We start from the raw sequence: 55,367 nt of genomic DNA on the forward strand, positions 1-55,367 counted from the left end.
CGCTCCCACAGTTGAACCGCGTTGTTTTAGAGAAAGCGTTTCACACCGCTGGTGTCGAGGCTGTTGCGGTGGCTGCCGAGAATCCATGATCTGAAATGCAAATGAACAGGTGGGAGCGGGCTTGCTCGCGAAGGCGGAGTGTCAGCCAACGAATGTTTCGACTGATACACCGCTATCGCGGGCAAGCCCGCTCCCACAGTTGAACCGCGTTGTTTTAGAGAAAGCGTTTCACACCGCTGGTGTCGAGGCTGCTGCGGTGGCTGCCGAGAATCCATGATCTGAAATGCAAATAGACAGGTGGGAGCGGGCTTGCTCGCGAAAGCGGAGTGTCAGCCAACGAATGTTTCGACTGATACACCGCATTCGCGGGCAAGCCCGCTCCCACAGTTGAACGGCGTTGTTTTAGAGAAAGCGTTTCATACCGCTAGCGTCGATCAAGAGGCTATGGCGCCTTGAGCACGATTTGCTGCACATCGACCTTTTTCGGGATCAGGCCGTTGGCGAAGAACAGGTCGGCAGTGCGCTGCTGGTTAGCGATGTCGATGGCTTCCAATGGGCGAATCGGCGCGGGCGAGCGGTGTTCGAAGTAGCTTTTGACCACGGCCGGTGGCAGGCCCAGGGTCTTGGCCATCAACGCGATGCTTTGCTCGGGTTGGTCCAGGGATAGACGCTGCGCCTTGGCCAGGGTTTTGATAATCGCGGCGATCGCGTGCGGGTGCTGCCGGGCAAACGGGCTGCTGACCACAAAGAAACTGCCGGCCGGATTAAGGCCCTGGCCGTCCCCCAATACGCGGGCCGAGCCGTCCACTACCGCGGCCGAGTAGTACGGGTCCCATACCACCCAGGCGTCCACCTTACCTTGCTCAAACGCGGCGCGGCCGTCGGAGGGCGACAGGTACACCACATCCACATCCTTCCATTGCAAGCCGGCGCGCAGCAGGCTTTTGAGGAACAGGTTGTGTGCGCTGGAGCCTTTGAGCAGCGCCACACGCTTACCCTTGAGTTCGGCCACGTGCTGAATCGTGCTGGTTTGAGGCACCAATACCGCTTCGGTCTTGCCGTCGTTCGGCTCGACGGCGAAGTACTGCAAATCAATGCCGGCGGCCTGGGCAAAGATCGGCGGGATGTCACCGATATTGCCGATGTCCAGGCTGCCGCCGTTCAACGCTTCGATCAGCGGCGGGCCACCGAGGAATTCGACCCACTGCACCTGGGTGCCAGGCAACGCCTCTTCGAAGAGTTTGTGCTCACGGGCCAGCACCATGCTCACCGAGCTTTTCTGGTAACCGATGCGCAACGTGGAGGGTTCGGCTGCCAACACGTGACCGGCAACCAGCGAGAGAACGACCGCAGCGAGGACTTTCAGCATCAGAGCGCTCCCTTGACCTTGGCCGCCACATCCGCTGGCACCCACTGTTGCCAGACTTGCGGCTGCTCTTTGAGGAACGCCAGCGCGACTTGGCGCGGCGGCTCACGCTTCTCGCTCATCTGCGCGAGGATGCCGTTGAGCAAGTCGATCGGCAGGTCGACTTTTTCAAAGAACGTGACCAGTTGCGGGTGCTGCGCCTTGAACGGCGCCGACACGCCAATCGCCAAGTGCGCCGGCATCGAGCGGGTGCCGATGGGGTGCGGGTTGTTGGCGTCGGCCAGGGTTTTCCAGGCGTCGGCGTTGAACGGCGGTTCATCCAGCTTGATCAGCTTGAAACGACCGAGCAGTGGGGTCGGCGACCAGTAGTAGAACAACACCGGTTTGCCGCGGCGGATCGACGACGCCACTTCGGCATCCAGCGCCGCACCGGAGCCGGTGCGGAAGTTGACGAAGGTGTCGGTCAGGCCATAGGCCTTGAGCTTCTGGCTGTTGACGATTTCCGAGGTCCAGCCGGTGGGGCTGTTGAGGAAGCGGCCTTTGCTTGGGTCTTCGGGGTCGCGGAACACATCCTTGTAGCGCGCCAGGTCGGCCACTGATTTGAGGTCCGGCGCCAGGGGTTTGATGCCGCGCTCGGCATCGCCCTTGATCACGTATTCGGGCACCCACCAGCCTTCGGTGGCGCCTTTGACCGTGTCGCCCAGGCCGAAGACTTTGCCTTCGGCTTCAGCCTTGACCCACGCCGGACTGCGCCCGGCCCACTCTTCACCAATCACCTGAATATCGTCCTTGGCCAGGGCGGCTTCCAGGCTCACGGTGCTGCCGGGCAAAGTGTCAGTGGGCAAGCCGTAGCCTTTCTCGACGATCAGGCGCAGCACTTCGGTGATCAGGTTGCCGCTTTCCCAGGTGATGTCACCGAAGTGGATCGGTTTGACCGCTTCGGCGGCCTGGGTTGGCTGTGTCAGAACAGCGAGCGCCAGCAGCGAGCCACCGAGCAGGTTTTTTAGGTTTCTCATGAGTAGCCTCTTGGAGGTTCGATTCACAACGTATTCAAAGTGGGCACGGACAATGTGGAAGCTGGCGTGCCTGCGATGCAGGCACCTCGGTTGTTCAGGGGGACCGAGGTGATACCTTCGCAGGCAAGCCAGCTTCCACAGGGAACGAGTGAAGTGTTCAGGCAGCATTGACGGTCACCCACAGGCCGGTGCGGCGGTTCATTCCAGGCCCAGCCGCAGGCAACGGTTGAACGCACGGGCCATGTAGTCGCTGACCGAGCGCTGGGAAATCCCCAGTTCGGCGGTGATCTCTGGGTAGGTCAGGCCATTGAGTTGCGACAGCAGGAAGGTCGCCTTGACCTTGGCCGGCAAGCCGTCGAGCAACTGGTCAATGGCTTGCAGGGCTTGGAATATTTGCGCGAGGTCTTCGGGCGACGACGCGGTGCAAGTTTCGTCGTTAGCCAGGGCGGCGAGGTAGGCGCGCTCCAGGTCGCGGCGACGCCACAATTGGTACATCAGCCGCAGTGCGATGGTGGTGAGCAAGGCGCGGGGCTGTCGGATCGGCAGCACGCCCGGCGCACTCAGGAGCTGGGTAAAGGTATCGGCGGCGATGTCTTCGGCGTGTGCACGCGAATCGAGGTGGCGGTGCAAACGGCTGCACAGCCAGTCGTAATGACTGCGGAACAATCCGCCCACGTAATCGCTGTGAGAAATATCGGCGCCGGACATAGTGGCTCCATCTGAGTAGGTTGCACGTTATGTCCGGTGTTCCGGTGGAGCGATCCTAGCAAGGCTGCTTATTCTTTAATAATATTTAAAAGGTATTTTTATATAACCTTATTGAAGCTTTGAATAGCCGACGTCAGCGGCTCGTTGCTGGTAGTCCAGCAGCACCTGATAGTGATCTTCGCTGGCCGGCAGGACTGCCTGTATCCCCAGCGTTTTGACGACATCCGGTAAATCCTGCAATGCCAGGTTCATCACCTCACGAATTCGCATCACCTGCTCATCGCTCAGGCCCAACGGCCCGATGTAGGGCAAGGTCGGGCTCGGCGCGCTGTGAGTGACAATGCGCAGCCCCGCCACTTCCTGCGGGGCGAAACGGGCGAGGTAGTCGTAGGTGACGCTGTCGATGGCGGCAAGATCAGCGCGGTCTTCGCGCAGCCAGCGCAAGCTTTCGCGGTGGGCACCGCTGATGCCGACGCTGGCGAAGAAACGACCGTCGCGTTGCAACGGCGCCAGGCGTTCGCGCAGCAGGTTCATGCCGCTGTTGGAATCGTGGCCGTTGATCACGCCGCGGCTGTTGTAGAAGTCCGCCAGTTGGGTGTGCGGGTTGGCGTTGCGGGTGAGCAGCAGGCTGCAATGCTCGCCATGGCTGCTGTGGTCCAACTCATAGCGCGGGCGACCGATCACGCGCACCTTGCCGCGCAGTTGGGTTATCAACGGGTAGCCGCAGGTTTGGCTGACGAGCAAATCAGGGGACAGCCACAGGCTGGGCAGGTCGAGGTGGTCGGCGTTACGACGGGTCAGGTTCAGGCGCTCGAAGATGCGTGCCAGCCAGCGCTGGTTGGCGTGCTGCACCGCTTCGGGCGCGACGTACATTTGCAGCTCGGCGTAGTGGTCACTCATGGTCGTCTCTCACGCAAAAGGGTGCCGGGGGCTGTCGATGGCCTTAAGGCCGTGGCGGCTGATCAACTGGCCATAACCCTGCACCAGAAAGCCGCCGCTGCGCGCCACCCACTGTTCGCGGCGGGCGCGGTAGACCGTGGGCAGCCAGTACCAGGGCAATTTCGGCAAGTCATGGTGCACCAGGTGCAGGTTGTTATTGAGGAACAGCCACGTCCACGGCCACGCCGCTTCGTTGAGCACGGTGCGCTGCGCCGGTTGCAGGTGCGGGCGGTGTTCATAGTAGGAACGGATCGACGCCAGGGACAAGGCCGGCACGGTGACCAGCAGCAGGTAATGCCACACCGGCAGCGCACTGTAGTGGGCGATAAAGCTCAGCATCAAGACGGTCATGGCGCCGTGGGCCAGCCACATCGGCCACACCTGCGGTAGGCGCTGGAACTCATGACGCGCCAACCGGCCAATGGCCAGCGGCGCGGCCAACACGAAGCGGCCGAGCACGGTTTTGGTCAGCCAATGCACACCTCGTTCGAACAACGAGCTGGCGTCCCATTGCTGTTGATTGAGGTAGCGGCTTTCCGGGTCGATACCCGGCAGGGTCAGGTCTTCATCGTTGTGGTGCAGCAGGTGGCTGTTGCGATACAGCGTATAGGGATACCACACGGCAAAGGGCGCGTAGCCGAGCAGTTTGTTCACAAGCAGGGAACGGGTGGGATGGCCGTGGAGCAGCTCGTGTTGCACCGACAGCCACAGCGTCACCAAAGGAATCAGCAACAGGGTGCTGAGCCACAGGCCGAGCCAATGGCTGCCAAGTATCACGGCGAACCAGCCGGTATACACGCCGATCAACAGCAGCCAGGTCGGCCATTCGGTTTTTGCAGTAAAACTTTGCGCCAGGGCTTCGATTTCCCGGCGCTGGGTCAGATCAAGGTAGTTGGCCATCGGCAGCTCAGAGCAGGTGTTTCCTGCTCTGTGCCTTGAGGCGGGAAAATCTTGCAGATCGTTTGGTTCTAAGCTTGTAACTCAGTGACCGAACAGGCCTGACTCGGATTTCTTGGTTTTCTTGTCCGCGCGTTTTTCATCGGCGGTTTTTGCCGGTTTTTTCTTCGCGGCTTTCTTTGAATCCATACCTTTGGCCATGATGCATGCTCCACTGAAAGGGGATGTAACACTGGGTATACCACCTATTGCGCGGCAGAAGGCGCTTATAATCCCCGGCCCTTGAGAATGTTGCCCAAACACCATGCCTGAACTGCACATCGAACCGCTGGCAGAGCCGCTGTGGCCGCTGCTGAACAAGTTTTACCGCCGCCATGATTCGTCGATGAAGGCCATGAAAGGTGGGCGTTTATGGGTAGCGCGGGACGGCGAGATTGTGGCCGGGTTGTGCCTCTCGCCTGTGGTGGGTGGGCAGTGGCTGACCGCGGTGTTTGTCGACCCGGCTTATCGCGGCCAAGGGCTGGCGGCGCGCTTGATTCTGCAGGCGGTGGCCGATGTGCAGGGGTGCGTCTGGCTGCTGTGCCATCCCGACCTGGAAGGTATGTATCAGCGCATGGGGTTCACTCAGGATACGCTGCTGCCGCAATCCCTCAGCGAGCGGTTGGTGCGCTACAAACGTAACAAGCCAATGATCGCGATGGGGCTTATAACCAACGCAAAGGTCGACCTCGAATAATGTGTGATCAGCCGGTCCAGAGCCCATGCTAGCCTCGACGGCACAGTGGCCCTTTACAGGATGATCATGAAAACGACGCTTGCAGCTCTGTCCCTCACCGCTCTCCTCGCGCCCACCTTCAGCCAGGCAGCTGATGCGCCGATTACCGCCGAGCAATACACGAGCGTGCTTGCCGGCAGTTGGCGCGCCTCGGCCAACAGCGCGCGCGACGGCTATCGTCACCCGCAGCAAACCCTGGCGTTCTTCGGCTTGGGCGCCAGGCAGACGGTGATCGAAATCACCCCCGGCGCCGGCTGGTACAGCGAAGTGCTGGCGCCGCTGCTCAAGGACCACGGGCATTACATCGCCGCCGTGCAGGCAGCCAGCAGCAGCGCTTATGCACGTACCTCCGAAGAGAACCTGAAAAAGAAATTCGCCGCCGACCCGACGCGCTATGCCAAGGCCCAAGTGGTGGAGTTCGACCCTAAGGCGCCAGTGTTCGGCAAACCTGCTTCGGCCGACGCCGTGCTGACTTTTCGCAACGTGCATAACTGGGTAGCGGCCGATACCGCAGACGCCACGTTCAGTGCGTTTTACACGGTGCTCAAACCGGGCGGCGTGCTGGGTGTGGAAGATCACCGGGCCAAGGACGGGGCGGACCTGGAAGCGATCAAGGACAGTGGTTACCTGACCACGGCCCAAGTGGTGAAACTGGCGACCGATGCCGGGTTCAAGCTGGCTGGGCAGAGCGAAGTGAACGCCAACCCCAAGGACACCAAGGATTATCCGGGTGGCGTCTGGACGTTGCCGCCGACATTGAAGTTGGGGGAGCAGGACAAGGTCAGGTACCTGGCGATTGGCGAGTCGGATCGGATGACGTTGCGGTTTGTTAAACCTGTCAAATAGTTCGGTTTGAAATGCTATCCCAATGTGGGAGCGGGCTTGCTCGCGAAAGCGGAGTGTCAGTCAATGTATTCGGTGACTGATACACCGCTTTCGCGAGCAAGCCCGCTCCCACATTTTCGATCTCAGTATGGCTGAGCGTTACTCGTCAGCATTCGGGTCCATGTCCGGAAACATCACTTCGATAAACCCGAACTTGCTGAAGTCGGTAATCCGCGACGGGTACAAACGGCCGATCAGGTGGTCACATTCATGCTGCACCACCCGCGCGTGGAAGCCCTCGGCGACGCGCACGATGGGTGCCCCCTTGGGATCAAAACCCTCGTAGCGGATCTGCTGGTAACGGTCCACCGCGCCACGCAGACCGGGCACGGACAGGCAGCCTTCAAAACCTTCTTCCAGTACCGGGCTGAGCGGCGTAATCAACGGGTTGATCAAGATGGTCTGCGGCACCGGAGGCGCCTCCGGGTAACGTTCACTGGCCTCGAAACCAAAGATCACCAGTTGCAGGTCGACGCCGATCTGCGGGGCGGCCAGGCCGACGCCGCCGACGCTTTCCATGGTCTGGAACATGTCATCAATCAATTGCCACAGCTCGGGGCTGTCGAACATTTCCGGCGGAACCGGTGGCGCGATGCGCAGCAGGCGCTCGTCGCCCATTTTCAGGATTTCACGGATCATCGATCAGACTTCGTCGGTAGTGGGCTTGGAGTGGTCCCGGCCTAGGCCTGAGACGTGCTGTTTTTCATCCGTGTGCGTGTTTTCATCGAACTCCTTTTCCCCCGGGTCCTTGCCTTCGGCCGACATGTGTTCGATCACGGCATTCATCTCGGCCCCGAGCAACAGCACGGCGGCGGAAATATAGAAGTACAGGAGCAGGACGATGATCGCGCCGATACTGCCATACATGGCGTTGTAGTCGGCGAAGGTTTTGACGTAGTAGCCGAAACCCAGGGAGGCGATAATCCACACCACCACGGCCAGCACCGAGCCGGGTGTGATGAAGCGGAATTTCTGCTGCACATCAGGCATCACGTAGTACATGAGGGCTACGGAGAACATCAGCAAAATCACGATCAGCGGCCAGCGCAGGATGGTCCATAACGTGACCACGAATTCCTGCATGCCGATCTGCCCGGCGAGCCACCCCATCACCTGCGGGCCGAGCACCATCAGCGCAGCGGCGGCGAGCAGCATGCCGGCGATGCCGATGGTGTAGAAAATCGACAGCGGGAAACGCTTCCAGATCGGCCGGCCTTCGACCACGTCGTAGGCGGCGTTCATCGCACTCATCATCAGCCGCACACCGGCCGAAGCGGTCCACAAGGCGATCACGATACCGACGGACAGCAAGCCACCCTTGGATTGCTGCAACTGGTCGATCACCGGGTTGACCTGTTCAAGGGCCTGGGGCGGCAACACCAGTTCCGACTGCATACGCAGCCAGGTGAAGAAGTCCGGCAGGTGCAGGAAACCGATCAGGGCAATGAGGAACAACAAAAAGGGAAACAACGAGAACAGCATCTGGTAGGCCAGTGCCGAGGCGTAGGTGGGCATTTCGTCATCGATAAACTCTGTGACGGTGCGCATCAACACTTTGTGGAGCTTGAGGCCGTCTAGTACCGGAAAAATCATAGCGTCTCCTTTCGCCGCATAAAAGGGTGAGGTCGTGGGCGACTCAGGGGCCGTTTTCTACATCAAAAGTAGCCTATTTGGCGACTTTGAAACAATGACGAGATTTTAGTTGCAACGTACGACATAAAAACGGCCATCCGTGGATGGCCGTCGGGCTGCACGAACACAGCCAGCGATTCAGGGTTACTTGACGGCTTTTTTTACCGCATCTTTGGTATCACCGATGGCTTTTTCGACCTGACCTTTCTTCTCCTGCACGACACCTTCAGCGCGCAGCTTGTCGTTGCCGGTGACTTTGCCGGCGCCTTGCTTGATGTTGCCGACGAGTTCATCTTTCAAACCTTTTGCCTTATCCGATGTGCTGCTCATGGTATTTCTCCGAAAGAACAATCAAGGGTTTGGGTCATTACGTAAAGATTGACCCGAAGCGGTTGCACAGAGTTTCAATTATTTTTCAGTGGGTATTTCATCGAGCATTTGCGCATCCGTTGCAGGTTTGGCTTTATGTTTTGCCGCCAACCCACGAGAATGCCCGGCACATTCAGGCTATATCGCTGAATAACAGATCCCGTAGGAAGGTTATGAAACTCAATAAAGCACAGGCCATCGCCCGCAGAAACCAGGAACTGGGCGGTGCCGTACTCGGCGTCAACAACTGCCACTTCACCGACCTGGACAGCAAACGCAACATCTGGTGGTTCGACCTGCCGGTCGTGCGTATTGGTGTGGGCCAGTACGAGTGGATTCACCTGCTGATGCACAACGCCGAGACTGACCAGTTGCTGCACCTGAAGGTGCCGACTGCGTTCCTGCGTGAAAAGCTCGAAGGGCTGGTGGTGCGCAATGCGAACAAGCGCAAGCCGGAGATCACCCTGGAGCTGAGCGCCGACAAGGATTCGTTCCTGAAAGATGTGCGCCCGGCCGGTGCGGGTGTGAGCTTCGCGCAGTTTGCCGTGTAGCAACTCGGTCAAAGACTGTGGGAGCTGGCTTGCCTGCGATAGCGGTGGGTCGGCCAGCCCGGTAGTGACTGATGTACCGCCATCGCAGACAAGCCCGCTCCCACACTGGATTGCGCTCCAATCCAGGCATTAAAAAACCCCGCATGGCGGGGTTTTTTATTGGGTTACTTTTTGAGGCCCAGCTTCTTCAGCTCTTCATCGCGCAACTCACGGCGCAGGATCTTGCCCACGTTGGTGGTCGGCAACGCATCACGGAACTCAACGGCCTTGGGCACCTTGTAGCCGGTGACATTGGCGCGCATGTGTTCCATCACCTGGTCCTTGGTCAGGGTAGCCCCTGGCTTGACCACGATGAAGATCTTGATGTGCTCCCCGGATTTTTCGTCAGGCACGCCAATGGCCGCACACTGCAGCACGCCCGGCAGGGTCGCCAGCACATCTTCCAGCTCGTTCGGGTAGACGTTGAAACCGGAGACCAGAATCATGTCTTTCTTGCGGTCGACAATGCGCATGTAGCCATCCGGCTGGATGATCGCGATGTCGCCGGTCTTCAACCAGCCTTCGCTGTCGAGGATCTCGGCGGTAGCGTCTTCACGCTGCCAGTAGCCTTTCATCACCTGTGGGCCTTTGACGCACAGCTCGCCGATTTCACCCAGGGCCAGTTCGACGCCGTCATCGGTGATGACTTTGCACACGGTAGAGGGCACCGGAATGCCGATGGTGCCGATCTGGATGTTCTGGATCGGGTTGACCGTCGCCACCGGGCTGGTTTCGGTCATGCCGTAACCTTCGCAAATATTGCAGCCCGTCACGTCTTTCCAACGCTCGGCCGCTGCCAGTTGCAGCGCCATACCGCCGGACAGGGTGACTTTGAGCGCGGAGAAGTCCAGCTTGCGGAAGCCTTCGTTGTTGCACAGCGCCACAAACAGAGTGTTCAGGCCGACAAAGCCGCTGAACTTCCACTTCGACAGTTCCTTGACCATCGCCGGCAAGTCGCGCGGGTTGCTGATCAGAATGTTGTGGTTGCCGATCAGCATCATCGCCATGCAATGAAAGGTGAAGGCATAGATGTGGTAAAGCGGCAGCGGCGTGATCAGGATCTCGCAACCTTCATTGAGGTTGGAGCCCATCAGCGCCTTGCACTGCAACATATTGGAAACCAGGTTGCGGTGGGTGAGCATTGCGCCCTTGGCCACGCCGGTGGTGCCGCCGGTGTATTGCAGCACGGCGACATCGCCGCTGGCCGGGCTGGCATCATTGACCGGTTGGCCGTGCCCCTTGGCCAGCACGTCGTTGAACTTGATCGCCTTGGGCAAGTGATACGCCGGGACCATTTTTTTCACGTACTTGATGACGCTGTTGATCAGCAGGCGCTTGAACGGCGACAACAGGTCAGCGACTTCGGTGACGATCACGTGCTTGACGGCGGTCTTGGGCACGACTTTTTCAGCCAGGTGCGCCATGTTGGCCAGGCAAACCAGAGCCTTGGCTCCGGAATCATTGAATTGGTGTTCCATTTCCCGCGCGGTGTACAGCGGGTTGGTGTTGACCACGATCAGGCCCGCACGAATGGCGCCGAACACGGCGACCGGGTATTGCAGGACGTTGGGCAGTTGCACGGCGATTCGATCGCCAGGCTTCAAGTCGGTATGCTGTTGCAGGTAGGCGGCGAAAGCGCCGGACAATTCGTACAGTTCACCGTAGGTGATTGTCTTGCCCAGGTTGCTGAAAGCCGGTTTGTTGGCGAAGCGCTGGCAGGACTGTTTCAGTACCGCCTGAATATTTTGATACTCGTCTGGATTGATGTCTGCAGCAATCCCGGCGGGGTACTTATCCTTCCAAAAGTCTTCGTTCATGGAAGCCCACTCCTCAGCGACGCGAATTCATCATCGCATTTGATGCGATTATTATTGGTGTATGTTTTTTTAAGGTGAGTCTGGCGCTTTCAAGCAGGCCGAGAAGTCACAAAGCGCGCCGAGAGTAGCAGCTTTGCCAAAGGCCGCCTAGAGCCAAAAGAGGGCCCTACAGTCATAAACATGACTCAAGAATATGCAGTAGTCATTTTTAGAGCAAAGATTCTATAACGCTTAAAATCGCTCTGGAATGCGCCTTTCAGCACAATAAATAACAATGTGGGAGCGGGCTTGCTCGCGAATGCAGTGCTTCAGTCGATACATCTGGTGACTGATACACCGCATTCGCGAGCAAGCCCGCTCCCACATTTTTTAAACGCACTTCATATCAAGCGATGTCGCGCAGCTCCCGCCGCAGAATCTTGCCTACCGGCGTCATCGGCAACGACTCGCGCAACACAATATGCTTGGGCACCTTGTACGCGGTGAAATTGGTCTTGCAGTATGCCTTCAGTTCCTCAAGGCTGACGCCCTGCGTACGCGCCACCACAAACAGCTTCACCGCCTCCCCCGTGCGATCATCCGGTACGCCGATCACGGCGCAGTTGGCTACCGCCGGGTGGGCCATCACCACGTCTTCGATCTCGTTGGGGTACACGTTGAAGCCCGAGACGATGATCAGGTCTTTCTTGCGATCAACAATGCTCACGAACCCATCGGCATCGATCACCGCGATGTCACCGGTTTTCAGCCAACCCTCAGCGTCCAGGGTCTCGGCGGTGGCTACCGGTTGCTGCCAGTAGCCCTTCATCACCTGCGGCCCCTTGATGCACAGCTCGCCGCGCTCACCCAAAGGCAGCTCGCGCCCTTCGTCGTCGATAACTTTCATCGCCGTGCCCGGCACTGGAACACCCACGGTGCCCAGGCGCGACTGGCTGCCATACGGGTTGGTGCTGGCCACCGGTGAGGTTTCGGTCAGGCCGTAGCCTTCGCCGATGGAACAACCGGTCAACGCTTTCCAGCGCTCGGCGGTGGCCTTGACCAGTGCCGTGCCGCCGGAATTGGTGATCTTGAGGTGGGAGAAATCCAGGGTCTTGAAGTCCGGGTGGTCCATCAGCGCTACAAACAGCGTGTTCAGCCCCAACAGGCAGGAGAACCGCCACTTTTTCAGTTCCTTGATAAAACCGCCGATGTCCCGCGGGTTGGTGATCAGCACGTTGTGGTTGCCGGTCACCATCATGCACATGCAGTTCGCCGTGAATGCATAGATGTGGTACAGCGGCAGCGGCGCGATCATCACCTCCTGGCCTTCTTTCACCAGCGGCTGGCCGTCGTCGGTGAGTTGGGACATGCACGCCCGCGCCTGCTGCATATTGGCGACCAGGTTGCCATGGGTGAGCATCGCGCCCTTGGCCAGTCCAGTGGTGCCGCCGGTGTATTGCAGCACCGCGATGTCATCCAGGGTCACCGGATGCCGAATCAGGCCCTGCCCTGCGCCCATGCGCAACGCGCGCTTGAACGATACCGCCCGTGGCAGGTGGTAGGCCGGGACCATTTTCTTCACCTTGTCGACCACGGTGTTGATCAGCCAGCCCTTGGCGGCCGGCATGAAGTCGCCCATCCTGGCTTCAATGAGGTAGTCGATCTCGGTATCGGTACACACTTCCTGCACGCGCGAACCGAACAGGTTGAGGTAGACCAGCGCACGCACACCAGCGTCCTTGAACTGGTGGCGCATCTCGCGCGGGGTGTACAAGGGGTTGGTGTTGACCACGATGAGCCCGGCGCGCAACGCGCCAAACACCGCAATCGGGTAATGCAGCACGTTGGGCATCTGCACCGCAATGCGCTCGCCAGGCTTGAGGTCGGTGTGCTGTTGCAGGTAGCTGGCGAACGCCGCACTCTGGCGCTCAAGCTCAGCGTAGGTCAGGGTGATGCCCATGTTGCTGAATGCCGGACGGTCGGCAAAGGCCTTGCAGGAACGTTCGAAGACTTCGATCACCGACTTGTAGGTGCTGAGGTCGATGTCATTGGGAACGCCCGCCGCGCGTTTGTCATTCCAGAAATCAGGTTGCATTATTCTTGTCCTCTTACCTGAGTGTGTCCGGCCGCTGCAGCTGTAAAAAGCAGGCTGCTATAAAAAGCGGAGCTTTGGGGACGTTAGCAGCTATGGCCAATCAGGCAAATACAGGAAACAGCGTCATCAATTGCGTGAATCTTCCTACAAGGGCCTGCACAGATCAGATGCAAGCCTGGGGATGAGCTATACACTGCAACGACCTCGAGCAAAGGAAGCGCCATGAACCACAGCACCTTCTGGCTGACCGCGAATGACCGCAGCCGCCTGTACGTCAATCAATGGCTGCCGGAAGGCCCCGCCAAGGCCATGATCATGTTGTCCCACGGCATGGCCGAGCACAGCGGGCGTTATGCAGGCCTGGCCGACGCGTTGTGCACAGCCGGCTATGGCGTGTATGCGCTGGATCAGCGCGGTCATGGCCGCACCGCCGACGAGGGCACGCTGGGGCTCTACGCCGAGAAGGATGGGTGGAACAAGGTGGTCGGCGACCTTGCCAGCCTCAACCAGCACATCGGCCAACAGCAGCCGGGGCTGCCGATCATTCTGCTGGGGCACAGCATGGGCAGCTATATCGCCCAGGCCTACCTGTTGCACCACAGCGCCAGCTTGAAGGGGGTGATTCTCAGCGGTTCAAACTTCCAGCCGGTGGCGCTGTACCGCGCCGCCGGGGTGATCGCTCGCCTCGAACGGGCACGCCAGGGCTTGCGCGGGCGCAGCGCACTGATCGAGTTCCTGTCATTCGGCTCGTTCAACAAGGCGTTCAAGCCCAACCGCACGGCGTTTGATTGGCTCAGCCGCGACCCGAATGAAGTCGATAAGTACATCAACGATCCGCTGTGTGGTTTCCGCTGCACCAACCAGCTATGGATCGACTTGCTGGGCGGCTTGCAGCAAATCAGCAAAGCGTCCAATCTCGAACAGATCGTCCCAGGCCTGCCGATCCTGGTGATGGGCGGAGAATGTGATCCGGTGAGTGAAGGCAAGCGTCTCAAAAACCTGGCCCACGCACTGCGCGAAGCCGGCTGCCAGAACCTGCAACTGAATATCTACCCGCAGGCGCGTCATGAAGTGTTCAACGAAACCAACCGCGATGAAGTCACAGCGGATGTACTGACGTGGCTCGACCAGACACTGGCGCTGCACAGGCCGACCCGCTGCGAATAAATTTACGTTTAAAATCAAGATTTTAGAATCAGCCAATTAAATTAGCGATTAGCCACAGGATGTACCTTTAGATGACTCAGGTTACCAACACCCCGTACGAAGCCCTCGAAGTCGGCCAGACCGCCAGCTACAGCAAGACCGTCGAGGAGCGCGATATCCAGTTGTTCGCCGCCATGTCCGGCGACCATAACCCCGTGCACCTGGATGCCGAGTACGCCAAAGCAACCATGTTCAAGGAGCGTATCGCCCACGGCATGTTCAGCGGCGCCCTGATCAGTGCGGCGGTTGCCTGCGAGTTGCCTGGGCCGGGCACCATTTATATCGGCCAGCAGATGACTTTTCAGAAGCCGGTAAAAATCGGCGACACCCTGACCGTGCGTCTGGAAATCCTCGAAAAGCTGCCAAAATTTCGCGTGCGCATTGCCACCCGTGTATTCAACCAGCGCGATGAGCTGGTGGTCGATGGCGAGGCGGAAATCCTCGCGCCACGCAAGCAGCAGGTCGTGACCTTGACCGAGTTGCCGCCGATCAGCATCGGCTGATTGCAGCGTCAAGGTTAATACCAAGCACATGTGGGAGCGGGCTTGCTCGCGAAAGCGGTGGGTCAGTCACCTGAGAGGTTGACTGACCCACCGTCTTCGCGGGCAAGCCCGCTCCCACATTTGTTACACAGCAGGTCTTACGACTGAGCGCGAGCCTGGTTACGCAGGGCTTTCACCTGATCGTGGTTGCGTTGTGCGCCGTGGAACTGACGCTCTACCAGGTCACGAATACCCAGCAGGTTGTGCTTGTTGATCTTCTCGATCGCTTCCTTGTAAGCCTTCAGTGCGTGGTCTTCACCGCGCTCGGCTTCGTTCAGGACAGCCTCTTCATCTTTACCGGTAACCAGCGACTTCACGTCGACCCAGCCACGGTGCAAGGCGCCGGCAACCGAACCGGATTTTTCCGGGTCGCCGCCCAGGGCTTTAACAGCGGTCTGCAATTCGGCGGCAGCGGTGGCGCAGTCGGTGGAGCGCTTGACGAACAGGGCTTTGAGCTCTGGGTGCTTGATGTCTTCAGCACAGGTCGCGAAGCCTTTCTGGCCGTCTTTGCTGGTCTCGATCAGGTCGTTCAGTACGGAGATCGATTCTTTATTGATGTCAGTCATTTTTCAATTCCTTGTGCGGGTTAAGAAACGTGTCTTAATGATTGCAGCGCCCGTGCCAAGTTTTTAAAAAAGTATTTTTCTTTATTTTTCAATGACTTAAAAATTAATGAACCATCTGTATGTACGTTATTTGCATGATCTGTCATTTGGCCTTCATGCAGAATGCCTGTATTTTCCAAGGTCTCGACTCAAACACTGAAGCCCATGAACCCCGAAAAACTCGAACTGCTGATCACCCGTGAAATGCCCTTCGGCAAATACAAGGGACGGATCATCGCCGACCTGCCCGGCCCCTACCTGAACTGGTTTGCCCGTGAAGGTTTCCCCCACGGCGAGCTGGGCGGTTTGCTGGCATTGATGCAGGAAATCGACCACAACGGCCTGTCCGAACTCTTGGAACCGCTACGCGTAAAACACGGCAAACCCGCCCCTCGCCATTAAGAGCCAATGCCATGCCAAGGAACGCAGATAACGAACGCCACTGGCAGGCCATTGCCCAGCACTATGAGCTGGAGCCTGGCCCGATCAATCTGGAAAACGGCTATTTCGGGCGCATGAGCCGCGCAGTACGAGCGCAGTACCTGGAGCACGTTGCATTTATCAATCGCAGCAACTCGTTGTATGTGCGCCAACGGTTCGAGCAAGGTCAAAACGTCGAGATCCTTGGCCAACTGGCCGGGCTGATTGACGCCGACCCAGAGGCGATTGCCTTCACCCGCAATGCCACCGAAGCGTTGCAGTCATTGATCCGCAACTACAACGGCCTGCAACCGGGCGACCAGGTGCTGATCAGCGACCTCGAATACGACACGGTCAAAGGTGCGATGCGCTGGCTGGCTGGCTATCGGGGCGTGGAGGTGATCGAGGTGTCCCACACGCACCCGGCCACTGTCGACAGCCTGGTGCAGACGTATCGCGATGCGTTCGCGCGGTACCCGCGCCTCAAACTGATGGCCCTCACCCACGTCACCCACCGTACCGGGCTGGTGATGCCGGTCGCGGCAATCGCCAGCGCCGCACGCGCGCATGGCGTCGACGTGATACTCGACGGTGCCCATGCCCTGGGCCAGATCGAGTTCAACCTTGCCGAACTGGGCATTCAGTTCGCCGGCTTCAACCTGCATAAATGGATCGGCGCACCGCTGACCCTGGGCTTTCTCTATATAGCCCCTGAGCGCCTGGCGGATATCGACCCGGACATGGGCGAGTTCCACTATCCCGCCAACGACGTGCGCGCTCGTACGCCCTACAGCACGCCGAACTTTCCAGCCCTGATGACCTTGCCGCTGGTGATGGAGGAACACTGCTCATTGGGTGGCTCGGCGGCCAAGGGCGCGCGCGTCAATTACCTGCGCGACTTATGGGTGAGCCAGGTGCGTCAATTGCCCGGGATAGAGGTGCTGACGTCGGATGACCCACGGCTGTATTGCGGGATCACGGCATTCAAGTTCATTGGCCGGGATCAGCAGGCGATGGCGGACCGGTTGCTCAAGGAGTACGACCTGTTCACCACTACCCGTGTCGGGGCAGCGTTTGGCACGTGTATTCGAGTGACGCCGGGGATGGTGACTTCGGCGGCGGATATCGGTGTACTGGTCAAAGCGATCACTGAACTAAACGCGGATTAAAAATGTGGGAGCTGGCTTGTGTGGGAGCGGGCTTGCTCGCGAATACGGTGTGTCAGTCAACGAATATGCCAACTGAACCAGCGCATTCGCGAGCAAGCCCGCTCCCACATTAATCGGTGTCGGATTCGAGTTTTTCGCAGGCAAAAAAAAGCGGCACACCGACCAAGTGCACCGCAAAAATGCCGTTAAGCACAGCAACAACGATTCGGTAAATCAGATCAGTCCAGCAGCGCCAGCGCCTGTGCGGTGACTTCCTGGATGCGTGCCCAGTCGCCGTTCTTGACCCATTCCGGGTCCAGCATCCAGCTACCGCCCACGCACATTACGTTTTTCAACGCCATGTAGTGTTTGATGTTGGCCGGACCCACGCCGCCGGTCGGGCAGAATTTCACTTCGCCGAAAGGGCCGCCGAGGGCCTTGATGGCCGCCACGCCGCCGCTGACTTCAGCCGGGAACAGCTTGAAGCGGCGATAACCCAGGCCATAGCCTTCCATGATGCCTGAGGCATTGCTGATGCCTGGCAGCAACGGGATCGGGCTGTGCACGGAGGCTTCCAGCAGGTCGCGGGTAATGCCTGGGGTGACGATAAATTGCGAGCCGGCCACTTCCGCCGCTTCGAGCATATGACGATCGAGTACGGTGCCGGCACCGGTGCACAGTTCAGGGCGTTGCTCACGCAGTACCTGAATGGCCTTGAGGCCGAACTCGGAACGCAGGGTCACTTCCAATGCGGTCAAGCCACCGGCTGCCAGGGCATCGGCCAACGGCAGGATGTCCTGTTCGCGGGCGATGGTAATCACCGGCAGGATCCGCGCCTTGGCGCAGAGGCTGTCGATCAGGGCAACTTTATCCGCCATGGACACGGTCGATTGAGGGCTTTTCATAGCGGCTGATCCTTGGCTCATGGGCACCAGTAAATCTCTAAAGTAGGTTGCAAAAACGCGCGAATCGGCATGGCAGCAACGTCGTCACTGGCCAGCGCGGCGCTCAAGGTGGTCAATTTCGAGCTGCCGGAAATCGACAGCACGGTGTAGTGGGCCGTGGCCAGCAGTGCACGACTCATGGTCAGGCGCTGGTGCGGCACGCTCGGGGCCAGCATCGGCCAGCAACGGCGGGAGCCATCAGCTTTCAATGCTTCGCTCAGGTTCGGGCTGTTGGGAAACAGCGATGCGGTGTGGCCGTCATCGCCCATGCCCAGTACCAGCACATCAATGGCTTGCAGCTCGGCCAACTGGCGATCGGCCAGTTCGGCGGCGTCTTCCAGATTTGCGGCAACGTTGTACAGGCTGAGGAACGTGGCCTTGGCCGCCGGCCCTTGCAGCAGGTATTTCTTCAGCAGGCCGGCATTGCTGTCGGCATGCTCCACCGGCACCCAGCGCTCATCGGCCAGGGTGATGGTGACGTTGGACCAGTCCAGGTCTTGCTTGGCCAGGTTCTGGAAAAACGCCACGGGGCTGCGACCACCGGACACCACCAACGTGGCCGCGCCACGGGCGCTGATGGCCGTGCGCAATTGCCCCGCCACGTCATGGGCCAAGCCGTCCGCCAGCAACGTGGGCGAGCGGTACTCATGGGCTGTTACACCCTGAGGCAGTTTCAATTCAGATATCGCCATACCAAGACCTCCCATCCCGCGTGATCAGTGCAATCGAGCTCATCGGCCCCCAGGACCCGGCCGCATACGGCTTGGGCGCATCACCGGATTTTTTCCACCCGGCGATCAACTGGTCACACCATTTCCACGCGGCTTCGATTTCATCTTTGCGAACAAACAGGTTCTGATTGCCGCGCATCACTTCCAGCAATAACCGCTCGTAGGCATCGGGGATCCGCGCGCTGCGATAGGTGTCGGAAAAATTCAGTTGCAGCGGGCCGCTGCGCAGTTGCATGCCCTTGTCCAGGCCCTGCTCCTTGGTCATCACACGCAAGGAAATACCTTCGTCCGGCTGCAGGCGAATGATCAGTTTGTTGCTGATCTGCAGGCGCTGCTCGGGCGCGAAGATGTAGTGCGAGGGTTCCTTGAAGTGGATGACAATCTGCGACAGTTTTTGCGGCATGCGTTTGCCGGTGCGCAGGTAGAACGGCACCCCGGCCCAACGCCAGTTACGAATATCGGCACGCAGGGCGACGAACGTTTCGGTGTCGCTCTGGGTGTTGGAGTTTTCTTCTTCCAGGTAACCCGGCACCGGCTTGCCGGCGCTGTAGCCGGCGATGTATTGGCCGCGCACCACTTGAGTGGTCAAGCCTTCCGGACTGATCGGCGCCAGGGCCTTGAGTACCTTGACCTTCTCGTCACGGATGCTGTCGGCGGACAGGTCGGCCGGCGGGTCCATGGCAATCAGGCAGAGCAGTTGCAGCAGGTGGTTCTGGATCATGTCCCGCAGTTGGCCGGCCTTGTCGAAGTAACCCCAACGGCCTTCGATACCAACTTGCTCGGCCACGGTGATTTCCACGTGGGAGATGTAGTTCTGGTTCCACTGGGTTTCGAACAGGCTGTTGGCGAAACGCAGGGCGATCAGGTTCTGGACGGTCTCTTTGCCCAGGTAGTGGTCGATGCGGTACGTGCGGTTTTCCGGGAAAAACTGCGCCACGGCGTCGTTGACCTTGCGCGAGGATTCCAGGTCCGAACCGATGGGTTTTTCCAGCACGACTCGGGTGTTTTCCGCCAGGCCGACCTTGGCCAGGTTTTCGCAGATGGCGCCATACACCGCCGCAGGCGTGGCGAAATAGGCGATCAGACGTTGTTCGGCACCGACTTTTGCGGCCAGGATGACGTAGTCATCGGCGTTCATGAAATCGACGTGCACGTAGGCCAGGCGTGCGAGGAAGCGCGCTGCCACGGCTTCATCCAGTTCCTTGCCGACGTATTTACGCAGTTCTTTTTCGATATGGGCCAGGTGCTCTTGCTCGGACCCGGCTTCACGGGCCAATGCCAGGATGCGCGTGTCGTCGTGCAGGAGCCCGGCGCCATCGAGTTGATAGAGTGCAGGAAATAACTTGCGCAGCGCCAGATCACCCAAGGCGCCAAACAGGGCAAAGGTGCAGGGTTCTACGGTTATCAAAGGCATGATGTTTGTTCTTTTATCAAGTTAAGCTACAAATACCTTTTTTCAAGGCATCACTCAAGGAAAAATGTAGTAATAACCACAACATTTTCCCAAAATACGCATTCCGAGTGGTGGTGTTCAGCTACCCTCAGTAGGATAGGCCACCGCAAAGGGCCACTCGTCGATGGGTTACCGCCCTTTATTTGCATCGTCGCCCGAAGGAAAGACTGAATGGACCGCGTGCGAAATCTTCTGGAACAAATCCGGAACCGCCTCGAAGAATTGAACAAGGCTGAGAAAAAAGTCGCCGAGGTCATCCTGCTCAACCCGCAGCAGGCGACCCGCTTCTCTATCGCAGCCCTCGCCCAAGCCGCCTCGGTCAGTGAACCGACGGTCAACCGTTTCTGCCGTTCGTTCGGTGTCAGCGGTTACCCTGAACTTAAATTGCAGCTGGCGCAAAGTTTGGCCAGCGGTGCGGCGTATGTCAGCCGCGCCGTGGAAGCCGATGATAACCCTGAGGCCTACACGCAGAAGATCTTTGGCAGCGCCATTGCCTCGCTGGACAGCGCCTGTCAGGCCCTGGACCCGGCCCTGATCAGCAAGGCCGTGGACCTGTTGATTCAGGCGCGGCAGATCCACTTCTTCGGCCTGGGCGCGTCGGCGCCGGTCGCCATGGATGCGCTGCACAAGTTTTTCCGTTTCAACCTGTCCGTCACCGCCCATGCCGACGTACTGATGCAACGCATGATCGCGTCGGTGGCGCATACCGGCGAGCTGTTCGTGATTATTTCCTACACCGGGCGTACCCGTGAGTTGGTGGAAGTGGCGCGTATCGCGCGGGAAAACGGCGCCTCGGTGCTGGGCGTCACCGCCGAAAACTCGCCGCTGGCCAAGGCCAGCACGGTGAGCCTGAACATTCCGCTGCCGGAAGACACCGACATCTATATGCCGATGACCTCGCGGATCATTCAGTTGACGGTGCTGGATGTGCTGGCAACGGGCATGACCTTGCGCCGTGGCGTGGATTTCCAGCCGCACTTGCGCAAGATTAAAGAGAGCTTGAATGACAGCCGGTATCCGGTGGGGGATGAGTTCAACTAGCAGGAATCTCTACCAACAGTACCGACCCTTTCGCGAGCAAGCCCGCTCCCACATTCGACCGTATTCCAAAGTGTGACCCGGTCAAAATGTGGGAGCGGGCTTGCCCGCGATGGCGCCATCAGCAACACCGCTAAACACCCGCCCTCGCCTGCAGACTCAAGTGCGCCCTCTCCCCCGGCGCCAGGCTCGCCCCGGCCATCGCCGACTCCACACACACGAACCCCGACGCCTCGTTAAAGCTCACGCCCAGTAACGGCCGGCTGCCGGGGTGCCACACCACGGTGTCGGCGCTGTCGCCGGTGTCGATGCACAATTCGCGCTGCCAGGCATGGTCCTTGAGGTGCAGTTCACCCTCGTGCTGGAACACCCGCTGGCACCCGCCGTCCACCCGTAACTCGCCGTCCTGCTGGCACACCTGGCGATTGAGCTGATCATAACCTTGCGCCCCGTCGAGCCCAGACAGCGCTACCTCACCGACGTTGCCGATACGCCAATAGGCGTGCAACGCATGGCTCAACTGGCACGGCAACTCGTCCTGGTGCTCGGTACACAGGCGCAATTCCAGGGTGTCGCCCAAGTGCGCGTGCAGGTCGACCTGCCAGTCGCACAATTGCAATTGCCAGTGCAGGCGCACGCCATCGTCGTCGGTGCTGCTGTCGAGCAGTTTCCAGTCGATCAGCCGCGCCCAACCATGGGACGGCCACGCGTTTTCGCTCGGATGGCGCCCATACCACGGCCAGCAGACCGGCACGCCACCACGGATGGCGCCGACTTGCGGCCACTTGGCCGCACACCACAGCCAGGGTTTCTGGCCGCGCGGCTGAAAGTGCAGCAATTGCGCGCCCTGACGGCTGAACACCGCCTGGCACAGCGGATGGTCGATCACCAACACATCGCGCATCTGAAAGCGCTCCCAGGCAAACACAGGGCGTTCACGCAGGGATTTGAAAAAGCGTTGCAGCGGATGCTCATGCATGTGCCACGGTCCTGAATAACTTCACAGTGCTGCCCAAAAAAAAGCGGATAGCCATGGCTACCCGCAAAATGCGCACAGAGAGAAGGAGCTTATCGCAACAGCGTTAGAACGTAGACTGAATTTTCAGGCCGGCTACCAACGCGTTGTCGACTTTATCGACGCCACCTGGGTGGGTAACGTATTGCAGGTTAGGACGCACGGTCAGCCAGTTAGTGACGTGGAAGCCGTAGTTGATTTCAGTGTTGTACTCGGTGTCACGCAGCGGCGCGTAGCCCGCTTGGTCGTAGTCGGTGAAACCACCGGCTGCGTTCAGCAACTCTGCGTTTTTCCTCACGTCCTGGTTGACATGGATACGGGAGAAACCGATACCGACGTCATCTTTTGGACGCGCATCGAATGGGCCTTTGTACACCAGCATCAACGACTGATAGTTATCGACGAGGTTGGTGTCCTTGTCGTGGAAGGTGGCGTTGGCCGCGATGTTCAGGCCGCGCGAAGCGTCGCCGTTATGGGTGGTGAGTTGCTGCTGCACAACGCCCCAATAGCCGGATTTGCTGCTACGGGTACGGTAAGCCAAGCCTGTGGTGGCAGCATCGTTGCCGTTGACGTCTTCACGTACGTCGCTGGCATCCGCGGCGCTCTTGTAGTAACCCACGCGGTATTCGCCTGGCAGGCCATTGACCTTCGGCGACCAGACCAATTCCACCGGAATCACAGTGCCCTTGGTGCCGCTGCCGCTGAGCTTGAAGCCATTGCCGTGCTCAAGCTGCGACGGGTTCTGGTTGTACGCACCGATTTGTGCATACAGCTCAGGCGTGATGTTGTACTTCACGCGGATAGCGGCCTGCGCCACCGGCCAGTTGTACCAGGTATTGACGTAGTTACCCACTTGGGAACCGCAGAACGACAGGTTCTGGAATTCGCAAGGGAAGGTGTTGAAGTCTTCGCCTTCACCGAAGTAGCCGAGCTTCACGTCCAGCTTGTTATCAAACATCTGGTGCTGAATCCAGAACTGGGTCAGACGCACCATGTGGCCACGACCGTAGACTTCCATCGACGAACTCAGCGTGCCGGCACGCGGGTCACCAATACGATCGTTGGAGATGTTTTGGCCATTACGGTTAGTCAACTGGATCTTGGCCTGGGTGTTGTCCCAGCCCCACAGTTTTTGCAGATCCAGCGCTACGCCCAACCCGAACTGGTCGGAGTAACGGCCGGTCTTGTCGTCGTTATAGCCGCCGTGCAGGTTGGCGCCCATTTCCCCTACGTAGTCAGCCTTGATGTCGATACCTTGCTCGATCAGCTTGGTACGCTCGCCACCCCAATCACCGGTCATCCATTTGGAGTCGGCGCTGAATGCATCGGCCGCCATCGCATTGGCGGACAATACCAGGGCTGCTGCTGCTGACAGTTGGCAGATCAGCCGAGTGTTGTTGTGTTGCTTTTTCATCCCTACATCCTCGTCTTTATTGTTATTTAACTGTTTTTATCTAACGCGGGTTACTTTTTTTTAACCAAAACAACAAGTTATCTGCTTCAGCGGCCTTTGAATTGGGCCACGTTGTCGGCATGCCCGTGTGCAGGCAATGAGGCAGCAGTGCCCAAGCGTTCGCCGGTTTTGGCGTCGAACAGCAATACCTTGGCCGGGTCGAATTGCAGGGTCAGGGTCTCACCGACCTGCGGTGCAACGTCCGGCGCGAGACGGCAGCAGACCTTGGTGTCGTTGAGTTGCACGAACACCAACGTGTCAGGACCGGTCGGCTCAGTGACCTGGACTTCGGCACGAATGCTCGACGAACCATTCGCTTCGCCCGTGGCCAGCACTATTTGCTCCGGGCGCAGCCCCAGGATCACATCGCGATCTTCAAGGCCGGCGTCATTCATACCCAGCGGCAGCTCGCAACGGGCCTGGCCACTGTCGAGCAGCGCCACCAATTTGCCATCCTTGCGCTGCAGGCGCAGCGGAATGAAGTTCATCGGTGGTGAACCGATAAAGCTTGCCACAAAAAGGTTGGCCGGGTCGTTATAGATCTCTTTCGGCGTACCGAATTGCTGGATGATGCCGTCCTTCATCACCGCCACTTTGTCGCCCAGGGTCATCGCTTCGATCTGGTCGTGCGTGACGTAGACGGTGGTGGTTTTGAGGCGCTGGTGCATCAGTTTCATTTCGGTACGCATCTCGACCCGCAGCTTGGCGTCGAGGTTGGACAGCGGTTCGTCGAACAGGTAGATCTTCGGCCGACGCGCCAGGGCACGGCCCATTGCCACACGCTGTTGCTGGCCACCGGACAGCTGGCCTGGCTTGCGATTAAGCAAGTGTTCGATCTGCAGCAACTTGGCCACGCGCGCCACTTCGGCGTCGATATCCGCCTGAGGCATCTTGCGGATTTTGAGGCCGAACTCGATGTTCTCGCGCACGCTCATGGTCGGGTACAGCGCGTAGGACTGGAACACCATGGCGATGTCACGGTCCTTGGGGCTCATGCCGCTCACATCCTGATCACCGATCATGATGGCGCCGCCGGTAATGGTTTCCAGACCGGCGATGCAGTTCATCAGTGTGGATTTACCACACCCCGAAGGGCCGACCAGAATCAGGAATTCGCCTTCCTTGATCGACAGTTCGATGTTCTTCAAGGTGTCGGGCAGGCCGGCGCCATAGGTCTTGTTTACATTGCGAAGTTCAAGCGTAGCCATGATTACCCCTTGACCGCGCCGGCCGTAAGGCCGCGCACGAAATACTTGCCTGCGATCACATAGACCAGCAGGGTCGGCAGCCCGGCGATCATCGCCGCCGCCATATCCACGTTATATTCCTTGGCACCGGTGCTGGTGTTGACCAGGTTGTTCAGCGCCACCGTGATGGGCTGCGAGTCGCCGCTGGAGAACACCACACCGAACAGGAAGTCGTTCCAGATCTGGGTGAACTGCCAGATCAGGCAGACCATGATGATCGGCGTCGACATCGGCAGAATGATCAGCCGGAAGATGGTGAAGAAACCTGCACCGTCCAGTCGTGCCGCCTTGATCAGCGCATCTGGAATGCTGACGTAGTAGTTACGGAAGAACAGTGTGGTAAATGCCAGCCCGTAGACCACGTGCACAAACACCAGGCCCGTGGTGGTGCTGGCCAGGCCCATCTTGCCGAGGGTGAACGACGCCGGCAGCAGCACGGTCTGGAACGGCAGGAAGCAGCCGAACAGCAGCAGGCCGAAGAACAGCTGCGAGCCTTTGAAGCGCCAGAACGACAACACGTAGCCGTTCAACGCGCCGATGGCGGTGGAGATCAGTACGGCCGGAACGGTGATCTTGATCGAGTTCCAGAAGTAGCCGTCTACCGTGGCCCAGGCCTTGACCCAGCCAATGCCGGTGACCACGGTGGGCCAGCTCAGCAGGTTGCCGGTGCTGATGTCTTCCGGGGTCTTGAAGCTGGTCAGCAGCATCACCACCAGCGGCACCAGGTACAGCAGAACAGCGATGATCAGCACCGCGTAAATCGCGATGCGGCTCAGGCTGATGGACGGTTTGGAGGCGAGACTAGTCATTACGCTTGGTCCTCAGCTCGGAGTACAGGTAAGGCACGATGATCGCGAGGATCGCGCCGAGCATCAGGATTGCACTGGCCGAGCCCATGCCCATCTGGCCACGACTGAAGGTGAACGAGTACATGAACATGGCAGGCAGGTCGGACGAGTAGCCCGGGCCACCGGCCGTCATTGCGGCGACCAGGTCAAAGCTCTTGATCGCAATGTGCGCCAGGATCATCACCGCACTGAAGAACACCGGACGCAGGCTTGGCAGCACCACGCTCCAGTAGATGCGCGGCAGGCTGGCGCCGTCGATCTGGGCGGCACGGATGATCGACTGATCAACGCCGCGCAGGCCGGCGAGAAACATCGCCATGATGAACCCGGAGGCTTGCCATACAGCAGCAATCACCAGGCAGTAGACGACGCGATCGGGGTCGATCAGCCAGTCCAGGCGGAAGCCTTCCCAGCCCCAGTCACGCAGGAGTTTGTCCAGGCCCATGCCCGGGTTGAGCAGCCATTTCCAGGCCGTACCGGTCACGATCATCGAGAGCGCCATCGGGTACAGGTAAATGGTGCGGATAAAGCCTTCGCGACGGATTTTCTGGTCGAGAAAGATCGCCAGCGTCACGCCAATCACCAGGGTGATGCCGATAAACATGCCGCCAAAAACAGCCAGGTTCTTGCTCGCTACCCACCAGCGGTCGTTGTCGAACAACCGCGCGTATTGCGCAAGGCCTGCCCATTTGTAGCTTGGCAGGAACGTGGACGTGGTGAACGACAGAACGAACGTCCACAGGATGTAGCCGTAGAAGCCCACCAGAACGATGAACATGCTGGGCGCCAGCACCAGTTTAGGGAGCCAGCGCTGCAGTGCATCGAACGGCGAGGCCTTGCTGAACACAGCAACAGAACTCATGGGAAAATCCAATAGAAGAATAAAGGCCGCTGCAAGTTACAAGCTACAAGCGGCAAGACAGGCAGCACGCCACTTGCAGCTGTTAACTTGCAGCTTGTAGCTTATTTGGCAGACTTGATCGCAGCGCCCAGTTTCTTGGCGGTGTCGGCCGGGTCGGCTTTCGGGTCGTTGATGTAGTTGGTCACGACATCAAAGAACGCACCTTGTACCGCCAGCGTGGTGGCCATGTTGTGCGCCATGCTTGGCTGCAGGCCGCCAGTCTGGGCGTCGGCAAGGAAGTCCTTGGCCGCGGTCTGGGCGCAGGAGTCGAAGCCGAGCTTGTCCATTTCATGGAGCATGTCGTTTCGAACCGGGATCGAGCCTTTGTTGATGCTGAAGACTTTCTGGAAGTTTTCACCCAACACGACTTTGGCGATGTCCTGCTGGCCCGCCTGAGTGCCCTTGTCTTTCACCTTGAACACCGCCAGGGAGTCGATGTTGTAGGTGAAGGCTTTGTCGGTGCCCGGGAAGGCTACGCACTCGTAGTCTTTGCCGGCGACTTTCTTGGCCGCGGTCCATTCGGACTTGGCCCAGTCACCCATGATCTGCATACCGGCCTTGCCATTGATGACCTTGCCGGCTTCGAGGTTCCAGTCCTGGCCTTTGCCGTCGACGTCCATATAGGTCGCGACTTTCTTCAGCTCGGTCAGGGCCTTGACCATTTGCGGGCCGGTCAGCGCGTCATTATCCAGGTCGACCAGGGCTTTCTTGTAGCCATCGGCACCCATCACCGACAGAACGACGGCTTCAAATACGGTGCTGTCCTGCCAAGGCTGGCCACCGTGGGCAAGCGGAATAAAGCCCGCGGCCTTGAGCTTGTCGCCCGCTGCGTAGAATTCTTCGAGGGTGGTCGGGTTCTTGGTGATACCGGCTTTCTTGAAGACTTCCGGGTTGATCCACAGCCAGTTCACGCGGTGGATGTTGACCGGTACGGCAACGTAGTTACCTTCGTACTTCACGGTATCGGAGACTTTCTTGTCGAGCAGAGAGTCCCACTTTTCTTCTTTGGCGACGTCTTTGAGTACGTCGGTGTCGAGCAAGCCGGTGGACGCCCATTCCTGGATGTCCGGGCCTTTGATCTGGGCAACGCCTGGCGGGTTGCCAGCCACTGCGCGGCTTTTCAGCACAGTCATGGCAGTGGCGCCACCGCCACCTGCGACGGCACCGTCTTTCCAGGTGAAGCCGTCTTTCTCAACTTGGGCCTTCAGGACATCTACTGCCGCTTTCTCACCGCCAGAGGTCCACCAATGCACAACTTCAACCGTCCCTTTCGAGTCGGCGGCAAATGCACTGAGGGGAAACAACGAGGCAATGGAAATAGCAACGGCGAGGCGATTAATCGCGTTCATCTGAGTACCTTTTCTTGTTGTTATGCATGCAAGTCTAGAGCTTGCGCTGCACGGAGTTTAAACATGGATTTTTAAGACGCAGGTAACAAAGGGACGCACAAATGTCACCAACTGGTGACATTCATGCCAGCTCCGATTGCACTGGCCATGCTTGGCGCCAAGGGTAGCGCAGGCAGCAATACCGCTTGCCAGGCATGGTACAGGTCCGGTTTGCCACCCCAGATCTTGCTGCTGGGCTGGTTGTGCGGGCTGAGTTCGTGGTGCCAACTGCCGTGTATTCGGTCGATAAAGTGAGTTTCGCAAAACTCCCAAAAACACCGATACCAGGTCTCGTAATGCCGTTCGCCCGTGCGTTTGAGCAACGCCTGGGCAGCGGCGCTGGCTTCGGCGTGAGTCCAGTGCAGGCGCTCGCGCACCACCGGGCGCTGGCTCCAATCGAGGGTGTAGACGATGCCGGGAGCGCCATCCACCGCCCAGGCGTATTCACAGGCGCTGGCGAACAAGCCCCTGGCGTCGTTCAACAGCCACTCTGGCGTTGCCAGCCCGGCCTGCTGGCGCGCCGCTTCCAGATGCAGCACCAACCGCGCCCACTCAAAGCCGTGGCCCGGGGTGATGCCGTAGGGACGAAAGCCGTCGGCGGGGTTGTCCTCGTTGTAACCGAGCAAGGGTTTCCACTGCGCGTCAAAATGCTCGATCACCATGAACCGGTTGCCGGCGGCGTGCGTGTGGATGACGCGCTCGACGATGCGCAACGCGCGGTCCAGCCAGCGCGTGTCGCAGGTCACATCAGCCAGGGCCAGGAAAGCTTCGGTGGCGTGCATGTTGCTGTTGGCGCCGCGATAAGCCTCGACCGCGCTCCAGTCCTGGGCAAAGGACTCGAGCATCACGCCCTCCTCCTCGCTCCAGAAAAACTGGTCGATGATGTGCACGGCGTCATTCAACAGGCTCTGTGCACCGGGAGCACCGGCCACCACCGCAGAACTCGCGGCCAGGGCCACGAAAGCGTGCAGGTACGCGGCCTTGCCACGGTTGCCATCGACGGCGTTGGGGGTCGCGAACCAACCGCCATGCTCGCTATCGCGCAACGGGCCACTCAGGGCCGCAACGCCGTGCGCGACCAACTCGGCGTAACCGGGCAAGCCCATGGCGTGGGCCATGGCGAAGCTGTGGGTCATGCGGGCAGTGTTCATGGTTTCGGCGTGGGCGTCGGCCGGCAATTGGCCTTTGTCGTCCAGGTTGCCGAAGCCGTCCGGCAGGCGGGAGGCTTTGGCGAATGACAGCAGGCGCTGGCCTTCATTGGCGAGCCAAGCGTGATGGGCAGGTGCGTTCAGCCAACTGCTGGCAGGCAGTGGTTGCGTAGTCATGGGTAGCCCTTTTTATTTTTTGTGGGATGACCGGAGTCTAAACAAGGGCGAGGTAGGGGCAAGTAACGAAGGGGATGGGAAATGTCACCACCCGGTGACATTTCCCGCGCAGTGCTTACTGACCGAGCGGCGTAATGGCTGCCGGTGTATTCAGACGCTGATTCAGGTTCTGCACCTGGCTCTGCAACGTGGTGATGTTGCGCGTGGTCTGGATACGGAACACGTCGAACTCTTTATTGGTCGGCGCATCGCTATTGGCAGACGGGTTGTCCTGCGCGCTCTTGAGGACTACAAGGTCCTGCTCCAGGCGCGCGATGGCTGCGCTCGGATTGCCTTGCTTCTTCAGCGCAGCCACGTCGGCGGACAACTCCTTGACGTCGCCTTGTGCCGCCTTGAGGCCAGCCACGGCGTCCGTCAGGGCCTGCACCTGGCCCTGTAGCTTGGCGTTCGCACTCGACAGTTCGGCGGTGCTGGCGCTCATTTGCGCCAGGCGCTGATCCAGTGCGGTCGCCTGGCCGGCGACGCCGACTTGTTGCTTGCCTTGCTCCAGCAACTGGGTCTCCAACTGCTTGATCTGCAGCTTGAGCGCTTCGCTGCCGTTGTTCACGTTGGCTTCGCTGGCCACGACCTTGCCGGAAATGTCCTGCAGGCGCCCTGCCGCTTCTTCGCTGATACGCGCAAAGCTTTCCTGGGTGGCAACCAACTGCTGCCCCATCAGGGAAATTTGCTGGAAGCTCCACCAGGCAAGGCCCGCGAAGGCGATCAGCAGTGCGCCGACCAATGCCCACAGCGGGCCGGTGCTGGCGCTCTTGACCTTGACCACTGGCGTATTGCGCGAGCGCACGGACGTGGCGGGAGACGGCTCGAAATCATCGTCGTCCCCAAGATCGGCCCGCAGGCTGGGAACATTGTCGAAATCGTCTTTAGCATCGTTACGCATGAATCAACCCTGAATCGGTGAGATGGCGACCTGAAAAGCCGAGCGACGTGAGTATAAACCGCGTTCGCGCCGCACTGATCGACCCGGAACCGCGAATTCGGTTCCCGATGTGTTGCCGGTTGTGAGCTTACTTAAGCCCGGGATCCTGCGCTTTCCACCAACTGCAAAACTCGTCGAGGGCAGCCCACAGACTGACCTTGGGCTCATAGTCGAGATAATGCCTCGCGCGGCTGATGTCGAGGGTGAATTCTTTGTTCATCACTTGCATGCCCAGGCGCGACAAGGCCGGCTCCGGACGCCCCGGCCACATCGCACAGAATGCCTCGTTCAACGCGGCCACGCTGTAGGACAGGCCGTAGGACCGATAACGGGTAACCTGGGGCATGTCCATTTGGCGCATCACGTAGTTCACCACATCCCACACTGGCACCGGCGTGCCATTGCTGATGTTGTAGGCCTTGCCCAGCGCCGAACCGGTCGCCAGCAAACTGCTGAGTAACGCTTCATTGAGGTTATGCACACTGGTGAAGTCGACCTTGTTCAGGCCGTCGCCGACGATGGCCAGGCGGTTCTTGCGCTGCATTTTCAGCAACCGCGGGAAGATGCTCATGTCTCCGGCCCCGGTAACAAAACGCGGGCGCAGGGCCAGCACTTCAAGGCCGAATTCCTGGGCACCGAACACCTTCTGTTCCGCCAGGTATTTGGTGGCGGCGTAAGGATGTTTGAAGCGCTTGGGCACCTGTTCTTCGGTCAGCCCCAGGTGGTCGCGCCCGTCAAAGTAGATCGACGGCGAGGACAAGTGCACCAGGCGCCCGACGCGCTGCTTGAGGCAGGCCTCGACGACGTTTTCGGTGACCAGCACGTTGCCCTGATGGAAGTCCTGATACTTGCCCCACAACCCGACGGCACCGGCGCAATGCACCACGGCTTCGACATCACGGCACAGTTCGCGCACCAGGTCGGCATCACTCAAATCACCCTGGATAAACTCGGCGCCGCGCCGTACCAGGTGCTCTACACCTTCGGCGCGTCGCCCGTTGACCCGCACGTCCAGGCCCTGCTCCAGGGCGAAACGCGCAAAGCGTCCGCCGATGAAGCCGCTTGCGCCGGTGACCAGAATCTTCATGTAGCCTCCTACGGATGCAGCTGCCAGCGTCAAGCTTCAAGCCACAAGTTAAAAACGATCCGCAAGCTTTTCTCTTGCAGCTTGCAGCTTGACGCTTGTTACTGCTGATAGGGCACCAACCACTGGCCACACGCCTGGGCCAGATGGTCGGTCAACAGGCCCAACAATTGCCCGCCACTGCGCCAATGATGCCAGTACAGCGGCACATCGATGGGCTTATCTGGCAATAACTCCACCAATACGCCGGTTTGCAGTTGGTCGCGCACCTGTAATTCGGGCACGAGGCCCCAGCCCAGGCCGGCTTCGGTCAAACGAATAAAGCCTTCAGACGATGGGCATAAATGGTGCTCGAAACCGCCATCCACACCCAAAGAAGCCAGGTAACGGTGCTGCAGGAAATCATCCGGGCCGAACACCAGCGCCGGCGTTCGGGCCAATTGATCGGCACGCACACCCTGCGGAAAATGCCGGGCAATAAAGGCCGGGCTGGCCAGCGCCCGATAACGCATGGCCCCGAGCAGCAGGCTACGCGCGCCGGCCACCGGGCGCTCGCTGGCGCAGATACAAGCGGCCACTTCCCCGGCGCGCATGCGTTTGAGGCCGACGGTCTGGTCTTCCACCACCAGGTCGAGCAACAAATGCTGCTCGGCGCAAAAGCCGCTGACGGCCTCGGCCCACCAGGTGGCGAGGCTGTCGGCATTCAAGGCGATGCGCAGGCGCTCGGGCATGCCCTCCTCGTCCAGCGCCGGCACCTGGCTTTGCAGGTCGCGCTCGAGCAAGCGTACTTGTTGCACATGGTTGAGCAGGCGCCGACCAATATCGGTGGGTGTCGGCGGAGTGGCCCGCACCAGTACCGGTTGGCCAATGCGCGCCTCGAGCAACTTGATGCGCTGGGAAATCGCCGACTGCGACAGGCCCAGCACCTGGGCACCTCGTTCGAAGCCGGCTTGTTCCACCACTGCGGCCAGGGCAGAAAGCAATTTATAGTCGAACATCAGTTTCTCTAATGGGCGATCAGCAATATTTGTTTTTCTTATACAGCGTAGCCCGAGAGAATGACCAGCATGGCTTCTCTCTTTATTAAGGATCTTTCACATGGCTGGCGAAACCGCCCTGGCAACCTTGCTGCGCAGCATGAGCCCGCAGCTCAATGACGGCGACTATGTGTTCTGCACCCTGCCCGACCACCGTATTCCGGCAGGTTGCGAGGTGATTGGCAGCTTTCGCGAGCACGAAGGCCTGACGCTGATTCTGGAGCGTCAGCAGGCGGAGCAGGCCGGTCTGGCGTTCGAGTACGTTGCCGCATGGATCACTTTGAATGTGCATTCCGCCCTTGAAGCCGTAGGCCTGACGGCGGCGTTCGCCAGTGCACTGGGCAACGCCGGTATCAGTTGCAACGTGATTGCCGGCTATTACCACGACCATCTGTTTGTCGGCCGCGCCGATGCCGAGCGGGCCATGGACGTCTTGCGCCAACTGGCAGCGGACGCGGAGTAAATCCTATGTGGCAAAGCTATGTGAACGGACTGCTGGTGGCTTTGGGCCTGATCATGGCGATTGGCACCCAGAACGCCTTCGTACTGGCGCAAAGTCTGCGCCGTGAACATCACCTGCCGGTCGCGGCATTGTGCATCGTGTGCGATGCAATTCTGGTGGCTGCCGGGGTATTTGGCCTGGCGACGGTACTGGCGCAAAACCCTCTGTTGCTGGCGATTGCCCGCTGGGGCGGCGCGGCGTTCCTGTTGTGGTACGGCACCTTGGCGCTGCGTCGGGCGTTTTCCAGGCAAAGCCTGGGACAAGGGCAACACCTCAAGGTGCGTTCATTGCGCGCCGTACTGCTCAGCGCCTTGGCGGTGACACTGCTCAACCCCCATGTCTATCTGGACACCGTGTTGTTGATCGGCTCGCTGGGCGCTCAACAAACCGAACCCGGCGCTTACGTGGCAGGCGCCGCCAGCGCTTCGTTCCTGTGGTTTGCCACGCTGGCACTCGGCGCGGCGTGGTTGGCGCCCTGGCTGGCACGCCCCGCGACATGGCGCCTGCTGGACCTTTTAGTGGCGGTGATGATGTTCAGCGTGGCCTATCAACTGATCAGTGCTTGATGAATATTCCAAAACGCTCTGGAACCTCTATCCCACACAGTTGTTGCGTGGTTTTGCCGCACCCCCGGTGCTATGATCCGGACCCTGCGCCGCAAAGAGTACAAACTCCCCGGCGCTTGTTTGGCCGCCCGTGATCGGCCTTGCGCTCACCGCAACTGACCTGATTAGGAGAATCATCATGGCTTTCGAATTGCCGCCGCTGCCCTACGCACACGATGCCCTGCAGCCGCACATCTCCAAGGAAACCCTGGAGTATCACCACGACAAGCACCACAACACCTATGTCGTGAACCTGAACAACCTGGTGCCAGGCACCGAGTTCGAAGGCAAGACCCTGGAAGAGATCGTCAAGTCTTCTTCGGGCGGCATCTTCAACAACGCCGCTCAGGTCTGGAACCACACTTTCTACTGGAACTGCCTGGCGCCAAACGCCGGCGGTCAACCTACCGGCGCACTGGCTGAGGCGATCAACGCTGCATTCGGTTCGTTCGACAAGTTCAAAGAAGAATTCACCAAGACTTCCGTCGGCACCTTCGGTTCCGGTTGGGGCTGGCTGGTGAAAAAAGCTGACGGTTCCCTGGCCCTGGCCAGCACCATCGGCGCCGGCAACCCGCTGACCAGCGGCGATACCCCGCTGCTGACCTGCGACGTCTGGGAACACGCTTACTACATCGACTACCGCAACGTGCGTCCAAAGTATGTGGAAGCGTTCTGGAACCTGGTCAACTGGAAGTTCGTGGCTGAGCAGTTCGAAGGCAAGACCTTCACTGCCTAAGTAGCACTTGCAGTAGAAAGAGCCCGGCGATTGCCGGGCTTTTTTTATGGGAAATTTCCGGTAACCGCTGAGGACACATGGAACTGCCCAGCAGGCTTCGCCACTCAGGTGTCGAGAGGCTTGTCGCCTCTTTTCCATCCACCTCGGAGATTTCAGCATGATCGAATTAGCAGCATTGGGTGCCATGGCCCCCGTCGCCGCAGTAGCCCTGCCACTGGCCGCAAAAGCCGCAGAGGCCGGTATCAAGGCCGCAAGCGACGTAGCGAGTAAAACAGTGGAATTTGCCAAGGAAGCACTAAATCACGGCTCGCAGATAACGTTTTAAGCAGTAAGCCCCCATCGGTCCCAGAGCGGCGGACACCGATCCGTCGCCCTTCCAACAACGCCCGCCAACGCCCTCGCCCCCTTCGCCATCAATGTCCCTTTGACTGCCATCACGAGATTGCCAATACTCATGGCATATTGAGGCCACCCGCATGGAACAAGGAATGACCCTTTGAAGCTGGAACTCAAAAACAGCTTGTCGGTGAAGTTGCTACGGGTTGTGCTGCTGTCGGCATTGATCGTGGGCGTTGCGCTGAGCGTGGCGCAGATCGTGTTTGATGCTTACAAGACGCGCCAGGCCGTGGCCGGTGATGCCCAGCGCATCCTCGACATGTTTCGCGACCCGTCTACCCAGGCCGTCTATAGCCTGGATCGCGAAATGGGCATGCAGGTGATCGAAGGCCTGTTTCAGGACGACGCCGTGCGCCTGGCCTCCATCGGCCATCCCAACGAAACCATGCTCGCAGAAAAAAGCCGCGCGTTGCAGCAATCGCCCACCCGCTGGTTGACCGACCTGATACTTGGCCAGGAACGTACATTTACCACGGCGCTGGTCGGCAAGGGCCCCTACAGCGAATATTACGGCGACCTGAGCATTACCCTGGACACCGCCACCTACGGCAAAAGCTTTATTGTCAGCTCGGTGATCATTTTTATTTCCGGCGTGCTGCGCGCCCTGGCCATGGGCCTGGTGCTGTACCTGGTCTACCACTGGCTGCTGACCAAACCGTTGTCGCGGATTATCGAGCACTTGACCTCGATCAACCCGGACCGGCCCAGCGAACACAAGATCCCCCAGATCAAAGGTCACGAACGCAACGAACTGGGGCTGTGGATCAACACGGCCAACCAGTTGCTCGAATCCATCGAGCGCAATACCCACCTGCGCCATGAGGCGGAATCCAGCCTGCTGCGCATGGCCCAGTACGACTTTCTCACCGGCTTGCCCAATCGTCAGAAGTTGCAGGAGCAATTGGACAAGATCCTGATCGACGCCGGTCGCCGGCAACGTCGTGTGGCAGTGTTATGCGTAGGGTTGGACGACTTCAAAAGCGTCAATGAACAGTTCACTTACCAGGCCGGCGACAAGTTATTGCTGGCCTTGGCCGACCGTCTGCGCGCTCACAGCGGTCGTCTCGGCGCCCTCGCCCGCCTCGGCGGCGACCAGTTCGCCCTGGTGCAGGCCGATATCGACCAGCCTTACGAAGCGGCCGAACTGGCACAAAGCATCCTGGACGACCTGGAAGCGGAATTCGCCCTCGATCAGGATCACATTCGCCTGCGCGCCACCATTGGCATCACCTTGTTCCCGGAAGACGGCGACAGCACCGAAAAGCTGCTGCAAAAAGCCGAACAAACCATGACCCTGGCCAAGAGCCGCTCCCGCAACCGCTATCAGTTCTACATCGCCAGCGTCGACAGTGAAATGCGCCGACGCCGCGAATTGGAAAAAGACCTGCGCGATGCCCTTAGCCGTGACCAGTTCCACCTGGTGTATCAGCCGCAAATCAGCTACCGCGACCACCGCGTGGTCGGTGTGGAAGCGCTGATTCGCTGGCAGCACCCGGAACATGGCCTGGTGCCGCCGGACTTGTTTATCCCGCTGGCGGAACAGAACGGCACCATTATCCCTATTGGCGAATGGGTGCTGGACCAGGCCTGCCGACAGTTGCGCGAATGGCATGACCTGGGCTTTACCGGGTTGCGCATGGCGGTCAACCTGTCCACCGTGCAGTTGCACCACACCGAGTTGCCGCGGGTGGTCAACAACCTGATGCAGATCTACCGCTTGCCACCCCGCAGCCTGGAGCTGGAAGTGACCGAGACCGGCCTGATGGAAGACATCAGCACCGCCGCCCAGCACTTGCTGAGCCTGCGTCGTTCCGGGGCGCTGATCGCCATTGATGACTTCGGTACCGGCTACTCATCCCTGAGCTACCTGAAAAGCCTGCCTCTGGACAAGATCAAGATCGACAAGAGCTTCGTTCAGGACCTGCTGGATGATGACGACGACGCAACCATCGTGCGCGCCATCATCCAACTGGGCAAAAGCCTGGGCATGCAAGTGATTGCCGAAGGCGTGGAAACTGCCGAGCAGGAGGCTTACATCATTTCCGAGGGCTGCCATGAGGGCCAGGGTTACCACTACAGCAAACCGCTGCAGGCCCGCGAGTTAGCGGCTTATTTGAAACAGTCCGAACGCGACAACGCGGCGATTCTCTGACCTGACAAAACGATACTAAATATTTCCCTCGTATAAACCTTTACACAAAATGCAAATCTTTCGCATTATGTCGCAGTTTTTGCGCTCCCCCGCGCGCCCTATCAACAACCGAAGCAGGATGTTCGCCATGATTCGTATGCCCCTGGCCACCGCCAGTCTGCTGGCCATTGCCATTTCTCTCGCTGGTTGCGGCGAAGGTAAAGACAAGGCCGCCGCGCCGACCCCGGCTGCCAGCACCACCGCTCCAGCGGCTGCCACGCCTGCAGGCCAGGTCGACGAAGCTGCCGCCAAGGCCGTGGTCGCGCATTACGCTGACATGGTGTTCGCGGTGTACAGCGACGCGGAATCCACCGCGAAAACCCTGCAAACCGCAATCGACACCTTCCTCGCCAACCCGAACGACCAAACCCTGAAAGCGGCCCGTACCGCCTGGATCGCCGCTCGCGTGCCGTACCTGCAGAGCGAAGTGTTCCGTTTCGGTAACACCATCATCGACGACTGGGAAGGCCAGGTGAACGCCTGGCCCCTGGACGAAGGCCTGATCGACTACGTCGACAAATCCTACGAGCACGCGCTGGGCAACCCCGGTGCCAACGCCAACATCATCGCCAACAACGAGATCCAGGTCGGCGAAGACAAGGTCGACGTCAAGGAAATCACCCCGGAAAAACTCGCCAGCCTCAATGAACTGGGCGGTTCCGAAGCCAACGTCGCCACCGGCTACCACGCCATTGAATTCCTGCTCTGGGGCCAGGATCTCAACGGCACCGGCCCTGGCGCGGGCAACCGCCCGGCGTCGGACTACATGACCGGCGACGGCGCAACCGGCGGTCACAACGAGCGCCGTCGCACCTACCTGCGTGCCGTGACTCAGTTGCTGGTCAGCGACCTGGAAGAAATGGTCGGCAACTGGAAGCCCAACGTCGAAGACAACTACCGCGCCACCCTGGAGGCAGAACCTGCCACCGACGGCCTGCGCAAAATGTTGTTCGGCATGGGCAGCCTGTCCCTGGGCGAGCTGGCCGGTGAGCGCATGAAGGTGTCCCTGGAAGCCAACTCGCCGGAAGACGAACAGGATTGCTTCAGCGATAACACCCACAACTCGCACTTCTACGACGCCAAGGGCATTCGCAACGTCTACCTGGGCGAGTACACCCGCACCGACGGCACCAAGATGACCGGCGCCAGCCTGTCGTCCCTGGTGGCCAAGGCTGACCCGGCGGCCGACGCGGCGCTGAAGGCTGACCTTGCGGCCACTGAAGCGAAGATTCAGGTCATGGTGGACCACGCCAACAACGGCGAGCATTACGACCAGCTGATTGCTGCGGGTAACGATGCAGGCAACCAGATCGTGCGTGACGCGATTGCGGCCTTGGTCAAGCAGACCGGGGCGATTGAAACAGCTGCGGGCAAGCTGGGCATCAGCGACTTGAACCCGGATAACGCTGATCACGAGTTCTGATCAGTGCTGGATTAAATGAGGCGGCCTTCGGGTCGCCTTTTTTGTGCCTGCCTTCCAGGCCTCGTCAAACGCCACAGAGCTTGTGTGGGAGCGGGCTCGCTCGCGAATACGGCGTGTCAGCCAATTGATTTCTCACTGAACCACCGCCTTCGCGAGCAAGCCCGCTCCCACATTTTACCGCGTCGCCTTTGAGCCCTCGGTTTACGCAGGTAGAATGGCGCCTTTAACCGTCACTCCGAGCAAATTTCATGGCGTTGCCGACCCTACGTATCATCGGTTTTATCCTCGGCATCTTCCTGATCACACTCGCGATCGCCATGGTCGTCCCGATGGCCACCCTGGTGATATTCGAACGCACCAGCGACCTGCCCTCATTCCTCTGGGCCAGCCTGATTACCTTCCTCGCCGGCCTGGCCCTGGTCCTCCCCGGCCGCCCCGAGCACATACACCTGCGCCCCCGGGACATGTACCTGCTGACCGTCAGCAGTTGGCTGGTGGTATGCATCTTCGCCGCGCTGCCGTTTTTGCTGACCCAGCACATCAGCTACACCGACTCGTTCTTTGAAAGCATGTCGGGCATCACCGCCACCGGCTCCACCGTGTTGAGCGGGCTGGACAGCATGTCTCCCGGCATTCTGATATGGCGCTCGCTGCTGCACTGGCTTGGCGGCATTGGCTTTATCGGCATGGCGGTGGCGATCCTGCCGCTGCTGCGCATTGGTGGCATGCGCCTGTTCCAGACCGAATCCTCGGACCGCTCGGAAAAGGTCATGCCACGCTCGCACATGGTGGCGCGGCTGATCGTGGCGGCGTATGTGGGCATCACCATCCTCGGCAGCCTCGCATTCTGGTGGGCCGGGATGGGCCTGTTCGATGCGATCAACCACGCGATGTCAGCAATTTCCACCGGTGGTTTTTCGACTTCCGATGAATCCCTGGCCCACTGGAAACAACCGGCTGTGCACTGGGTAGCGGTGGTTGTGATGATCCTCGGCAGCTTACCGTTCACCTTGTATGTCGCGACATTGCGCGGCAATCGCCGGGCGCTGATCAAGGATCAGCAGGTGCAAGGCTTGCTCGGGCTGTTGGTCGTGACCTGGCTGGTACTCGGTACCTGGTACTGGTGGACCACCGATTTGCATTGGCTCGACGCGCTGCGCCATGTAGCGGTTAACGTTACCTCAGTGGTCACCACCACCGGCTTCGCGCTGGGGGACTACAGCATCTGGGGCAACTTCTCACTGATGTTGTTCTTCTACTTGGGCTTTGTCGGCGGCTGCTCGGGCTCTACGGCGGGCGGTATCAAGATCTTCCGGTTCCAGGTCGCGTATATCCTGCTCAAGGCCAACTTGAACCAGTTGATTCATCCGCGTGCCGTGATCAAGCAGAAGTACAACGGCCACCGTCTCGACGAAGAGATCGTGCGGTCGATTCTGACTTTCTCGTTTTTCTTCGCCATCACCATTTGTGCAATCGCACTGGCCCTTTCGCTGCTGGGGCTGGACTGGATGACCGCGTTGACGGGCGCCGCCAGTACCGTATCGGGTGTAGGCCCGGGCCTGGGCGAAACCATCGGCCCGGCCGGTAACTTCGCCAGCCTGCCGGATGCGGCCAAGTGGATCTTGTCGCTCGGCATGCTGCTGGGGCGACTGGAGATTATTACAGTCTTTGTTCTGTGCATTCCGGCGTTTTGGCGCCACTGACCGTCGGCGCTCGCAGCAGCCGCGTCCGGTATTCGCCGGGCGTGGCGTCGAACCAGCGGCGAAAGGCGCGGAAGAAATTGCTCGGGTCAGCAAAGCCCAACAGGTAGGCAATTTCCAGCAAGGTCATACTCGGCTGCGCGAGGTACTGCTCGGCGAGTTCGCGGCGCGTGTCGTCGAGCAACGTCTGGAAACTGGTGCCCTCTTCCTGCAAACGCCGCTGCAAGGTGCGCTGGGACAGGTGCAAGGTCTGGGCGACCACTTCGCGCTTGGGTTCGCCCTGGGGTAGCAGGCGGCACAACACCTGGCGCGCCTTGTGGGTCACGCGGCTCTCGGAAAACCGTGCCAGGTACTCACCGGCAAACCGATCGTGCAACAGCGCCATGGCCTCGTTGGCCGTGGGCAGCGGTTCATCCATGTCAGCCTGCTCGAAAATCAGCGCGTCATAGGGCGCATTGAACTCAAGGGGGGCGTGGAAGGCTTGCTTGTAGGGCGCGAGGTCTGCCGGTTGCTCACCTTGTAACATCACCTTGCGTGGTTGCAGGGTGCGGCCGGTCAACCAGCCGCACAGCGCCAGTGCACTGGCCAGCGAGGCTTCGGCACTTTGTCGGGTGGGCGGGAGGTGATCGCCGTGCACCGTCAGAATCAGCGCATAGCCTTCAGGTAACAGTCGGAAACTCAGGTCGGCGCTTTCGGCAATGATCCGCTGATAGCGCACCAGGCGCATAAAGCCTTCGGCCAGGGTGTTGCTGGACATCAAGGCATAACCGGCCACATGAAACGACGCCGGGCGCACCACCTTGCCCATGTTCAGGCCAATCGCCGGGTTGCCCGACAGCTCCACCGCGCGTTGCCAGAGGCGAGTCATGGAGTCCTGGGGGAAACGTGCATCGGGGTCACTGAGGGCGGCGTAGTCCAGGCCGAGTTGCTTGAACAAGACGCGGCAATCCAGCCCGTCCATTTCCAACGCCTTGACTATCCCCAGCGCCCAGCTTGCAGAAGTTGTTCGTTCGCTCATGGCGTCTTCTTAAAAAAGCAGGCTTAAACGGCAGCCAGGAAGCCAAGGATACTAAAGTGGCATCTATTGTCACTGGCTGTTACCAGTGCTCACTCTAGACTCAAATAAGCTCCCCGCCGAACATCTGTTGGGCGGCACAACCACCCAAGGGCCGGCCACCGTGGAAAACCTCAAACAATTCAATAGCTTCGCCGAGTTCTACCCTTATTACCTGAGCGAACATGGCAACAGCACCTGCCGGCGCCTGCATTTTATCGGCACCACCCTCGTGATCGGCATTCTGGCGTATGCCATCGGCCGCGGCTCATTGGGCCTGCTGCTGGCGTTGCCAATCGCGGGTTACAGCTTTGCCTGGGTCGGCCACTTCTTCTTTGAAAAGAACCGCCCGGCCACGTTTCAACACCCGTTCTACAGCTTGCTGGGCGATTTTGTGATGTACCGCGACATGATTGTGGGCAAGGTGCCTTTCTAACCGCTAAAGGTGCCTTTCTTGAGGAAGGTGCCGTTTCAGGGTGTGACCTCTTGTCACTTGTGTAAAAGCATGAAAATTCGTACATAAGCTGACATAAAATTCTTTTTGTCATTTTCAGTGCTGTATCCTGCCAAGGCTTTTTGAGAGCGCGGAATCACCTGCGATTGAAAAAACAGATCTTGCGAGGAGCGACGACGATGCACGAGATACCTAATCTCCCCTTCCCAAGCCTGCACCCAACTGAGCAGCCAACACCGCAGCAGGCCAGCAACAAACAGCCTGAGGCCAAAGAAGCAAAACCAGTCGACAGCAAAAGCCAGGACTGACGCCGTACCAGACCGTGTGGAAAGCGCCCCTTCAAGCGCTTTCCACACTGCCTGAATGATGAGATACCCGCCATGACCGATGACTCCCCCAACACCCCTTCCGATACCCCGGATGCTGCTGTTCTCGACGCTGCCTTGCAGATGATCGAAGTCTGGAACCGCCTCAGCGCCGACAAACAAGCCCTGCTGCTCAAGCGCTTCGGCACCCAGGAAAATGCCTTGGCCGCCCTGGTGACCACGCAAATGCTGGCGCCCGCCAAATCCTGATGGTTGTGATCTGAAGTTTTTGACGTTTTGCCGCCCGGCCCGGCCCCAGCGCCGGTATCATTAGCAGCCTATCTTTTACCTGCTGCGACAGTGGACCTCTCCCATGCCAGATACCCAGCGCCCCATGGCGGTCACGCTGCAAGTCGTTTCCATCGTGCTGTTCACCTTTATTGGCTACCTGAACATCGGCATTCCCCTGGCCGTTTTGCCGGGCTATGTCCATAGCCAACTGGGCTATGGCGCAGTGATTGCCGGGCTGGTGATCAGCGTGCAATACCTGGCCACGCTGCTGAGCCGTCCGTACGCCGGCAAAATCATCGACAACCTGGGCAGCAAGCGCGCAGTGCTGATCGGCTTGGTCGGTTGCGGCCTGAGTGGCGTGTTCATGTTGCTGGCGGCGTGGTTTTCCAGCTTGCCGGCCTTCAGCCTGATCAGCCTGCTGATCGGGCGACTGGTACTCGGCAGCGCGGAAAGCCTGGTGGGCTCGGGCGCCATCGGCTGGGGGATCGGCCGCGTCGGCGCCGCCAATACGGCCAAGGTTATCTCGTGGAACGGCATCGCCAGTTATGGCGCGCTGGCCGTCGGCGCACCGCTGGGGGTGCTGCTGGTCAGTCACTTCGGGCTGTGGAGCATGGGCGTCAGCATCATCCTGCTGGCGGTCGTCGGCGTGCTGCTGGCCTGGAACAAGGAAGCGGCGCCCATCGTGGCCGGCGTACGCCTGCCGTTCATGAACGTGCTGGGCCGGGTGCTGCCCCACGGCTGCGCGTTGGCGCTGGGCTCGATCGGCTTTGGCACCATCGCCACGTTTATCACCCTGTATTACACCACCCAACATTGGGACAACGCGGTGTGGGCACTGAGCCTGTTCGGCGCCAGTTTTATCGGTGCACGCCTGCTGTTCGGCAATTTGATCAACCGTATCGGCGGCTTTCGCGTGGCGATTGCCTGCCTGTCGGTGGAAATCTTCGGCCTACTGCTGCTGTGGCTCGCGCCGGACGCCCACCTGGCCTTGGCCGGTGCGGCGTTGAGCGGCTTTGGTTTTTCCCTGGTATTTCCGGCGCTGGGGGTGGAGGCCGTCAACCTGGTGCCAGCCTCCAGCCGCGGTGCGGCGGTAGGGGCTTATTCACTGTTTATCGACTTGTCGCTGGGTATCACCGGCCCGCTGGCGGGAGCGGTGGCGGCAGGCTTTGGTTTTGCGTCGATCTTCCTGTTCGCCGCCCTCGCCGCCTTGGGCGGTTTGCTGCTGAGTGTGTATTTGTACCGGCAAGCGCCCAAGGCCCGCGAAGCACGCGACGCTTAGAAATCCACCTTGCCGCGCCCGGCCTTGATGCTGCCGCGCTTGGTCTTGGACTCCAGGCGACGCTTTTTCGAGCCCAGGGTGGGCTTGGTCGGGCGGCGCTTCTTCTCGACCTTGGTGGCGCTGAGGATCAATTCCACCAGGCGCTCCAGCGCATCCGCGCGATTCTGTTCCTGAGTCCGGTATTGCTGGGCCTTGAGCACCAGCACGCCGTCACTGGTGATACGGCTGTCACGCAGCGCCAGCAGCCGCTCCTTGTAGAACTCCGGCAACGATGACGCCGGAATATCAAACCGCAGGTGCACCGCGCTCGACACCTTGTTGACGTTTTGCCCACCGGCGCCCTGGGCGCGAATGGCGGTCAGCTCGATCTCGGCATCGGGCAGGTGCACGTTGTTGGAAATTACCAGCATCACTCAAAAACCTTAGGCAACGGACAAGCCTAACTCGGACAACAACATCGACGCCTGGGCTTTGGAAATCACGGCGCCTTTGAACAGTTTGGCATCATTGAGGCGAAAGCCGCTTAAATCCGCACCGCGCAAGTCGGCACCAGCGAAATTGGCGCCGTTGATACGGGCGTGAGCGAGGCTGCATTCGATCAATTGCGCCTTGCGAAAGTCTGCATCCGACAAGTCGCTGTCGGAGAAATCCAGGTTATTCAGCACGGTTCGCGCAAACGACAAACCGGACAAAAATGCACTGTTGAGCCGGGTTTCACTGAAGCTCAGCCCCAGCGACGCACAGTGAGTGAAGTTGGCGCCGGTCAGCTTGCAGTGGGCAAAACTCGCTTGGGACAATTTGCTGCGCTGCCAGCGGGTGTTGTTCAGGTCGCAGCTGTTGAACTGCGCTTCCAGCAGGTTCGCCGCTTCGAATACCGCATGGGCCGCGCGGCAACTGATCCACTGAGTGCCTTCAAGGCGCGAGCCGAGAAAAGAAGTCTGGACCAGAATGCAGCGTTCGAACACCCAGTGGTCCAGCACCATTCGCGACAGATCGGCACCACTCAAGTCGACGCCCATCAGCCGCAACGGGCCGTTGTGCTGGTCGATCAGGTCTTCCAGATCAGAGCGCTGCAAGGTGCCGCCGTCGATATCTGTGTGCTGCATGGGGCCTCCGGGCAAGGGTCTGTTTAAAACGAGGGGGCGAGTCTAACCCGCCCACGCCAACAAAAAACCCGGCAAAGTGCCGGGTTTTCTATTTACGCGAAACGCCCTACTCCAGAACCGTCCGAACTGTGTTCTGAACCGTTTGCGCCTTGCGCTTGTTCTTGATCCAGTAGCACAGCCCCATGAACGCTACCCACACCGGGATGGCGTACACCGACACCTGAATCCCCGGGATCATCAGCATGATCACCAGGATAAACGCGACGAATGCCAGGCAGATATAGTTACCGTAGGGGTACCACAGTGCCTTGAACAGCGGCACTTGGCCGGTGCGGTTCATGTGCTGGCGGAACTTGAAGTGGGAGAAGCTGATCATCGCCCAGTTGATCACCAGCGTAGCCACTACCAGCGACATCAGCAGTTCCAGCGCATGCTGCGGGATCAGGTAGTTCATCAGCACCGCCACCAGGGTGATCGCCGCCGAGGCCAGGATCGAACGCACCGGCACACCGCGCTTGTCGATCTTCGCCAATGCCTTGGGCGCATCGCCCTGCTCAGCCATGCCCAGCAGCATGCGGCTGTTGCAGTAGGTGCCGCTGTTGTACACCGACAGCGCTGCGGTCAGCACCACGAAGTTGAGGATGTGCGCGGCCGTGTTGCTGCCCAGCATCGAGAACACCTGCACGAACGGGCTGCCGCTGTAGGCATCGCCGGACGCGTTGAGGCTTGCCAGCAGGCTGTCCCAAGGCGTGAGCGACAACAGCACCACCAGAGCGCCGATGTAGAAAATCAGGATGCGATAGATGACCTGATTGATCGCCTTGGGGATCACAGTGCGTGGCTGGTCGGCTTCGGCGGCGGTAAAACCGAGCATTTCCAGACCGCCGAACGAGAACATGATGATCGCCATGGCCATCACCAATCCGCCCACACCGTGCGGGAAGAACCCACCGTGGTCCCACAGGTTACTCACCGAGGCTTGCGGGCCGCCGGTGCCGCTGACCAGCAAATAGCTGCCAAGGGCGATCATGCCGACGATGGCCACTACCTTGATAATGGCGAACCAGAATTCGGCCTCACCAAAGACTTTGACGTTGGCCAGGTTAATCAAGTTGATCAACACGAAAAACGCCGCTGCCGAAACCCAGGTCGGAATCTCCGGCCACCAGTAGTGCACGTACTTGCCGACAGCGGTCAGCTCCGACATGCCGACCAGAATGTACAGAATCCAGCAGTTCCAGCCCGACAGGAAGCCGGCGAAACCGCCCCAGTACTTGTGGGCAAAATGGCTGAAGGAGCCGGCGACCGGCTCTTCGACGATCATTTCGCCGAGCTGGCGCATGATCATGAAGGCGATAAAGCCGCAGATGGCATAGCCCAGGATCATCGACGGGCCGGCGGATTTGAGCACCCCGGCCGAGCCCAGGAACAGGCCGGTGCCGATGGCGCCCCCGAGGGCGATCAACTGGATATGCCGATTTTTCAGGCCGCGTTTCAGCTCGCCTGAAGAGGAATGGGGTCCACTCATGAAAAGGGTCTCACGCAAGGTTTGATGATGTTGAATGCACGTTGCTGCCTTGAGTCTCGACTCAAGCAGCGCTGCTCAAACCCCAGCGCAGGCACCAGGAGTACAGCGTCTTTCTAACGGTCATGCGTCACCTGTTTGTTTTTATCTGTGACGAAATCGAACCCGTCCGGCTCGTGGCCAGGCGGAGTGATCAGGGTGGGTAAACCCTGAGGTCTTGGCCTTTTGCGTAGGTACGCAAGGGGGTCACAGTAAAACGCGGCGCATTGTACACCGCTCGACAGCTTCGGGCCGACCCCGGAAGACGCCTGTGACAATCTGTCAGGCATTCCTTACAGCCTCTTACGCCTCAATCATTGCGCGCCTTTCTCGTAAATTAATCGTTACAGCACGGAAAATAAGCGTTACAGCCAAGCTTCAACTGTCTGAAAACGGAAAAATGTCAGTCGGAAATTTCCGGTCGGTTACCCGCTCCAGCCCGTTGTTTTTTCTAAATAAAAGACAGCGTCAAAAAAACAGAAGAAAAAGTCCAAATGAGACCGTGTCAATAAATATTTTGCATTCCGAAACACACTCTCCTAGGTTCTTTCACTTGCCAGCGAAGCCCGTTGGCAAGCCGTTCTCAAACAACGTCCTCTAGGAGATACACCATGCAAGCACTGGAAAACGACCTGGAAACCGAACTGCAACTCGACGATTGGTTTGAAGCGCCGACCCATGAGGCCGCCGTTGAAATGATGCAAGCCGATGCCGTTGTGCCGTTTGGCACTGCGATGTGGCCTTTCTAACACCCGGCAGGCATCCGGCAGGTGCTGTGCACGGCACCTGCCCCCTTACCCAAGGCACAGAAGGACACCCGTCATGGACAAGGCCCGCGCCGTCGAACACTTTCTCTACTACCTCGCGCACCACCCGGCTCTTAACGGCCTGAGCCGCCCTACCGTGCTACTGGGCCATACCGAACGCTACAACGCCATCGCCCAGGCAATTACCCACGGCAGTGCCGCCCGATTCAATTTCCAGGTGCAGCGCCTGGACCTGGCCGCCAGCGACACCCTGGCCCAGGCCATCGAAGCCTGCGACCTGTACCTGTTTCTCTACGATTCCTCGACCCTGCCCAACCCACGCGCCGAAGGCCCGGATTTTATCCGCGCCCTGCAAGGCGTGATGGCGGAGCACTGGAAGAAATCCCTGCTGTTCAAGGATTACGGCGACTACTTCTACGACACCTTCAGCGTCGAGCCGCAGCGCATTGCCGACCTCAACGCCACGCTGATCCGCCGCATGTCCCAAGCCAACGTGCTGAGCTTCACCGACAAACACGGCTCACGCCTTGAAGCGCCGATGAGCAGCATCAAGAAGTGGACCAACATCAACGGCGTCGGCAACCACGACCTGGCGCCGGGCGAAATTGCCACCCACAGCGAAGCCATCAATGGCCAGGTGCGGTTTGTCGGCACCTTCCTCAGCACCATCCCGTTTGCGCGCAAATACGGCGTGCTGCAATCGCCGTTGGAACTGTGGATCGAGAATTCGACGATTTGCAGCGTGGCCAGTGACGTGCCGGGGCTGGCAGAGGATTTCAACAAATACCTGAACGCCAACCCGTCCAACCGGCGTGTGGAGGAGTTGGGGATTGGCACCAATGAAGGGGTCAAGGATTTGTATGCGCGCAATGCAGGCTTCGAGGAGCGCCATTGCGGTTTGCACCTGGGGTTGGGCGGCGGGCAGAAAGGCAGCCATCACTTGGACCTGATCTTTGCCAGCGGGGTGTTGGCGCTGGATGACAAGCCGGTGTTTGACGGGACTTTTGCGTTCTAGAGCAGCGTCAGAATCACAGAGATCCCTGTGGGAGCCGGGCTTGCCCGCGATGACGGTGGGTCAGCCTATCTATTTGTCGACTGATATACCGCCATCGCAGGCAAGCCCGCTCCCACAGTGGATCGCATTGCAAATTCAGAGCAAAAAAAAACGCCAACCCTAAGGTTGGCGTTTTTGTGCAGCACTTACATCACTGCGGCTTCTTGCGACCAAAACCCGGGCGCTGGCCGGAACCGGCCGGGGCGCCACGGCGCTTGCCCGACGGCTCGTCCGCAACCAGTTTCAGGCCTGGGCGCTTTTTCGGCGCTGGCTTGGCTGGACGCTTGGTGTTGGCGCTGTCGGCTGGGCGATCGGATGCCGGAGCACCACGGCCTTCGCCACGGTTACCGCGACCGCCGGTTGGCGCTTCGCCACGGCCCGCTGGACGCGGTGCGCGTGGAGCACGCTCGCCTTCCTGACGGGACGGCGCGGTTGGGCGGCGCTCGCCTTCGATCTGCGGCTCACGGGAGATACGACCGCCGGTGGCCGGTGCATTCAGCGCCGGGCGCAGGGTACGGGCAACGCGTTCGGTACGGGCCACAGGACGCGACGATTTACGCTGCATACGCTCAAGCTTGTCTTTGCTCTTGGCGTTCATCTGCGGCATCGCGACCGGCGTCAGGCCAACTTCAGCGCTGAGGATGTCAACTTCGTACTGGCTCATTTCGCGCCAGCGGCCCATCGGCAGGTCGGAGTTCAAGAACACCGGGCCGAAACGCACGCGCTTCAGGCGGCTGACCACCAGGCCCTGGGATTCCCACAGGCGACGTACTTCACGGTTACGGCCTTCCATCACCACGCAGTGGTACCAGTGGTTGAAACCTTCGCCACCTGGCGCCTGCTTGATGTCGGTGAACTTGGCCGGGCCGTCTTCAAGGACTACGCCGGCTTTCAAGCGCTCGATCATCTCGTCATCGACTTCGCCACGTACACGCACCGCGTATTCACGGTCCATCTCGTAGGAAGGGTGCATCAGGCGGTTAGCCAGTTCACCGTCAGTGGTGAACATCAGCAAGCCGGTGGTGTTGATGTCCAGACGACCGATGTTGATCCAGCGGCCTTCTTTGGGCTTAGGCATCTTGTCGAACACGGTCGGACGGCCTTCCGGGTCGTCACGGGTGCAGATCTCGCCATCGGGCTTGTTGTACATGATGACGCGGCGCACCGATTCGGCGGCCTCTTCACGCTTGATGACCTTGCCATCAATGGTGATTGCATCGTGCAGGTCGACGCGCTGGCCAAGGGTGGCTTCAACGCCGTTGACCTTGATGCGCTTCTGGGTGATCCAGGCTTCGACGTCGCGGCGTGAGCCCACGCCGATACGTGCCAGCACCTTTTGCAGTTTTTCACCTGCTGGGCCGATTTCCTGGCTGTCGTTCTGGTCTTGGTCGTTCATCTTAAGCACCTCCCGGTGGGTCGATTCAGGCGTGGCCTGAAGAGTGTTGAAAGCGGGGCTTTGGGCGAATACCTCGCCAAAGGGTCGCGAATCATACGCGCATGGCGCGCGTTGCGCATCAGAGACTAGTCGATTAGGGCGCAGTCATTTGCTTTTCCGCCGACCGGTGGCGCCCAGCGCCAGCAGGCGCAGCTCGGCTTCGGCCAAAACCGTGCGTTTGTGGACCTTGTCGAGTTTCTTCCAGGCGCGGATCTCGCGCTTGCTGCGGCCGCAGCCGACGCAGATGTCATCGCTGAACTTGCAGATGCTGATGCAGGGGTCTTTGGTTGAACTCATTTGAATCCTCCCAGGCAACGGGTTTTCTGTGGGAGCTGCTCGCCTGCGATGGCGTCACCTCGGTGAAACACAAAGACCGAGTCGCCTGTATCGCAGGCAACCCAGCTCCCACATTTTGACGCGGCGTCAGTCTTCGAACTGACGCCGCTCGGCCTCGATGGCCTCAGCCAGCGCCCGGGCTTCGTCTTCCTCGTCGCTCAACGGCGGTTGTTCGAGGGCGGCGACGGCAGCCAGGAGTTTCTCACGGGCCTCGGCGACACCGAGGATGTCTTCCTCAGGCCCGGGCTCAGACTCAACTTCAATGTCGACCTCAGGCCCGGGCTCAGACTCAACTTCAATGTCGACCTCAGGCACCGTTTCAACGTTCACCTGGGTTTCAGGCTCGGCAGCCCCATCCCGCAACAAGTCGTCGAAGTCGGTCTTGATTCCCTGCTCCATGTCGTCCAATTCCAGCAACAAGGTGTGGAAACTGGTTTCGTCCTTCGGCTCTTCCGGCTCGGCCGTGGCGTCGGCCAGCTCTTGCAGGCTGGCGGGGACCGGCGCGTCGTCGAAGTCCAGCACCGGGTCCGGCTCCATCTCGCGCAGCTCGGCCAGCGGCGGCAGGTCGTCGAGGTTTTTCAGGTTGAAATGGTCGAGGAACACTTTGGTGGTGGCGAACATCGCCGGTTTGCCGGGCACATCGCGGTAACCGACGATACGAATCCACTCGCGCTCCAGCAACGTCTTGACGATATGGCTGTTGACCGCCACGCCGCGCACATCTTCGATCTCGCCGCGCGTGATCGGCTGGCGATAGGCGATCAGCGCCATGGTCTCGAGCATCGCCCGCGAATAACGCTGCGGGCGCTCTTCCCACAAGCGGCCGACCCACGGGGAAAACTTCTCACGGATCTGCAGGCGATAACCCGACGCTACTTCGCGCAGCTCAAAGGCGCGGCCGTCGCAGGACTTGCGCAAAATCTCCAGCGCCTTCTTGAACACCGGCGGCTCAGGACGTTCAGCCTCTTCAAAGAGTTCGAACAAGCGCTCCAGGGATTGCGGTTTACCCGAGGCCAGGAGAAAGGCTTCCAGCAACGGGGCCAGTTCGCGGGGTTCAGTCAAATTCATCGATTCAGCTCTTTATTCGGCTCGCGCCCGCACGTGGATAGCCGCAAAAGGCTCATTCTGGACCAGCTCGACCAAGGACTCCTTGACCAGTTCAAGGATCGCCATAAAGGTCACCACCACCCCCAGGCGCCCTTCTTCTTTGGTAAACAGCTCAACAAACGGCACAAAGCCGCCGCCCTTGAGGCGTTCGAGCACATCACTCATACGCTCACGGGTCGACAAGGCCTCACGGCTGACCTGGTGGCTTTCAAACATGTCGCCACGGCGCAGCACCTCGGCCATGGACATCAACAACTCCTCCAGGCTGACGTCCGGCAACAACTTGCGCGCCCGGGCTTCCGGGGCGTCGAGCTTGGGCACCACCACATCACGGCCAACGCGGCTCAAGCCGTCGATGCCTTCGGCGGCCGCCTTGAAGCGTTCGTACTCCTGCAGGCGGCGGATCAGTTCGGCGCGCGGGTCGTCTTCTTCCGCTTCGATGGTTTCCGAGCGCGGCAACAGCATGCGCGACTTGATCTCGGCCAGCATGGCGGCCATCACCAGGTATTCAGCGGCCAGCTCCAGGCGCACCGACTGCATCAGCTCGACATAGCCCATGTATTGGCGAGTGATTTCCGCCACCGGGATGTCGAGGATGTTGATGTTCTGCTTGCGGATCAGGTACAGCAGCAAGTCCAGCGGGCCTTCGAAGGCTTCAAGGAAGACCTCCAGTGCGTCGGGCGGGATATACAAGTCCAGCGGCATTTCCATGACCGCCTGGCCGTAGACCATGGCAAATGGCAGTTCCTGCTGGGCACCGGCCTGGCTGTCGACGGTTTCCGCGACCGACATTCAGGCCTCGACCATGAATGGCGTTGGGTCGCCACAGCCCACTCGCACCACTTCCGGTTCACCGTCAGCGAGGTTGATCACGGTGGAGGCCTTGTTGCCGCCGTAGCCGCCGTCGATGATCAGGTCGACGTGTTTTTCCAGCAGGCGGCGCATTTCGTGCGGGTCGTACAGCGGCTCGGTTTCACCGGGCAAGATCAACGACACACTCATCAACGGCTCGCCCAGTTCAGCGAGCAATGCCAGGGCAATCGGGTGCTCCGGCACCCGCAAGCCGATGGTGCGCTTCTTCGGGTGCAGCAACAGGCGCGGCACTTCGCGGGTGGCATTCAGAATGAACGTGTAGGGCCCCGGCGTGTGGGCCTTGAGCAGGCGGAACGTGCCGGTGTCGACCTTGGCGAACAGACCCAACTGGGACAGGTCGCTGCAGATCAACGCGAAGTTGTGGTTCTTGTCGAGGTCACGCAGGCGTCTTACGCGCTCTACCGCGCTCTTGTCGCCGATCTGGCAACCAATTGCGTAGGACGAATCCGTTGGGTAGATCACCACGCCACCGGCGCGAATGATCTCCACGGCCTGTTTGATCAGGCGCGCTTGAGGGTTTTCCGGATGAATCTGGAAGAATTGACTCACGTGTTCTACCTGTTCAGACGGTGGCAATAATGGGGTCATGCTTGAATCGCCCCCACAAAAGCGGCAGGTCGTCCGGGACCTGGCGATATTCGCCAATCTCGGACCAGCCGCCTGGGCCATGAAAATCACTGCCGGCGCTGACCAGCAGACCAAATTCGCGCGCAAGAATCGCCAGGCTACCCACCTGTTCGGCGGGTTGATGCCCGTTGACCACTTCAATTGCGTGGCCGCCCGCTCCAATATAGTCGGCAATCAGCTTGCGGCGCTTGCTGCGGGTGAAATCGTAATGCCAGGGATGCGCCAGGCTGACCCAGGCCCCGGAGGCTCGCAGGGTCCCGACGGTATCTTCCAGCGTCGGCCAGTGTTGCTTGACGTCGCCCAACTTGCCGGCCCCCAGCCATTTACGAAAGGCTTCGGCGCGATCTTTGACAAAACCTTCACGCACCATCCAATCGGCAAAGTGCGGACGGGCCGGTGCGTTGCCGCTGTCACCCAGTTCTTGCTGGATGGCGCGGGCGCCGTCCAGCGCATTGGGCATGCCTTTGAGGCTGAGCTTGCGGCTTATTTCTTCGGACCGCAGCCAGCGGCCATCGTGCAATTGAGCAATGGCTGCCACTAAAGCCGGGGCGTTTTGATCGAAGCCGTAGCCGAGCACATGAATGGTGGCGCCGCCCCAGGTGCAGGACAATTCCACGCCGTTAACCAATTGCATACCCAGGCCATGGGCCGCTTCGCGGGCTTCATCGAGCCCTTCGAGGGTGTCGTGGTCGGTCAACGAAAGGACTCGCACGCCTTTTTCAAACGCACGCGCAACCAGTACCGCGGGCGCCAGGGCGCCGTCGGAGGCCGTGCTGTGGCAGTGCAAATCAACATTCACGGAAGTGTGTAACCTCAAGTCAGCTGGCGCTTTCGCTACCAAGGATGTTTGTTATTATGCCGCCACATCCAGCTTCTGGCTCTTACTGTGAAACAATTCATCGACTTCATCCCGCTGTTGCTGTTTTTCATCGTTTACAAACTCGACCCCAGGGTCATCGATCTCGCCGGCCATGAGCTGACAATCGGGGGCATCTACAGTGCCACCGCCGTGCTGATCATCAGCTCGGTAGTGGTCTACGGCGCCATCTTCATCTCCCAGCGCAAACTCGAGAAAAGCCAATGGCTGACCCTGGTTGCCTGCCTGGTCTTCGGCAGCCTGACCCTGGCCTTCCACAGCGAAACCTTCCTTAAATGGAAAGCCCCGGTGGTGAACTGGCTGTTCGCCCTGGCGTTCATCGGCAGCCATTTCATCGGTGACCGCCTGTTGATCAAGCGGATCATGGGCCACGCACTGACCCTGCCCGAACCGGTATGGACGCGTTTGAACGTGGCCTGGATCGTGTTTTTCCTGTTCTGCGGCGCCGCCAACCTGTTCGTGGCCTTTACCTTCCAGGACTACTGGGTCGACTTCAAGGTGTTCGGCAGCCTGGGCATGACCGTCTTGTTCCTGGTCGGCCAGGGTATCTACCTGTCGCGCCACCTGCATGACACTGACTCTACTACGCCAAAAACCGAGGACTGACATGCTTTACGCCATCATTGCTACCGACGTTGCCAACTCGCTGGAAAAACGCCTGTCTGTACGCCCGGCTCACGTCGAGCGTCTGAAACAGCTGCAAGCCGAAGGCCGCATCGTACTGGCTGGCCCACATCCGGCAGTGGACAGCAATGACCCGGGCGACGCCGGTTTCACCGGCAGCCTGATCGTCGCCGAATTTGCCTCCCTCGCCGACGCCCAGGCCTGGGCCAAAGCCGACCCGTATGTGGCGGCGGGCGTCTACGCTGACGTGGTGATAAAGCCGTTCAAGCAAGTCCTGCCTTGACCTACCGTTCGTGAGCTGGATCGCGCCGAACCAATTGCATTCGGCGCGCTCCTAATTGCTCATTATTCTCGGTAACCTGCCGACAACGTTCTGAATATTCGTGTGGAATCAGGAGTTCCGATGCGCTTACGTCAGTTGTGTTTGTTGGCAGTGTTAATGATCGGGGCTACCGCCCACGCTGAAGAAACCTCGAACACCGGCAGCTCCACGCCCCTGTCCTTGAGTGCCGGCAGCCAGATCACCGAGTTGCAGCAACGCTTGAAAGAAAGCGAACGGCTGCGTGAAGAACTGAGCAAACAACTGCAAAGCGCAGATACTGCGCGTGAAAGCGCCCAACTGAGTCGCTTGCGTCAGGAGAACCAACGCCTGGCCCAGCAACTCAAAGAAACACAGGGCGGCACCTTGACCCGATGGCTGACCGAGCAACAGCAGTGGTTTGTCACCGGCGGTGCCGTCGCACTGATCGCGTTGCTGTGCGGGATCTTCGCCAGCGGTGGGCACCGTCGCCGTCGACAATGGCTAAATTGAGTGAGTCATGAGCGAGCTGTTACTGATAGATGATGACCAGGAGCTCTGCGAGCTGCTGACCAGTTGGCTAAGCCAGGAAGGTTTCCAGGTGCGCGCCTGCCACGACGGCTTGAGCGCCCGCAAAGCCTTGGCCGACAGCGCCCCCGCGGCGGTGGTACTCGACGTGATGCTGCCCGATGGCAGTGGCCTGGAGTTGCTCAAACAATTGCGCAGCGACCACCCGGAATTGCCGGTGTTGATGCTCTCGGCCCGAGGCGAGCCACTGGACCGGATTCTCGGCCTGGAACTGGGCGCGGACGATTACCTGGCCAAACCCTGCGACCCACGCGAGCTCACCGCCCGCCTGCGCGCCGTGCTGCGCCGCAGCCACCCGGCTGCCGTGTCGAGCCAGCTGGAGCTGGGTGATCTGTGCTTCAGCCCGGTGCGTGGCGTGGTCACCATCGATGAGCAGGAATTTGCCCTTACCGTCTCCGAAAGCCGCCTGCTGGAAGCCTTGCTGCGCCAGCCCGGCGAACCGCTGGACAAGCAGGAACTGGCGCAAATTGCCCTCGGCCGCAAGCTGACCCTTTACGATCGCAGCCTGGACATGCACGTCAGCAACCTGCGCAAGAAAATCGGCCCGCACCCGGATGGCCGGCCACGGATCGTGGCACTGCGTAGCCGGGGCTATTACTACAGCCTCTGAAATCGGGAGCCTGTGGCTCCCGGTTTTGTCAGTTCACCCCAAACCCCTCTTTACCCAAGCTTTACCGTCCCCTGACCGCCGCTGACCTTGATCTCCGTAATCTACTCACATCCGGACTCACCGGAATAGAGAC

The 55,367-nt window shown here is 59.7% G+C and carries 58 protein-coding genes; 24 read left to right on the forward strand and 34 right to left on the reverse strand.

What is annotated here, in order from left to right:
- Positions 1–442: 442 nt before the first annotated feature.
- The 5 genes from ACDZ94_RS01460 to ACDZ94_RS01480 form a co-directional block, all read right to left on the reverse strand.
- Positions 443–1,369: an aliphatic sulfonate ABC transporter substrate-binding protein gene (locus ACDZ94_RS01460; RefSeq protein ID WP_407016274.1), complete on the reverse strand. Its 927-nt coding sequence runs from the start codon at positions 1,367–1,369 to the stop codon at positions 443–445.
- Positions 1,369–2,382: an ABC transporter substrate-binding protein gene (locus ACDZ94_RS01465; protein WP_432750977.1), complete on the reverse strand. Its 1,014-nt coding sequence runs from the start codon at positions 2,380–2,382 to the stop codon at positions 1,369–1,371. Before ACDZ94_RS01465 ends, ACDZ94_RS01460 begins: the two co-directional genes overlap by 1 nt.
- 198 nt (positions 2,383–2,580) lie before the next feature.
- Positions 2,581–3,090, reverse strand: coding sequence for a sigma-70 family RNA polymerase sigma factor (locus ACDZ94_RS01470; RefSeq protein ID WP_432750978.1), 510 nt, complete (start codon positions 3,088–3,090; stop codon positions 2,581–2,583).
- 108 nt (positions 3,091–3,198) lie between these two features.
- Positions 3,199–3,990: a phosphate/phosphite/phosphonate ABC transporter substrate-binding protein gene (locus ACDZ94_RS01475; protein ID WP_432750979.1), complete on the reverse strand. Its 792-nt coding sequence runs from the start codon at positions 3,988–3,990 to the stop codon at positions 3,199–3,201.
- Positions 3,991–3,999: 9 nt separating this feature from the next.
- Positions 4,000–4,929 carry a fatty acid desaturase gene (locus ACDZ94_RS01480; protein ID WP_262666127.1) on the reverse strand — a complete coding sequence of 310 codons (930 nt, stop codon included), beginning with the start codon at positions 4,927–4,929 and terminating at the stop codon, positions 4,000–4,002.
- Between the two features lie 301 nt (positions 4,930–5,230).
- On the opposite strand from ACDZ94_RS01480, the gene ACDZ94_RS01485 reads away from it, so the two are divergent.
- Positions 5,231–5,662: a GNAT family N-acetyltransferase gene (locus ACDZ94_RS01485; RefSeq protein WP_064453857.1), complete on the forward strand. Its 432-nt coding sequence runs from the start codon at positions 5,231–5,233 to the stop codon at positions 5,660–5,662.
- Positions 5,663–5,728: 66 nt separating this feature from the next.
- Positions 5,729–6,547, forward strand: coding sequence for a class I SAM-dependent methyltransferase (locus ACDZ94_RS01490; RefSeq protein ID WP_432750980.1), 819 nt, complete (start codon positions 5,729–5,731; stop codon positions 6,545–6,547).
- Positions 6,548–6,685: 138 nt separating this feature from the next.
- Here the strand turns inward: ACDZ94_RS01490 and def are convergent, their stop codons facing one another.
- From def to ACDZ94_RS01505, 3 genes are all read right to left on the reverse strand, one after another.
- Positions 6,686–7,225: a peptide deformylase gene (gene def, locus ACDZ94_RS01495; RefSeq protein WP_064453859.1), complete on the reverse strand. Its 540-nt coding sequence runs from the start codon at positions 7,223–7,225 to the stop codon at positions 6,686–6,688.
- Positions 7,226–7,228: 3 nt separating this feature from the next.
- Positions 7,229–8,179: a YihY/virulence factor BrkB family protein gene (locus ACDZ94_RS01500; protein ID WP_432750981.1), complete on the reverse strand. Its 951-nt coding sequence runs from the start codon at positions 8,177–8,179 to the stop codon at positions 7,229–7,231.
- Positions 8,180–8,362: 183 nt separating this feature from the next.
- Complete coding sequence (locus ACDZ94_RS01505; RefSeq protein ID WP_259763496.1) at positions 8,363–8,548, reverse strand: CsbD family protein; 186 nt, start codon at positions 8,546–8,548, stop codon at positions 8,363–8,365.
- 212 nt (positions 8,549–8,760) lie between these two features.
- On the opposite strand from ACDZ94_RS01505, the gene ACDZ94_RS01510 reads away from it, so the two are divergent.
- The gene (locus ACDZ94_RS01510) at positions 8,761–9,138 is read left to right on the forward strand and encodes a hypothetical protein (protein ID WP_053257688.1); all 378 of its coding nucleotides are present in this window, start codon (positions 8,761–8,763) and stop codon (positions 9,136–9,138) included.
- Between the two features lie 164 nt (positions 9,139–9,302).
- Here ACDZ94_RS01510 and fadD1 read toward each other — a convergent pair whose 3' ends face one another.
- Both fadD1 and fadD2 read right to left on the reverse strand, forming a co-directional pair.
- Positions 9,303–10,994: a long-chain-fatty-acid--CoA ligase FadD1 gene (fadD1, locus tag ACDZ94_RS01515; protein ID WP_221295538.1), complete on the reverse strand. Its 1,692-nt coding sequence runs from the start codon at positions 10,992–10,994 to the stop codon at positions 9,303–9,305.
- Positions 10,995–11,379: 385 nt separating this feature from the next.
- Positions 11,380–13,068, reverse strand: a complete 1,689-nt coding sequence (gene fadD2, locus ACDZ94_RS01520) for a long-chain-fatty-acid--CoA ligase FadD2 (RefSeq protein WP_432750982.1) — start codon at positions 13,066–13,068, stop codon at positions 11,380–11,382.
- Between the two features lie 222 nt (positions 13,069–13,290).
- Between fadD2 and ACDZ94_RS01525 the strand changes: the two genes are divergently transcribed.
- Positions 13,291–14,235, forward strand: coding sequence for an alpha/beta hydrolase (locus tag ACDZ94_RS01525; RefSeq protein ID WP_064453864.1), 945 nt, complete (start codon positions 13,291–13,293; stop codon positions 14,233–14,235).
- A gap of 71 nt (positions 14,236–14,306) precedes the next feature.
- Positions 14,307–14,777, forward strand: a complete 471-nt coding sequence (locus ACDZ94_RS01530; RefSeq protein WP_024077080.1) for a MaoC family dehydratase — start codon at positions 14,307–14,309, stop codon at positions 14,775–14,777.
- A 137-nt stretch (positions 14,778–14,914) separates the two neighbouring features.
- Here the strand turns inward: ACDZ94_RS01530 and ACDZ94_RS01535 are convergent, their stop codons facing one another.
- Entirely contained in the window at positions 14,915–15,382 is a 468-nt protein-coding gene (locus ACDZ94_RS01535) for a ferritin-like domain-containing protein (protein ID WP_083357075.1), read from the reverse strand.
- Positions 15,383–15,586: 204 nt separating this feature from the next.
- Here ACDZ94_RS01535 and ACDZ94_RS01540 point away from each other — a divergent pair, with 204 nt between their 5' ends.
- On the forward strand, positions 15,587–15,823 hold the full coding sequence (locus tag ACDZ94_RS01540) for a DUF3820 family protein (protein WP_017139191.1): 237 nt from the start codon (positions 15,587–15,589) through the stop codon (positions 15,821–15,823).
- Between the two features lie 11 nt (positions 15,824–15,834).
- Positions 15,835–17,010 (forward strand): aminotransferase class V-fold PLP-dependent enzyme, encoded by a 1,176-nt coding sequence (locus tag ACDZ94_RS01545; protein WP_432750983.1) that lies wholly within the window; start codon positions 15,835–15,837, stop codon positions 17,008–17,010.
- 218 nt (positions 17,011–17,228) lie between these two features.
- Here ACDZ94_RS01545 and ACDZ94_RS01550 read toward each other — a convergent pair whose 3' ends face one another.
- The 3 genes from ACDZ94_RS01550 to zwf are packed head-to-tail and all read right to left on the reverse strand — an operon-like array spanning position 17,229 to position 20,078.
- The gene (locus ACDZ94_RS01550) at positions 17,229–17,894 is read right to left on the reverse strand and encodes a bifunctional 4-hydroxy-2-oxoglutarate aldolase/2-dehydro-3-deoxy-phosphogluconate aldolase (RefSeq protein WP_064453867.1); all 666 of its coding nucleotides are present in this window, start codon (positions 17,892–17,894) and stop codon (positions 17,229–17,231) included.
- Between the two features lie 17 nt (positions 17,895–17,911).
- Positions 17,912–18,625 (reverse strand): 6-phosphogluconolactonase, encoded by a 714-nt coding sequence (gene pgl, locus ACDZ94_RS01555; RefSeq protein WP_432750984.1) that lies wholly within the window; start codon positions 18,623–18,625, stop codon positions 17,912–17,914.
- Positions 18,612–20,078, reverse strand: coding sequence for a glucose-6-phosphate dehydrogenase (gene zwf, locus ACDZ94_RS01560; protein ID WP_221295542.1), 1,467 nt, complete (start codon positions 20,076–20,078; stop codon positions 18,612–18,614). Before zwf ends, pgl begins: the two co-directional genes overlap by 14 nt.
- Before the next feature lie 219 nt (positions 20,079–20,297).
- Between zwf and ACDZ94_RS01565 the strand changes: the two genes are divergently transcribed.
- On the forward strand, positions 20,298–21,158 hold the full coding sequence (locus tag ACDZ94_RS01565) for a MurR/RpiR family transcriptional regulator (protein WP_169875662.1): 861 nt from the start codon (positions 20,298–20,300) through the stop codon (positions 21,156–21,158).
- Positions 21,159–21,288: 130 nt separating this feature from the next.
- On the opposite strand, the gene ACDZ94_RS01570 is transcribed toward ACDZ94_RS01565, so the two are convergent.
- The 10 genes from ACDZ94_RS01570 to ACDZ94_RS01615 form a co-directional block, all read right to left on the reverse strand.
- Positions 21,289–22,134, reverse strand: a complete 846-nt coding sequence (locus tag ACDZ94_RS01570; protein ID WP_064453870.1) for a D-hexose-6-phosphate mutarotase — start codon at positions 22,132–22,134, stop codon at positions 21,289–21,291.
- Between the two features lie 103 nt (positions 22,135–22,237).
- The gene (locus ACDZ94_RS01575) at positions 22,238–23,584 is read right to left on the reverse strand and encodes a carbohydrate porin (RefSeq protein ID WP_221295543.1); all 1,347 of its coding nucleotides are present in this window, start codon (positions 23,582–23,584) and stop codon (positions 22,238–22,240) included.
- An 86-nt stretch (positions 23,585–23,670) separates the two neighbouring features.
- On the reverse strand, positions 23,671–24,831 hold the full coding sequence (locus tag ACDZ94_RS01580) for an ABC transporter ATP-binding protein (protein ID WP_064453872.1): 1,161 nt from the start codon (positions 24,829–24,831) through the stop codon (positions 23,671–23,673).
- 2 nt (positions 24,832–24,833) lie between these two features.
- Positions 24,834–25,679 carry a carbohydrate ABC transporter permease gene (locus ACDZ94_RS01585; RefSeq protein ID WP_064453873.1) on the reverse strand — a complete coding sequence of 282 codons (846 nt, stop codon included), beginning with the start codon at positions 25,677–25,679 and terminating at the stop codon, positions 24,834–24,836.
- On the reverse strand, positions 25,672–26,580 hold the full coding sequence (locus ACDZ94_RS01590; RefSeq protein ID WP_053257700.1) for a carbohydrate ABC transporter permease: 909 nt from the start codon (positions 26,578–26,580) through the stop codon (positions 25,672–25,674). Before ACDZ94_RS01590 ends, ACDZ94_RS01585 begins: the two co-directional genes overlap by 8 nt.
- Positions 26,581–26,681: 101 nt before the next feature.
- Entirely contained in the window at positions 26,682–27,968 is a 1,287-nt protein-coding gene (locus tag ACDZ94_RS01595) for an ABC transporter substrate-binding protein (RefSeq protein ID WP_221295545.1), read from the reverse strand.
- Positions 27,969–28,072: 104 nt separating this feature from the next.
- A complete protein-coding gene (locus tag ACDZ94_RS01600; protein ID WP_432750985.1) occupies positions 28,073–29,332 on the reverse strand; it encodes an AGE family epimerase/isomerase in 1,260 nt (419 codons plus the stop codon).
- A gap of 115 nt (positions 29,333–29,447) precedes the next feature.
- Positions 29,448–30,272: an ATPase gene (locus ACDZ94_RS01605; protein WP_432750986.1), complete on the reverse strand. Its 825-nt coding sequence runs from the start codon at positions 30,270–30,272 to the stop codon at positions 29,448–29,450.
- A gap of 127 nt (positions 30,273–30,399) precedes the next feature.
- On the reverse strand, positions 30,400–31,398 hold the full coding sequence (locus ACDZ94_RS01610; protein ID WP_432750987.1) for an NAD-dependent epimerase/dehydratase family protein: 999 nt from the start codon (positions 31,396–31,398) through the stop codon (positions 30,400–30,402).
- Positions 31,399–31,496: 98 nt separating this feature from the next.
- Complete coding sequence (locus ACDZ94_RS01615) at positions 31,497–32,393, reverse strand: LysR family transcriptional regulator ArgP (protein WP_064453878.1); 897 nt, start codon at positions 32,391–32,393, stop codon at positions 31,497–31,499.
- A 100-nt stretch (positions 32,394–32,493) separates the two neighbouring features.
- Here ACDZ94_RS01615 and ACDZ94_RS01620 point away from each other — a divergent pair, with 100 nt between their 5' ends.
- From ACDZ94_RS01620 to ACDZ94_RS01650, 7 genes are all read left to right on the forward strand, one after another.
- Positions 32,494–32,895 carry an ACT domain-containing protein gene (locus ACDZ94_RS01620; RefSeq protein WP_221295549.1) on the forward strand — a complete coding sequence of 134 codons (402 nt, stop codon included), beginning with the start codon at positions 32,494–32,496 and terminating at the stop codon, positions 32,893–32,895.
- 5 nt (positions 32,896–32,900) lie between these two features.
- Positions 32,901–33,500, forward strand: a complete 600-nt coding sequence (locus ACDZ94_RS01625) for a LysE/ArgO family amino acid transporter (RefSeq protein ID WP_064453880.1) — start codon at positions 32,901–32,903, stop codon at positions 33,498–33,500.
- 178 nt (positions 33,501–33,678) lie between these two features.
- Entirely contained in the window at positions 33,679–34,275 is a 597-nt protein-coding gene (locus ACDZ94_RS01630) for a superoxide dismutase (RefSeq protein WP_003212997.1), read from the forward strand.
- Positions 34,276–34,432: 157 nt separating this feature from the next.
- Positions 34,433–34,600: a hypothetical protein gene (locus ACDZ94_RS01635; RefSeq protein ID WP_156526303.1), complete on the forward strand. Its 168-nt coding sequence runs from the start codon at positions 34,433–34,435 to the stop codon at positions 34,598–34,600.
- 171 nt (positions 34,601–34,771) lie between these two features.
- Positions 34,772–36,823, forward strand: a complete 2,052-nt coding sequence (locus ACDZ94_RS01640; protein ID WP_064453881.1) for a putative bifunctional diguanylate cyclase/phosphodiesterase — start codon at positions 34,772–34,774, stop codon at positions 36,821–36,823.
- A 127-nt stretch (positions 36,824–36,950) separates the two neighbouring features.
- Complete coding sequence (locus tag ACDZ94_RS01645) at positions 36,951–38,285, forward strand: imelysin family protein (RefSeq protein ID WP_064453882.1); 1,335 nt, start codon at positions 36,951–36,953, stop codon at positions 38,283–38,285.
- A 248-nt stretch (positions 38,286–38,533) separates the two neighbouring features.
- Complete coding sequence (locus ACDZ94_RS01650; RefSeq protein ID WP_064453883.1) at positions 38,534–39,988, forward strand: TrkH family potassium uptake protein; 1,455 nt, start codon at positions 38,534–38,536, stop codon at positions 39,986–39,988.
- On the opposite strand, the gene ACDZ94_RS01655 is transcribed toward ACDZ94_RS01650, so the two are convergent.
- The gene (locus tag ACDZ94_RS01655) at positions 39,945–41,003 is read right to left on the reverse strand and encodes an AraC family transcriptional regulator (RefSeq protein ID WP_064453884.1); all 1,059 of its coding nucleotides are present in this window, start codon (positions 41,001–41,003) and stop codon (positions 39,945–39,947) included. The two genes, ACDZ94_RS01650 and ACDZ94_RS01655, sit on opposite strands and share 44 nt — an antisense overlap.
- Before the next feature lie 160 nt (positions 41,004–41,163).
- Here ACDZ94_RS01655 and ACDZ94_RS01660 point away from each other — a divergent pair, with 160 nt between their 5' ends.
- The 3 genes from ACDZ94_RS01660 to ACDZ94_RS01670 all read left to right on the forward strand — a co-directional run bounded on the left by ACDZ94_RS01660 (position 41,164) and on the right by ACDZ94_RS01670 (position 43,368).
- Complete coding sequence (locus tag ACDZ94_RS01660) at positions 41,164–41,475, forward strand: DUF962 domain-containing protein (RefSeq protein ID WP_064455004.1); 312 nt, start codon at positions 41,164–41,166, stop codon at positions 41,473–41,475.
- Positions 41,476–41,873: 398 nt separating this feature from the next.
- Positions 41,874–42,068: a hypothetical protein gene (locus ACDZ94_RS01665; RefSeq protein WP_064453885.1), complete on the forward strand. Its 195-nt coding sequence runs from the start codon at positions 41,874–41,876 to the stop codon at positions 42,066–42,068.
- A 103-nt stretch (positions 42,069–42,171) separates the two neighbouring features.
- The gene (locus ACDZ94_RS01670) at positions 42,172–43,368 is read left to right on the forward strand and encodes an MFS transporter (RefSeq protein ID WP_064453886.1); all 1,197 of its coding nucleotides are present in this window, start codon (positions 42,172–42,174) and stop codon (positions 43,366–43,368) included.
- On the opposite strand, the gene arfB is transcribed toward ACDZ94_RS01670, so the two are convergent.
- The 3 genes from arfB to ACDZ94_RS01685 form a co-directional block, all read right to left on the reverse strand.
- Positions 43,365–43,778: an alternative ribosome rescue aminoacyl-tRNA hydrolase ArfB gene (gene arfB, locus ACDZ94_RS01675; protein WP_017847165.1), complete on the reverse strand. Its 414-nt coding sequence runs from the start codon at positions 43,776–43,778 to the stop codon at positions 43,365–43,367. The two genes, ACDZ94_RS01670 and arfB, sit on opposite strands and share 4 nt — an antisense overlap.
- Positions 43,779–43,790: 12 nt before the next feature.
- Entirely contained in the window at positions 43,791–44,474 is a 684-nt protein-coding gene (locus tag ACDZ94_RS01680; RefSeq protein WP_407016260.1) for a pentapeptide repeat-containing protein, read from the reverse strand.
- A gap of 106 nt (positions 44,475–44,580) precedes the next feature.
- Complete coding sequence (locus ACDZ94_RS01685; protein ID WP_064453888.1) at positions 44,581–46,002, reverse strand: amino acid permease; 1,422 nt, start codon at positions 46,000–46,002, stop codon at positions 44,581–44,583.
- 647 nt (positions 46,003–46,649) lie between these two features.
- On the opposite strand from ACDZ94_RS01685, the gene ACDZ94_RS01690 reads away from it, so the two are divergent.
- Both ACDZ94_RS01690 and ACDZ94_RS01695 read left to right on the forward strand, forming a co-directional pair.
- Entirely contained in the window at positions 46,650–46,787 is a 138-nt protein-coding gene (locus tag ACDZ94_RS01690; protein ID WP_003175756.1) for a hypothetical protein, read from the forward strand.
- Between the two features lie 73 nt (positions 46,788–46,860).
- Complete coding sequence (locus ACDZ94_RS01695) at positions 46,861–47,820, forward strand: leucyl aminopeptidase (protein WP_262666155.1); 960 nt, start codon at positions 46,861–46,863, stop codon at positions 47,818–47,820.
- 190 nt (positions 47,821–48,010) lie between these two features.
- On the opposite strand, the gene rluB is transcribed toward ACDZ94_RS01695, so the two are convergent.
- From rluB to ACDZ94_RS01725, 6 genes are all read right to left on the reverse strand, one after another.
- A complete protein-coding gene (gene rluB / locus ACDZ94_RS01700; protein ID WP_262666156.1) occupies positions 48,011–49,255 on the reverse strand; it encodes a 23S rRNA pseudouridine(2605) synthase RluB in 1,245 nt (414 codons plus the stop codon).
- Positions 49,256–49,399: 144 nt separating this feature from the next.
- Entirely contained in the window at positions 49,400–49,591 is a 192-nt protein-coding gene (locus ACDZ94_RS01705; protein WP_432750988.1) for a DUF1289 domain-containing protein, read from the reverse strand.
- A gap of 126 nt (positions 49,592–49,717) precedes the next feature.
- The gene (gene scpB / locus ACDZ94_RS01710; protein ID WP_432750989.1) at positions 49,718–50,698 is read right to left on the reverse strand and encodes an SMC-Scp complex subunit ScpB; all 981 of its coding nucleotides are present in this window, start codon (positions 50,696–50,698) and stop codon (positions 49,718–49,720) included.
- Positions 50,699–50,710: 12 nt separating this feature from the next.
- Positions 50,711–51,409: a segregation and condensation protein A gene (locus ACDZ94_RS01715; protein WP_169875663.1), complete on the reverse strand. Its 699-nt coding sequence runs from the start codon at positions 51,407–51,409 to the stop codon at positions 50,711–50,713.
- Positions 51,410–51,529: 120 nt separating this feature from the next.
- Complete coding sequence (locus tag ACDZ94_RS01720) at positions 51,530–52,159, reverse strand: L-threonylcarbamoyladenylate synthase (protein WP_064453893.1); 630 nt, start codon at positions 52,157–52,159, stop codon at positions 51,530–51,532.
- Positions 52,160–52,172: 13 nt separating this feature from the next.
- Positions 52,173–53,036: a PHP domain-containing protein gene (locus ACDZ94_RS01725; protein ID WP_064453894.1), complete on the reverse strand. Its 864-nt coding sequence runs from the start codon at positions 53,034–53,036 to the stop codon at positions 52,173–52,175.
- An 87-nt stretch (positions 53,037–53,123) separates the two neighbouring features.
- Between ACDZ94_RS01725 and ACDZ94_RS01730 the strand changes: the two genes are divergently transcribed.
- The 4 genes from ACDZ94_RS01730 to ACDZ94_RS01745 all read left to right on the forward strand — a co-directional run bounded on the left by ACDZ94_RS01730 (position 53,124) and on the right by ACDZ94_RS01745 (position 55,234).
- Positions 53,124–53,720, forward strand: coding sequence for a septation protein A (locus tag ACDZ94_RS01730; protein WP_064453895.1), 597 nt, complete (start codon positions 53,124–53,126; stop codon positions 53,718–53,720).
- A gap of 1 nt (position 53,721) precedes the next feature.
- Complete coding sequence (locus ACDZ94_RS01735) at positions 53,722–54,021, forward strand: YciI family protein (RefSeq protein WP_015885584.1); 300 nt, start codon at positions 53,722–53,724, stop codon at positions 54,019–54,021.
- A 120-nt stretch (positions 54,022–54,141) separates the two neighbouring features.
- The gene (locus tag ACDZ94_RS01740) at positions 54,142–54,549 is read left to right on the forward strand and encodes a hypothetical protein (protein WP_064453896.1); all 408 of its coding nucleotides are present in this window, start codon (positions 54,142–54,144) and stop codon (positions 54,547–54,549) included.
- 7 nt (positions 54,550–54,556) lie between these two features.
- Complete coding sequence (locus tag ACDZ94_RS01745; RefSeq protein ID WP_064453897.1) at positions 54,557–55,234, forward strand: response regulator transcription factor; 678 nt, start codon at positions 54,557–54,559, stop codon at positions 55,232–55,234.
- Positions 55,235–55,367 lie beyond the last annotated feature (133 nt).

The sequence above is a fragment of the Pseudomonas sp. UBT genome, from assembly GCF_050915955.1.
Taxonomy (GTDB): domain Bacteria; phylum Pseudomonadota; class Gammaproteobacteria; order Pseudomonadales; family Pseudomonadaceae; genus Aquipseudomonas; species Aquipseudomonas antarctica_A.

Coding starts and splice junctions, on each gene's coding strand:
- ACDZ94_RS01655 (WP_064453884.1), bottom strand. CDS start 41,003: ATGAGCGAACGAACAACTTCTGCAAGCTGGGCGCTGGGGATAGTCAAG.
- ACDZ94_RS01485 (WP_064453857.1), top strand. CDS start 5,231: ATGCCTGAACTGCACATCGAACCGCTGGCAGAGCCGCTGTGGCCGCTG.
- ACDZ94_RS01670 (WP_064453886.1), top strand. CDS start 42,172: ATGCCAGATACCCAGCGCCCCATGGCGGTCACGCTGCAAGTCGTTTCC.
- ACDZ94_RS01550 (WP_064453867.1), bottom strand. CDS start 17,894: ATGAAAAGCCCTCAATCGACCGTGTCCATGGCGGATAAAGTTGCCCTG.
- ACDZ94_RS01575 (WP_221295543.1), bottom strand. CDS start 23,584: ATGAAAAAGCAACACAACAACACTCGGCTGATCTGCCAACTGTCAGCA.
- ACDZ94_RS01630 (WP_003212997.1), top strand. CDS start 33,679: ATGGCTTTCGAATTGCCGCCGCTGCCCTACGCACACGATGCCCTGCAG.
- def (WP_064453859.1), bottom strand. CDS start 7,225: ATGATCCGTGAAATCCTGAAAATGGGCGACGAGCGCCTGCTGCGCATC.
- ACDZ94_RS01525 (WP_064453864.1), top strand. CDS start 13,291: ATGAACCACAGCACCTTCTGGCTGACCGCGAATGACCGCAGCCGCCTG.
- ACDZ94_RS01590 (WP_053257700.1), bottom strand. CDS start 26,580: ATGAGTTCTGTTGCTGTGTTCAGCAAGGCCTCGCCGTTCGATGCACTG.
- ACDZ94_RS01545 (WP_432750983.1), top strand. CDS start 15,835: ATGCCAAGGAACGCAGATAACGAACGCCACTGGCAGGCCATTGCCCAG.
- ACDZ94_RS01625 (WP_064453880.1), top strand. CDS start 32,901: ATGTGGCAAAGCTATGTGAACGGACTGCTGGTGGCTTTGGGCCTGATC.
- ACDZ94_RS01500 (WP_432750981.1), bottom strand. CDS start 8,179: ATGATTTTTCCGGTACTAGACGGCCTCAAGCTCCACAAAGTGTTGATG.
- ACDZ94_RS01650 (WP_064453883.1), top strand. CDS start 38,534: ATGGCGTTGCCGACCCTACGTATCATCGGTTTTATCCTCGGCATCTTC.
- ACDZ94_RS01570 (WP_064453870.1), bottom strand. CDS start 22,134: ATGCATGAGCATCCGCTGCAACGCTTTTTCAAATCCCTGCGTGAACGC.
- ACDZ94_RS01635 (WP_156526303.1), top strand. CDS start 34,433: ATGATCGAATTAGCAGCATTGGGTGCCATGGCCCCCGTCGCCGCAGTA.
- ACDZ94_RS01685 (WP_064453888.1), bottom strand. CDS start 46,002: ATGAGTGGACCCCATTCCTCTTCAGGCGAGCTGAAACGCGGCCTGAAA.
- arfB (WP_017847165.1), bottom strand. CDS start 43,778: ATGCTGGTAATTTCCAACAACGTGCACCTGCCCGATGCCGAGATCGAG.
- ACDZ94_RS01745 (WP_064453897.1), top strand. CDS start 54,557: ATGAGCGAGCTGTTACTGATAGATGATGACCAGGAGCTCTGCGAGCTG.
- ACDZ94_RS01600 (WP_432750985.1), bottom strand. CDS start 29,332: ATGACTACGCAACCACTGCCTGCCAGCAGTTGGCTGAACGCACCTGCC.
- zwf (WP_221295542.1), bottom strand. CDS start 20,078: ATGCCTTTGATAACCGTAGAACCCTGCACCTTTGCCCTGTTTGGCGCC.
- ACDZ94_RS01480 (WP_262666127.1), bottom strand. CDS start 4,929: ATGGCCAACTACCTTGATCTGACCCAGCGCCGGGAAATCGAAGCCCTG.
- fadD2 (WP_432750982.1), bottom strand. CDS start 13,068: ATGCAACCTGATTTCTGGAATGACAAACGCGCGGCGGGCGTTCCCAAT.
- ACDZ94_RS01510 (WP_053257688.1), top strand. CDS start 8,761: ATGAAACTCAATAAAGCACAGGCCATCGCCCGCAGAAACCAGGAACTG.
- rluB (WP_262666156.1), bottom strand. CDS start 49,255: ATGAACGACCAAGACCAGAACGACAGCCAGGAAATCGGCCCAGCAGGT.
- pgl (WP_432750984.1), bottom strand. CDS start 18,625: ATGGCGATATCTGAATTGAAACTGCCTCAGGGTGTAACAGCCCATGAG.
- ACDZ94_RS01705 (WP_432750988.1), bottom strand. CDS start 49,591: ATGAGTTCAACCAAAGACCCCTGCATCAGCATCTGCAAGTTCAGCGAT.
- ACDZ94_RS01665 (WP_064453885.1), top strand. CDS start 41,874: ATGACCGATGACTCCCCCAACACCCCTTCCGATACCCCGGATGCTGCT.
- ACDZ94_RS01645 (WP_064453882.1), top strand. CDS start 36,951: ATGATTCGTATGCCCCTGGCCACCGCCAGTCTGCTGGCCATTGCCATT.
- ACDZ94_RS01680 (WP_407016260.1), bottom strand. CDS start 44,474: ATGCAGCACACAGATATCGACGGCGGCACCTTGCAGCGCTCTGATCTG.
- ACDZ94_RS01615 (WP_064453878.1), bottom strand. CDS start 32,393: ATGTTCGACTATAAATTGCTTTCTGCCCTGGCCGCAGTGGTGGAACAA.
- ACDZ94_RS01540 (WP_017139191.1), top strand. CDS start 15,587: ATGAACCCCGAAAAACTCGAACTGCTGATCACCCGTGAAATGCCCTTC.
- ACDZ94_RS01580 (WP_064453872.1), bottom strand. CDS start 24,831: ATGGCTACGCTTGAACTTCGCAATGTAAACAAGACCTATGGCGCCGGC.
- ACDZ94_RS01535 (WP_083357075.1), bottom strand. CDS start 15,382: ATGACTGACATCAATAAAGAATCGATCTCCGTACTGAACGACCTGATC.
- ACDZ94_RS01490 (WP_432750980.1), top strand. CDS start 5,729: ATGAAAACGACGCTTGCAGCTCTGTCCCTCACCGCTCTCCTCGCGCCC.
- fadD1 (WP_221295538.1), bottom strand. CDS start 10,994: ATGAACGAAGACTTTTGGAAGGATAAGTACCCCGCCGGGATTGCTGCA.
- ACDZ94_RS01605 (WP_432750986.1), bottom strand. CDS start 30,272: ATGCGTAACGATGCTAAAGACGATTTCGACAATGTTCCCAGCCTGCGG.
- ACDZ94_RS01465 (WP_432750977.1), bottom strand. CDS start 2,382: ATGAGAAACCTAAAAAACCTGCTCGGTGGCTCGCTGCTGGCGCTCGCT.
- ACDZ94_RS01595 (WP_221295545.1), bottom strand. CDS start 27,968: ATGAACGCGATTAATCGCCTCGCCGTTGCTATTTCCATTGCCTCGTTG.
- ACDZ94_RS01505 (WP_259763496.1), bottom strand. CDS start 8,548: ATGAGCAGCACATCGGATAAGGCAAAAGGTTTGAAAGATGAACTCGTC.
- ACDZ94_RS01695 (WP_262666155.1), top strand. CDS start 46,861: ATGGACAAGGCCCGCGCCGTCGAACACTTTCTCTACTACCTCGCGCAC.
- ACDZ94_RS01470 (WP_432750978.1), bottom strand. CDS start 3,090: ATGTCCGGCGCCGATATTTCTCACAGCGATTACGTGGGCGGATTGTTC.
- ACDZ94_RS01690 (WP_003175756.1), top strand. CDS start 46,650: ATGCAAGCACTGGAAAACGACCTGGAAACCGAACTGCAACTCGACGAT.
- ACDZ94_RS01740 (WP_064453896.1), top strand. CDS start 54,142: ATGCGCTTACGTCAGTTGTGTTTGTTGGCAGTGTTAATGATCGGGGCT.
- ACDZ94_RS01460 (WP_407016274.1), bottom strand. CDS start 1,369: ATGCTGAAAGTCCTCGCTGCGGTCGTTCTCTCGCTGGTTGCCGGTCAC.
- ACDZ94_RS01620 (WP_221295549.1), top strand. CDS start 32,494: ATGGCTGGCGAAACCGCCCTGGCAACCTTGCTGCGCAGCATGAGCCCG.
- ACDZ94_RS01585 (WP_064453873.1), bottom strand. CDS start 25,679: ATGACTAGTCTCGCCTCCAAACCGTCCATCAGCCTGAGCCGCATCGCG.
- ACDZ94_RS01530 (WP_024077080.1), top strand. CDS start 14,307: ATGACTCAGGTTACCAACACCCCGTACGAAGCCCTCGAAGTCGGCCAG.
- scpB (WP_432750989.1), bottom strand. CDS start 50,698: ATGAATTTGACTGAACCCCGCGAACTGGCCCCGTTGCTGGAAGCCTTT.
- ACDZ94_RS01475 (WP_432750979.1), bottom strand. CDS start 3,990: ATGAGTGACCACTACGCCGAGCTGCAAATGTACGTCGCGCCCGAAGCG.
- ACDZ94_RS01735 (WP_015885584.1), top strand. CDS start 53,722: ATGCTTTACGCCATCATTGCTACCGACGTTGCCAACTCGCTGGAAAAA.
- ACDZ94_RS01610 (WP_432750987.1), bottom strand. CDS start 31,398: ATGAAGATTCTGGTCACCGGCGCAAGCGGCTTCATCGGCGGACGCTTT.